Source organism: Streptomyces sp. NPDC006335, from assembly GCF_040612795.1.
Taxonomy (GTDB): Bacteria; Actinomycetota; Actinomycetes; order Streptomycetales; family Streptomycetaceae; genus Streptomyces.
Genome location: NZ_JBEXQX010000020.1, coordinates 112,120 through 166,034 on the forward strand (window position 1 = coordinate 112,120; position 53,915 = coordinate 166,034).

The 53,915-nt window shown below is 71.7% G+C and carries 41 protein-coding genes and 2 pseudogenes (1 of these 43 running past the window's edge); 18 read left to right on the forward strand and 25 right to left on the reverse strand.

Annotation, left to right across the window (positions count from 1 at the left end; genetic code table 11):
- The 3 genes from ABZ098_RS37745 to ABZ098_RS37755 all read right to left on the reverse strand — a co-directional run.
- On the reverse strand, nt 1-588 hold the 5' portion of the coding sequence (locus ABZ098_RS37745) for a hypothetical protein (protein WP_356598274.1). Its footprint begins 186 nt before the window's first position; the window shows 588 of its 774 coding nt (coding positions 1-588); it begins with the start codon at nt 586-588; its stop codon lies beyond the left edge, outside the window.
- Nucleotides 585-1,844 (reverse strand): glycosyltransferase family 4 protein, encoded by a 1,260-nt coding sequence (locus ABZ098_RS37750; protein WP_356598276.1) that lies wholly within the window; start codon nt 1,842-1,844, stop codon nt 585-587. Before ABZ098_RS37750 ends, ABZ098_RS37745 begins: the two co-directional genes overlap by 4 nt.
- A 74-nt stretch (nt 1,845-1,918) precedes the next feature.
- Nucleotides 1,919-2,992 carry an alkene reductase gene (locus tag ABZ098_RS37755; protein ID WP_356598278.1) on the reverse strand — a complete coding sequence of 358 codons (1,074 nt, stop codon included), beginning with the start codon at nt 2,990-2,992 and terminating at the stop codon, nt 1,919-1,921.
- A gap of 99 nt (nt 2,993-3,091) precedes the next feature.
- On the opposite strand from ABZ098_RS37755, the gene ABZ098_RS37760 reads away from it, so the two are divergent.
- From ABZ098_RS37760 to ABZ098_RS37770, 3 genes are all read left to right on the forward strand, one after another.
- Nucleotides 3,092-3,460, forward strand: a complete 369-nt coding sequence (locus ABZ098_RS37760) for a MerR family transcriptional regulator (protein WP_356598280.1) — start codon at nt 3,092-3,094, stop codon at nt 3,458-3,460.
- A 123-nt stretch (nt 3,461-3,583) separates the two neighbouring features.
- Nucleotides 3,584-4,780 (forward strand): cysteine desulfurase-like protein, encoded by a 1,197-nt coding sequence (locus ABZ098_RS37765; RefSeq protein ID WP_356598282.1) that lies wholly within the window; start codon nt 3,584-3,586, stop codon nt 4,778-4,780.
- A gap of 31 nt (nt 4,781-4,811) precedes the next feature.
- Nucleotides 4,812-5,600 (forward strand): DUF427 domain-containing protein, encoded by a 789-nt coding sequence (locus ABZ098_RS37770; protein ID WP_356598283.1) that lies wholly within the window; start codon nt 4,812-4,814, stop codon nt 5,598-5,600.
- Here ABZ098_RS37770 and ABZ098_RS37775 read toward each other — a convergent pair whose 3' ends face one another.
- Nucleotides 5,601-6,398 carry a DUF1684 domain-containing protein gene (locus ABZ098_RS37775; RefSeq protein ID WP_356598285.1) on the reverse strand — a complete coding sequence of 266 codons (798 nt, stop codon included), beginning with the start codon at nt 6,396-6,398 and terminating at the stop codon, nt 5,601-5,603.
- 160 nt (nt 6,399-6,558) lie between these two features.
- Between ABZ098_RS37775 and ABZ098_RS37780 the strand changes: the two genes are divergently transcribed.
- The 3 genes from ABZ098_RS37780 (at nt 6,559) to ABZ098_RS37790 (ending at nt 13,005) form a co-directional block, all read left to right on the forward strand.
- Nucleotides 6,559-9,933, forward strand: coding sequence for a pyruvate carboxylase (locus tag ABZ098_RS37780; protein ID WP_356598287.1), 3,375 nt, complete (start codon nt 6,559-6,561; stop codon nt 9,931-9,933).
- Between the two features lie 37 nt (nt 9,934-9,970).
- On the forward strand, nt 9,971-11,416 hold the full coding sequence (locus tag ABZ098_RS37785; protein WP_356598289.1) for an alpha-amylase: 1,446 nt from the start codon (nt 9,971-9,973) through the stop codon (nt 11,414-11,416).
- A 107-nt stretch (nt 11,417-11,523) separates the two neighbouring features.
- Complete coding sequence (locus ABZ098_RS37790) at nt 11,524-13,005, forward strand: MFS transporter (protein WP_356598359.1); 1,482 nt, start codon at nt 11,524-11,526, stop codon at nt 13,003-13,005.
- On the opposite strand, the gene ABZ098_RS37795 is transcribed toward ABZ098_RS37790, so the two are convergent.
- From ABZ098_RS37795 to ABZ098_RS37840, 10 genes are all read right to left on the reverse strand, one after another.
- Nucleotides 12,974-13,744, reverse strand: a complete 771-nt coding sequence (locus ABZ098_RS37795) for a LuxR C-terminal-related transcriptional regulator (protein ID WP_356598291.1) — start codon at nt 13,742-13,744, stop codon at nt 12,974-12,976. The genes ABZ098_RS37790 and ABZ098_RS37795 overlap by 32 nt on opposite strands.
- A 206-nt stretch (nt 13,745-13,950) precedes the next feature.
- Nucleotides 13,951-16,854 carry a glycosyl hydrolase 115 family protein gene (locus tag ABZ098_RS37800; RefSeq protein WP_356598361.1) on the reverse strand — a complete coding sequence of 968 codons (2,904 nt, stop codon included), beginning with the start codon at nt 16,852-16,854 and terminating at the stop codon, nt 13,951-13,953.
- Between the two features lie 207 nt (nt 16,855-17,061).
- Nucleotides 17,062-18,831 (reverse strand): NlpC/P60 family protein, encoded by a 1,770-nt coding sequence (locus tag ABZ098_RS37805; RefSeq protein ID WP_356598293.1) that lies wholly within the window; start codon nt 18,829-18,831, stop codon nt 17,062-17,064.
- 138 nt (nt 18,832-18,969) lie between these two features.
- Nucleotides 18,970-20,025: an NAD-dependent epimerase/dehydratase family protein gene (locus ABZ098_RS37810; protein ID WP_356598295.1), complete on the reverse strand. Its 1,056-nt coding sequence runs from the start codon at nt 20,023-20,025 to the stop codon at nt 18,970-18,972.
- 93 nt (nt 20,026-20,118) lie between these two features.
- Nucleotides 20,119-20,739: a hypothetical protein gene (locus ABZ098_RS37815; RefSeq protein WP_356598297.1), complete on the reverse strand. Its 621-nt coding sequence runs from the start codon at nt 20,737-20,739 to the stop codon at nt 20,119-20,121.
- Between the two features lie 94 nt (nt 20,740-20,833).
- Complete coding sequence (locus ABZ098_RS37820) at nt 20,834-22,087, reverse strand: glucarate dehydratase family protein (protein WP_356598299.1); 1,254 nt, start codon at nt 22,085-22,087, stop codon at nt 20,834-20,836.
- The gene (locus ABZ098_RS37825; protein ID WP_356598301.1) at nt 22,084-22,992 is read right to left on the reverse strand and encodes a 5-dehydro-4-deoxyglucarate dehydratase; all 909 of its coding nucleotides are present in this window, start codon (nt 22,990-22,992) and stop codon (nt 22,084-22,086) included. The genes ABZ098_RS37820 and ABZ098_RS37825 overlap by 4 nt, the downstream gene beginning before the upstream one ends.
- A 27-nt stretch (nt 22,993-23,019) precedes the next feature.
- The gene (locus tag ABZ098_RS37830; RefSeq protein WP_356598303.1) at nt 23,020-23,964 is read right to left on the reverse strand and encodes a carbohydrate ABC transporter permease; all 945 of its coding nucleotides are present in this window, start codon (nt 23,962-23,964) and stop codon (nt 23,020-23,022) included.
- Entirely contained in the window at nt 23,961-24,866 is a 906-nt protein-coding gene (locus ABZ098_RS37835; protein ID WP_356598305.1) for a sugar ABC transporter permease, read from the reverse strand. Before ABZ098_RS37835 ends, ABZ098_RS37830 begins: the two co-directional genes overlap by 4 nt.
- On the reverse strand, nt 24,863-26,197 hold the full coding sequence (locus tag ABZ098_RS37840) for a sugar ABC transporter substrate-binding protein (protein WP_356598307.1): 1,335 nt from the start codon (nt 26,195-26,197) through the stop codon (nt 24,863-24,865). Before ABZ098_RS37840 ends, ABZ098_RS37835 begins: the two co-directional genes overlap by 4 nt.
- Nucleotides 26,198-26,370: 173 nt before the next feature.
- Between ABZ098_RS37840 and ABZ098_RS37845 the strand changes: the two genes are divergently transcribed.
- On the forward strand, nt 26,371-27,237 hold the full coding sequence (locus tag ABZ098_RS37845) for a fructosamine kinase family protein (protein WP_356598309.1): 867 nt from the start codon (nt 26,371-26,373) through the stop codon (nt 27,235-27,237).
- 232 nt (nt 27,238-27,469) lie between these two features.
- Here ABZ098_RS37845 and ABZ098_RS37850 read toward each other — a convergent pair whose 3' ends face one another.
- Together ABZ098_RS37850 and ABZ098_RS37855 are read right to left on the reverse strand one after the other, a co-directional pair.
- Complete coding sequence (locus ABZ098_RS37850; protein WP_356598311.1) at nt 27,470-29,641, reverse strand: hypothetical protein; 2,172 nt, start codon at nt 29,639-29,641, stop codon at nt 27,470-27,472.
- A gap of 70 nt (nt 29,642-29,711) precedes the next feature.
- Nucleotides 29,712-30,095, reverse strand: coding sequence for a DUF5997 family protein (locus tag ABZ098_RS37855; RefSeq protein WP_356598313.1), 384 nt, complete (start codon nt 30,093-30,095; stop codon nt 29,712-29,714).
- A 58-nt stretch (nt 30,096-30,153) separates the two neighbouring features.
- Between ABZ098_RS37855 and ABZ098_RS37860 the strand changes: the two genes are divergently transcribed.
- Nucleotides 30,154-30,960: a LysR substrate-binding domain-containing protein gene (locus tag ABZ098_RS37860; protein ID WP_356598315.1), complete on the forward strand. Its 807-nt coding sequence runs from the start codon at nt 30,154-30,156 to the stop codon at nt 30,958-30,960.
- 390 nt (nt 30,961-31,350) lie between these two features.
- On the opposite strand, the gene ABZ098_RS37865 is transcribed toward ABZ098_RS37860, so the two are convergent.
- Nucleotides 31,351-32,520 (reverse strand): GDSL-type esterase/lipase family protein, encoded by a 1,170-nt coding sequence (locus tag ABZ098_RS37865; RefSeq protein WP_356598363.1) that lies wholly within the window; start codon nt 32,518-32,520, stop codon nt 31,351-31,353.
- 17 nt (nt 32,521-32,537) lie between these two features.
- Entirely contained in the window at nt 32,538-33,107 is a 570-nt protein-coding gene (locus ABZ098_RS37870) for a WHG domain-containing protein (protein WP_356598317.1), read from the reverse strand.
- A 70-nt stretch (nt 33,108-33,177) separates the two neighbouring features.
- Here ABZ098_RS37870 and ABZ098_RS37875 point away from each other — a divergent pair, with 70 nt between their 5' ends.
- Nucleotides 33,178-33,675 (forward strand): FBP domain-containing protein, encoded by a 498-nt coding sequence (locus ABZ098_RS37875; protein ID WP_356598319.1) that lies wholly within the window; start codon nt 33,178-33,180, stop codon nt 33,673-33,675.
- A 33-nt stretch (nt 33,676-33,708) separates the two neighbouring features.
- On the opposite strand, the pseudogene ABZ098_RS37880 reads toward ABZ098_RS37875, so the two are convergent.
- The 3 genes and pseudogenes from ABZ098_RS37880 to ABZ098_RS37890 all read right to left on the reverse strand — a co-directional run.
- A pseudogene (locus ABZ098_RS37880) lies at nt 33,709-34,374 on the reverse strand (beta-L-arabinofuranosidase domain-containing protein); the annotation flags it as partial.
- Nucleotides 34,375-34,390: 16 nt separating this feature from the next.
- Nucleotides 34,391-35,080, reverse strand: coding sequence for an HAD family phosphatase (locus ABZ098_RS37885; RefSeq protein ID WP_356598321.1), 690 nt, complete (start codon nt 35,078-35,080; stop codon nt 34,391-34,393).
- Nucleotides 35,081-35,100: 20 nt separating this feature from the next.
- Complete coding sequence (locus ABZ098_RS37890; RefSeq protein WP_356598323.1) at nt 35,101-35,577, reverse strand: Lrp/AsnC family transcriptional regulator; 477 nt, start codon at nt 35,575-35,577, stop codon at nt 35,101-35,103.
- Nucleotides 35,578-35,784: 207 nt separating this feature from the next.
- Here ABZ098_RS37890 and ABZ098_RS37895 point away from each other — a divergent pair, with 207 nt between their 5' ends.
- Nucleotides 35,785-37,272, forward strand: a complete 1,488-nt coding sequence (locus ABZ098_RS37895) for an FUSC family protein (RefSeq protein WP_356598325.1) — start codon at nt 35,785-35,787, stop codon at nt 37,270-37,272.
- 112 nt (nt 37,273-37,384) lie between these two features.
- Nucleotides 37,385-38,416 (forward strand): lactonase family protein, encoded by a 1,032-nt coding sequence (locus ABZ098_RS37900; protein ID WP_356598327.1) that lies wholly within the window; start codon nt 37,385-37,387, stop codon nt 38,414-38,416.
- Between the two features lie 73 nt (nt 38,417-38,489).
- On the opposite strand, the gene ABZ098_RS37905 is transcribed toward ABZ098_RS37900, so the two are convergent.
- Nucleotides 38,490-39,413, reverse strand: a complete 924-nt coding sequence (locus ABZ098_RS37905) for a hypothetical protein (protein ID WP_356598329.1) — start codon at nt 39,411-39,413, stop codon at nt 38,490-38,492.
- Between the two features lie 95 nt (nt 39,414-39,508).
- Nucleotides 39,509-40,498: a BadF/BadG/BcrA/BcrD ATPase family protein gene (locus ABZ098_RS37910; protein ID WP_356598331.1), complete on the reverse strand. Its 990-nt coding sequence runs from the start codon at nt 40,496-40,498 to the stop codon at nt 39,509-39,511.
- Nucleotides 40,499-40,629: 131 nt separating this feature from the next.
- Between ABZ098_RS37910 and ABZ098_RS37915 the strand changes: the two genes are divergently transcribed.
- Nucleotides 40,630-41,307, forward strand: coding sequence for a uracil-DNA glycosylase (locus tag ABZ098_RS37915; protein WP_356598333.1), 678 nt, complete (start codon nt 40,630-40,632; stop codon nt 41,305-41,307).
- 47 nt (nt 41,308-41,354) lie between these two features.
- On the opposite strand, the gene ABZ098_RS37920 is transcribed toward ABZ098_RS37915, so the two are convergent.
- Entirely contained in the window at nt 41,355-43,973 is a 2,619-nt protein-coding gene (locus ABZ098_RS37920; protein WP_356598335.1) for a LamG-like jellyroll fold domain-containing protein, read from the reverse strand.
- Nucleotides 43,974-44,182: 209 nt separating this feature from the next.
- Complete coding sequence (locus tag ABZ098_RS37925; protein ID WP_356598337.1) at nt 44,183-45,676, reverse strand: arabinofuranosidase catalytic domain-containing protein; 1,494 nt, start codon at nt 45,674-45,676, stop codon at nt 44,183-44,185.
- Nucleotides 45,677-46,273: 597 nt separating this feature from the next.
- On the opposite strand from ABZ098_RS37925, the gene ABZ098_RS37930 reads away from it, so the two are divergent.
- From ABZ098_RS37930 to ABZ098_RS37955, 6 genes and pseudogenes are all read left to right on the forward strand, one after another.
- Nucleotides 46,274-47,323: a substrate-binding domain-containing protein gene (locus tag ABZ098_RS37930; RefSeq protein WP_356598339.1), complete on the forward strand. Its 1,050-nt coding sequence runs from the start codon at nt 46,274-46,276 to the stop codon at nt 47,321-47,323.
- Between the two features lie 424 nt (nt 47,324-47,747).
- Complete coding sequence (locus ABZ098_RS37935) at nt 47,748-48,890, forward strand: substrate-binding domain-containing protein (protein ID WP_356598341.1); 1,143 nt, start codon at nt 47,748-47,750, stop codon at nt 48,888-48,890.
- Between the two features lie 2 nt (nt 48,891-48,892).
- Nucleotides 48,893-50,458, forward strand: coding sequence for a sugar ABC transporter ATP-binding protein (locus tag ABZ098_RS37940; RefSeq protein WP_356598343.1), 1,566 nt, complete (start codon nt 48,893-48,895; stop codon nt 50,456-50,458).
- The gene (locus ABZ098_RS37945) at nt 50,455-51,474 is read left to right on the forward strand and encodes an ABC transporter permease (RefSeq protein ID WP_356598345.1); all 1,020 of its coding nucleotides are present in this window, start codon (nt 50,455-50,457) and stop codon (nt 51,472-51,474) included. The genes ABZ098_RS37940 and ABZ098_RS37945 overlap by 4 nt, the downstream gene beginning before the upstream one ends.
- Nucleotides 51,475-51,558: 84 nt before the next feature.
- Nucleotides 51,559-53,241 (forward strand): ribulokinase, encoded by a 1,683-nt coding sequence (gene araB, locus ABZ098_RS37950; protein WP_356598347.1) that lies wholly within the window; start codon nt 51,559-51,561, stop codon nt 53,239-53,241.
- A 48-nt stretch (nt 53,242-53,289) separates the two neighbouring features.
- Nucleotides 53,290-53,915: pseudogene (locus tag ABZ098_RS37955) on the forward strand (L-arabinose isomerase); the annotation flags it as partial.

Here is a 53,915-nt window from a genome sequence, read left to right on the forward strand (position 1 = left end):
GCCGGTGTCCAGGGTCCCGTCGTCGACCGTGAACGAGAAGTTCCGGCCGTCCTCTCCGGGCAGCGGCTCCAGGGCGCGTACGACCCCTGGGTCCCGCCGCAGCCGCAGCAGCACCTCGGCGCCGTCCAGCAGCGAGGCGCCGTGCAGCAGGGCCTCGAACCGCAGCGCCGAGCCCGTGACGTCCACGCGGCCGACCTCCGCGTGCGCGGGCCGCAGCCAGGTGCGCAGCGCGAGGTAGCCGTCCTGGGTGACATAGGGGACCCGCACGGCCAGCGGCCCCCGCCGCTCACGCAGGTGCCCGTCGACCAGGGCCCGCAGGTCACGGGGGCCCGGCCGCACACGCGTGCGCTCGGACCCGTCCAGCAGGTACACGTCCCACCGCCCCTCCGCGAGCACGGGATCCGTGCCCAGTACGGCCCGGGCGCGGCCCTCGCCGACGGAGTCCAGGTCGAGGACGTGCAGGGTGTCCTCCGGCTCTCCCTTCTTCGGACGCAGCCGCAGCAGCAACCCGTGCCCGGGGCCTGTCGGCAGCTCGAAGGTGATCCGGCCCTCCGAGTCGATCGCGCATCCGGCGCGTGGCGTGGTCATGACCGTCCCTTCCGTACGAGGCGCAGTGCGCCGCTCGCCGCGATCAGCGCGGTGTCCCTGGCGGCGGAGCCCCGGGCGGTCAGTGTCCCGCCCTGCCGTTCCCGCACGACCGGCCGGCCCTCCCGCCGCGCCGAGACGGCCTCCGCGATGAGCCGCTCGGCCTGTTCGACGACGGGGCCGGGAGCGAACCGGCGCGCGTTCTCCAGGGCCGCCCGGCTCATACGGCGGCGCAGCTCGTCGTCCCGGACCAGCTCCAGCAGGGCCGCCGCCATCGCGTCCCGGTCCCCGACCGGCACCAGCCTGCCGTCGACCCGCTCCGCGATGATCTCGGCGGGCCCGTGCGGGCAGTCGGTGCTCACCACGGGCAGTCCGCAGCGCATCGCCTCGACGATGGTCATGCCGAAGGGTTCGAAGTCGGAGGCGGCGACCCCGATCGAGCCCTTGACCCACTCCGCCTCCATCGGGGCCGCGGCACCCATCAGGAAGACGTTGTTCCACAGGCCGAGGTCGGTGATGAGCCGCCGCAGCCGGTCGTGCTCCTCGCCCTTGCCGTAGATGCGCAGCTGCCAGTCCGGATGCTCGGCGGCGACCGCGGCGAAGGCCTCGACGAGAAGGTCGTACCGCTTCACCGGGACCAGCCGGCCGGCCGCGACGACCACCTTGGCGGAGGCGTCCGCGGCCGGCAGCACGGGATCCGGCACGCTGTTGGGCAGTGCTTCCACCCGTACGCCGGGCAGCCGCATCCGGCGCCGGTAGGTGGCCGCGTCGGCCTCGGTGACCGTGGTGAGCACGTCGAGGCCGCGGTAGGCCCGGCGCAGCGCGGTGCGCAGCCGGGGCGAGTGGTTGTCCAGCGTGAGGTGTTCCTGTCCGATCCGGGCGACATGGGGCGGCGCCTGGCCCGCCAGGTGCACGTTGAGCCCGGGCCGGGTGCCGATCACCGCGTCCGCGTCGATGGTGGCGAGGGCCTCGGCCACGCGCTGGTCGGTCAGCTCGCTGTACTGCCCGTACCGGTACTCGGAGCGCGGGAACACGCGCGCCGGTCTCAGGTGCAGGGGGTGTTCCTTCTCCTGCCTGAGATCGACCAGCGGCCGCAGCGAGACCCGGGGATCCAGCACGAAGTTGGGCAGCTCACGGTGCCGGAACACGGAGACGATCTCCACCTCGTGCCGTTCGGCCAGGGCCGTGGCCAGATTGAACGTGGTGGTGATGGTGCCTCCGATCCCGTAGGCGTTGTGGAGCAGGAAAGAGATCTTCATGTCGGGCTAGACCACCCGGCATTGCCTTCGGTTGACCTTCGTTACCCATTCGTGGTGTCCGCGCCGCCCGGACGTCACGCCGTGTACTGGTATGCGGGATAAGTGAGGTAGCCGCTGTCCCCGCCCTGGAAGTACGTGGCCTCGTCGGCGGGGGCGATCGGCAGTCCGGTGCGCAGCCGCTCGACCAGGTCCGGGTTGGCGATGAAGGCGCGGCCGAAGCTGATGAGTTCGGCGCCGAGACCGAGCCAGTGGTCGGCCTCGGCGCGGCCGGTCTGCTTCGCGCCCATCGGCAGCACCGGGTTCATGACCAGTGTGCCCGGCCAGACGCGGCGCAGGGCGACGAGGGTCTCCTCCGGGGCGGTGGCCTCCAGATGGACGTAGGCCAGTTCGAGCCGTGCCAGCTCGGTCAGGAGCGCGGTGTACAGCTCGGGGACGTCCGACTCCTCGACTCCCCAGAACGTGCCGCCCGGTGAGAGCCGGATCCCGGTCCGCTCCGCACCCACGGCGTCCACGGTCGCGGCGGCCGCCTCGACGGCGAACCGGATCCGGCCGGCCACCGAGCCGCCGTAACGGTCCGTGCGCAGGTTGGCGTTGGAGGAGAGGAACTGCGAGATCAAGTAGCCGTTGGCGCCGTGCAGTTCCACTCCGTCGAACCCGGCGTCGACGGCCCGGCGCGCGGCCTGGGCGTACGACTCGGCGTGCTCGGGGACCTCCGCCGTCTCCAGCGCCCGCGGAACCGGCGCGGGCTGCGGTCCCGTGGGCGTGAACACCCCGTCGGTGGCCGGGACTTCCGACGGGCCGACGGGCCGCAGTCCGGTGGTGTCGGGGTGCGAGACCCGGCCGCCGTGCATGATCTGCGCGAAGATCCGGCCGCCGTTGGTGTGCACGGCCTCGGTCACCGGGCGCCACGAGGCCACCTGCTCGTCCGTGTACAGCCCCGGCGTGCCCGGATTGGACTGTCCGATCAGACTCGGCTGCACCCCTTCGCTGACGATCAGGCCGGCCGTGGCCCGCTGGGCGTAGTAGCGCGCCATCGACGGCGTCGCCAGACCGCCCTCGGCGGCCCGCACCCGGCTCATCGGGGCCATGACCACCCGGTTGGGCAGCTGCATTCCGCCGAGCCGGAAACCGGTGAAAAGCGTCGTCACGTCATGTCTCCTCGGTGATTCGTCGTACCCGTGTCCCGGGCACACGGTTACGCTAAAACCTGACGTCGACGTGAGGGTCAAGCCCGCGAGGAGAAGCACGTGCGCATCGGGGAGTTGTCGGCACGGGCCGGGGTCAGCGTCCGGGCCCTGCGGTACTACGAGGAACAGGGCCTGCTCACCAGCACGCGCAGCGCGAGCGGGCAGCGGCACTACACCGAGTACGCGGTCGAGCGCGTGGTCTTCCTCCAGCGCATGTACGCGGCCGGACTGTCCAGCCGCACGATCGTCGAACTCCTGCCGTGCGTCGACTCGCCCAGCGAGGAGACGTCCGACGCCGCGCTGCGACGGATGGCCGAGGAACGCGACCGCCTCTCCGAGCACATCGCGGACCTGATCCGCACCCGGGACGCCCTCGACGGGCTGATGGCCACGAACCGCTCCCACCGCGAGGGCCTGCGTACGGCGTAGAACGCTGGGCCGGTCCGGGGAGCCCGTGCACATCCCCGACGTCTCGAACCGGTCCCACCGCGAGAGCCTGCGTACGGCGTGAAACGCTGGGATCACCGCATCCGGCCGGACCGAGGAGCTCACGTGCCGTACGACATCGCCGCCCTCCGCTCCCACTTCCCGGCTCTCGCCGCCGGCACCGCGCACTTCGACGGCCCCGGCGGCACCCAGACCCCCGAGCCGGTGATCCGGGCCATCGCCGACGCCCTGGCACAGCCCCTGTCGAACCGGGGGCGGATCACGCTGGGGGAGCGCAACGCCGAGCGGATCGTCACCGGGGCCCGCCGAGCCATGGCCGACCTGCTCGGGGCGGACCCGGCGGGCATCGTCTTCGGCCGCAGCGCCACCCAACTCACCTACGATTTCTCGCGCACCCTCGCCAGGACGTGGGCGCCCGGCGACGAGGTGGTCGTCACCCGTCTCGACCACGACGCCAACATCCGCCCCTGGATCCAGTCGGGCGCCACCGTGCGGTGGGCCGAATTCGACCCGGAGACGGGGGAGTTGACCGTCGACGCCATTCGGGCCGTGCTGTCCGAGCGCACCCGGCTCGTCGCCGTCACCGCCGCCTCCAACCTGATCGGCACCCGCCCCGACATCCCCGCGATCGCCGCGGCCGCCCACGAGGCCGGCGCCCTCGTGTACGTGGACGGCGTCCACCACACCGCCCACTCCCTCGTGGACCTGGAGCGGCTCGGCGCGGACTTCTTCGTCTGCTCCCCGTACAAGTTCCTCGGCCCGCACCACGGAGTCCTCGCCGCCCGCCCGGAGTTGCTGGAGACCCTGCGCCCGGACAAGCTGCTGCCCTCCAGCGACGCCGTCCCGGAGCGCTTCGAACTGGGCACGCTGCCCTACGAGTTCCTCGCCGGCACGACAGCGGCGGTCGACTTCCTGGCCGAGCGGCTCGACGCGGACGCCACCGGCACCCGAAGGCAGCGACTGGCCGCCGGGTACACCGCCCTCGAAGCCCACGAACACGTCCTGCGCACCCGGATCGACGAGGGCCTGGCCGCGCTCGACGGCGTCACCGTCCACTCCCGGGCCGCCGACCGCACCCCGACCGTCCTGCTCACCTTCGAGAACCGAAGCACGGCCGACGCGTACGGCTTCCTCGCCGAGCGCGGCGTCCAGGCCCCGGCCGGCTCCTTCTACGCCGTCGAGGCATCCCGCCGGCTCGGCCTCGGCGACACCGGCGGCCTGCGCGTCGGCCTCGCCCCCTACAACGACGTGCACGACGTCGACCGGCTCCTGACGGGACTGACAGACTTCCTGAAGAGGTGAACTTCCCGAAGAGGTGAAGGGAGAGCCGCCCATGATCACGTTCCCCACCGCACGAGACGTACGGACCACCCCGGAAGGGCTGCTGTGGGAGCCCAGCGAGCGCTGGGTGCGCGGCCGCAAGGGGGAGGTCACGGTCGTCGACAGCCGGCACCCCGTCCTCGTCTGGGAGCCCGACGTCCCCGTCCCGCTGTACGCCTTCCCGCGCGCCGACGTCCGCGAGGACCTGCTCCGCCCGGCGAAGAACCCCGCGACGGGGACCCACACCGGCTCCCAGGTCTTCTACGACCTCGACGTCGACGGCGAGCTCGTCGAGAACGCCGCCTGGACCTTCCCGGCCGCCGACCTCGCCGACCACATCGCCTTCGCGTGGTTCCGGCGCTGGGGGACCGGCCTCGACCACTGGTACGAGGAGGAGGAAGAGATCTTCATCCACCCCCGTGACCCGCACAAACGCGTCGACGCCATGCCCAGCAGCCGCCATGTCCAGGTCGAGATCGACGGAATGCTCGTCGCCGACACCCGCCGCCCCGTCCTGCTCTTCGAGACCGGCCTGCCCACGCGGTACTACATCCCGCGCGAGGACGTCCGCCTCGACCTCCTGGAAGCCACCGACCACCACACCGGCTGCCCCTACAAGGGCACCGCCGCGTACTGGTCGGTGGGCGGCCACGAGAACATCGTCTGGAGCTACCCCGACCCGCTCCCCGCCGTGGCTGCCGTCAAGGGACTTCTCGCGTTCTTCAACGAGGCCGTCGACATCACCGTGGACGGGGAGCGCCTGGAGCGGCCGGTGACCCCCTTCACCGGAACCGTGAAGTGATCAGGGCCGCCCGCCCCGCTCCAGAGGGATCCGCTCGCCCGCCTCGACCGCCACCGGCAGCCGGTTCTCGGTCGGCGGGAGCGGGCAGGTGGCCAGGTCGGTGTAGGCGCAGGGCAGGTTCGCCGCCCGGTTGAAGTCGATCGTGACCCTGCCGTCGGCGTCGGGCGGCGCGATCTGGAGGGAGCGGTTCGCCGCGTAGGTCGTCACGCCCGAGGTCTTGTCGGTGAACAGCACCATCAGGGCGCCGGGACCCCGCCCGTTGAACGCGGTCAGCCGGTGCCGTGCGCCCTCCAGCTCGAACTCGACCTGCCCCGGGGAGTCGTAGACGTGCTCCAGGCCCTCCACCGCGGCCCCCACGGTCACCGGGCGCGGCTCGTCGTACGGCAGGAAACGGCCCTCGACCACCCAGCGCGGGTCCGGCGCGAACGCGGGCGTGTACGTGAACGCCGTACGCAAGGCGCTGTCGGGGTGGCGGGGGCGCAGGACGTCGTTGCCGCCGCGCCGGGCGATCTCCAGGCGGGCCTCGCCCCAGTCGGCGTACACGCTGTCCCGCTCGGCGATCACTCCGAAGGAGTACCGGCCCCGCACGGTCTGCCCGTCCACGGTCAGCTCCTCGCCCTCGGCCAGCTCGACCACCACCCCGTCGGCGGTCGCCGACCAGGCGCCGGGGGCGTCCTCGAAGCGGCCGGGCTCCGGGCTCAGCCAGTGCAGGCCCGTGATCGCGAGGAATCCGTGCGGTCCGGAGAGCACCGCCTCCTTCTGCCGGTGCCACTCCTCCCACTCCTGAACGAAGCCCATGTCCACTCCCTGGTACGGCGGCGTGCTGTCCTGGGTGACAACCCCCGTACCTGCGCGAATCATCCCCAAACCGTCCGCGACACGTGACCTGACTCTCATGGCCACCGGCCGCCTTTGCCGAGACCATGGGGGCGTCACCGGCAGGCCGAAGGGAACGGGAATGCTCCGCAAGGTACTGGTCGCCAACCGTGGTGAGATCGCGATCCGGGCGTTTCGCGCGGGTTATGAGGTGGGCGCGAGGACGGTCGCCGTCTTCCCCCACGAGGACCGCAACTCACTGCACCGACTCAAAGCCGACGAGGCCTACGAGATCGGCGAACCGGGCCATCCCGTGCGGGCCTATCTCTCCGTCGACGAGATCATCCGCGCCGCCCGCCAGGCCGGCGCCGACGCCGTCTACCCAGGCTACGGCTTCCTCTCCGAGAACCCCGAGCTCGCCAGGGCCTGCGAGGAGGCGGGCATCACCTTCGTCGGCCCCAGCGCCGACATCCTCGAACTGACCGGCAACAAGGCCCGCGCGGTCGCCGCCGCCCGCGCCGCCGGAGTGCCGGTCCTGGGCTCCTCGGCGCCCTCGGACGACGTGGACGAGCTGGTCAGGGCCGCCGACGAGATCGGCTTCCCGGTGTTCGTGAAGGCCGTCGCCGGTGGCGGCGGGCGCGGTATGCGGCGGGTCGAGGACCCCGCCCAGCTCCGCGAGTCCATCGAGGCGGCCGCGCGCGAGGCCGCCTCCGCCTTCGGCGACTCGACCGTCTTCCTGGAGAAGGCCGTCGTCGAGCCCCGCCACATCGAGGTGCAGATCCTCGCCGACGGCCAGGGCAACGTCATCCACCTCTACGAGCGGGACTGCTCGGTGCAGCGCCGCCACCAGAAGGTGATCGAGCTCGCGCCCGCCCCCAACCTCGACCCGGACCTGCGGGACCGCATCTGCGCCGACGCCGTCCGCTTCGCCCGCGAGATCGGGTACCGCAACGCGGGCACCGTCGAGTTCCTCCTCGACCGCGAGGGCAACCACGTCTTCATCGAGATGAACCCGCGCATCCAGGTCGAGCACACGGTCACCGAGGAGGTCACCGACGTCGACCTCGTCCAGGCCCAGCTCAGGATCGCCGCCGGCGCCACCCTCGCCGACCTCGGTCTCTCCCAGGAGGCGATCCGGCTCCACGGCGCCGCCCTCCAGTGCCGTATCACCACCGAGGACCCCGCCAACGGCTTCCGCCCGGACACCGGCCGCATCAGCGCCTACCGCTCGCCCGGCGGCTCCGGCATCCGGCTCGACGGCGGCACCACCCACGCCGGTACGGAGATCAGCGCCCACTTCGACTCGATGCTGGTCAAACTCTCCTGTCGGGGCCGGGACTTCACCACCGCGGTCAACCGGGCCCGGCGCGCCGTGGCCGAGTTCCGCATCCGCGGGGTGGCCACCAACATCCCGTTCCTCCAGGCCGTCCTCGACGACCCGGACTTCCAGGCGGGCAACGTCACCACGTCGTTCATCGAGCAGCGCCCGCACCTGCTGACGGCTCGTCAGTCCGCCGACCGGGGCACGAAGTTGCTGACCTACCTGGCCGACGTGACGGTCAACAAGCCGCACGGTGAGCGGCCCGAGTTGATCGACCCGGTCTCCAAGCTGCCCAGGACCCCGGACATCGAGCCGCCCGCGGGCTCCAAGCAGAAGCTCACCGAGCTGGGCCCCGAAGGCTTCGCGCGGTGGCTGCGCGAGTCGCCGACCATCGGCGTCACCGACACCACGTTCCGCGACGCCCACCAGTCGCTGCTCGCCACGCGCGTGCGCACCAAGGACATGCTCGCCGTCGCCCCGGCGGTCGCCCGCACCCTGCCCGAACTGCTCTCCCTGGAGTGCTGGGGCGGCGCCACCTACGACGTGGCCCTGCGCTTCCTCGCCGAGGACCCCTGGGAGCGCCTCGCCGCCCTGCGCGAGGCCGTCCCCAACATCTGCCTCCAGATGCTGCTGCGCGGCCGCAACACCGTCGGCTACACCCCGTACCCGACCGAGGTGACCGACGCCTTCGTGCAGGAGGCCGCCGAGACCGGCATCGACATCTTCCGCATCTTCGACGCCCTCAACGACGTCAGCCAGATGCGCCCCGCGATCGAGGCGGTACGCGCCACCGGCACCTCGATCGCCGAGGTCGCCCTCTGCTACACCTCGGACCTGTCCGACCCGAACGAACGCCTCTACACCCTCGACTACTACCTGCGCCTCGCCGAGCAGATCGTCGACGCGGGCGCGCACGTCCTGGCCGTCAAGGACATGGCGGGCCTGCTGCGCGCCCCCGCCGCGGCCAAGCTGGTCTCGGCACTGCGCCGGGAGTTCGACCTCCCGGTCCACATCCACACCCACGACACCGCGGGCGGCCAGCTCGCCACCTACCTGGCCGCGATCCAGGCGGGCGCCGACGCGGTCGACGGTGCCGTGGCCTCCATGGCCGGCACCACCTCGCAGCCCTCCCTCTCGGCGATCGTCGCCGCGACCGACCACTCCGACCGGCCGACCGGCCTGGATCTGCGCGCGGTCGGCGACCTGGAGCCGTACTGGGAGAGCGTCCGCCGCGTGTACGCCCCCTTCGAGGCCGGCCTCGCCTCCCCGACCGGGCGCGTCTACGACCACGAGATCCCCGGCGGCCAGCTCTCCAACCTGCGCACCCAGGCCGTCGCCCTCGGCCTCGGCGACCGCTTCGAGGACATCGAGGCGATGTACGCGGCGGCGGACCGGCTCCTCGGGCATCTGGTGAAGGTCACCCCGTCCTCCAAGGTGGTCGGTGACCTCGCCCTGCACCTGGTCGGCGCCGGTGTCGACCCCAAGGAGTTCGAGGAGACCCCGGACCGCTTCGACATCCCCGACTCGGTGATCGGCTTCCTGCGCGGGGAGCTCGGCACCCCGCCCGGCGGCTGGCCCGAGCCCTTCCGCAGCAAGGCGTTGCAGGGCCGCGCCGACGCCAAGCCCGTCCAGGAACTGAACGCCGAGGACCGCGCCGGCCTGGAGAAGGACCGCCGCTCGACCCTGAACCGGCTCCTGTTCCCCGCCCCGACCCGCGAGTTCGAGACCCACCGCCAGTCCTACGGTGACACCAGCCTCCTGGACAGCAAGGACTTCTTCTACGGTCTTCGGCCGGGCAAGGAGTACGCCGTCGACCTGGAGCCCGGTGTGCGGCTCCTCATCGCGCTGGAGGCGATCGGCGAGGCCGACGAGCGGGGCATGCGCACGGTGATGTCCACGCTCAACGGCCAGTTGCGGCCAATCCAGATCCGTGATGCCGCCGTCTCCTCGGACATCCCGGCCACGGAGAAGGCCGACCGTTCCAACTCCGGCCATGTCGCCGCCCCGTTCGCCGGAGTGGTCACGCTCGCGGTCTCCGAGGGCGACGAGGTGGCGGCCGGGGCCACCGTGGCCACCATCGAGGCCATGAAGATGGAGGCCTCGATCACCGCCGCGAAGGCCGGCCGGGTCTCCCGCCTCGCCATCAACAAGATCCAGCAGGTGGAGGGCGGTGACCTGCTCGTCGAGATCGCCTGAGCCGTCGACCTGGCGGTGGCGGGGAGGAGCCCTTGTCATGACAGTGATCCACGAGATCAACACCATTGTCTGGCTGGGCGAGTTGAGCCACCGCTACGACCGTCCCGTCACCCTGGGTGACGTGCCCGGCGAGGTCTGGGACCGCGTCGCACCGCGCGGTGTCGACACCGTGTGGCTGATGGGCGTGTGGGAACGCAGCCAGGCCGGACGGGAGATCGCCCTGCGCGACCAAGGGCTCATGGCCTCCTTCCGCGAGGCCCTGCCCGACGTCACCGAGGCGGACATCGCCGGATCGCCGTACTGCGTACGGAACTACGTCGTGGACTCCTCCCTCGGCGGCCCGGCGGGACTGGCCGCCGCCCGCACCCAACTGGCCGCGCGGGGAGTGCGGTTGATCCTCGACCACGTCCCCAACCACGTGGCCCCCGACCACCCCTGGCTCACCTCGGCCCCCGACCGCCTCGTCCGGGGCACCGCCGACGACCTGGCCCGCGCCCCGGCGGACTTCGTCGAGACCGGGGGAGGGATCCACGCCCGCGGCCGCGACCCCTACTTCCCGCCCTGGCCGGACGTCGTCCAGCTGAACGCCTTCAGCGACGCCCTGCGGGAGGCGACCGTCGCGACCCTCGTGTCCATCGGAGACCAGGCCGACGGCGTGCGCTGCGACATGGCCATGCTGATGATGAACGACATCTTCGGGACGACCTGGGGAGACCGGGCGGGCACGGCCCCCGCCGAGGACTTCTGGTCGTACGTCATCCCGCGCGTGCGGGCCCGCCACCCCCGCCTCCTCTTCGTCGCCGAGGCCTACTGGGACCGCGAACACGCCCTCCAGCAGCAGGGCTTCGACCACTGCTACGACAAGCGCCTGTACGACCGCCTCCTGCACGAGGACGCCGGCTCCGTCCGCGCCCACCTCGCCGCCGACCCCGCCCACCAGCGCGGGCTCGTCCGCTTCCTGGAGAACCACGACGAACCGCGGGCCGCCGCCACCCTGCCAGGCGACCGGGGACGCGCGGCGGCCGTGGTCGTGGCGACCCTGCCAGGCGCCACGCTCTGGCACGAGGGCCAGTTCGACGGCCGCCGGGTGCGAACGCCCGTGTTCCTGAGGCGCAGGCCGCAGGAGCCCGTCGACGAGCCCCTGCGCGACTTCCACGCCCGGCTGCTGCCCGCCGCTGCCGCCGTGCGCCGGGGGGACTGGCGGCCGCTGACCCCGGAGGGCGGGCCGGGCAACGACACCCACCAGCACCTGCTCGCCTGGACCTGGACGCACGCCGACGCCCGCCACCTGGTCGTCGTCAACGACTCCGACCGTCCGGCCCGGGCGCGGCTGCCCCTGCCCTGGCACGACCTGCGGGGCCGTTCCTGCCGGGCGACCGACCTGCTCAGCGGGGCGGTCCTAGACCGTGACGGGGACGAACTGACCGACTCCGGTCTGTTCGTGTCCCTGGCCGCCTGGGGGTACCACGTCCTCGAGTGGTGACGGCCGCGACAGGGGCGTACGGTCGAACGGAGATTATGAGCACCGACCCGCAGGCGAGTTCTGCACCGAGGACCACCCCACCGGACTCCGGCGGGGGCGGTAACGCCATGGCGTTGCTGGTCATCGCGTCCTGCCAGCTCATGGTCGTGCTCGACATCACCATCGTGAACATCGCGCTCCCGGACATCCAGCGCTCCCTGGACTTCTCCACCACCAGCCTGGCCTGGGTGGTCAACGCGTACACCCTCACCTTCGGCGGGTTGCTGCTGCTCGGCGGCAGGACCGGAGACATCCTCGGCCGACGTCGCATGTTCGTCTGCGGAGTGCTGCTGTTCGTGCTCGCCTCGCTGCTCGGCGGCCTCGCCCAGAACGAGGCCCAACTCCTCGCGGCCCGCGCCCTCCAGGGCGTAGGCGGCGCCATCGCCTCCCCGACCGCCCTCTCCCTGGTCAGTACGACCTTCCGCGAAGGCCCCGAGCGCAACCGGGCGTTCGGCGTCTTCGCCGCGGTCTCGGCGGGCGGCGGCGCGATCGGGCTGCTGGCCGGCGGAGTCCTCGTCGAGTGGCTGAACTGGCGGTGGGTGCTGTTCGTCAACGTGCCCATCGGAGTGCTCATCGCGCTCGCCACGCCCCGTTGGATCCGCGAGTCCGAGCGCCATCCCGGCAACTTCGACATCACCGGGGCGCTGACCGCCACCGCGGGCATGGTACTGCTGGTGTACGGCTTCATCCGGGCCGCCCAGGAAGGCTGGCGGGACGCCCTCACCCTGGGCTCCTTCGCCGCGGCGGTCGTCCTCCTCGCGGTGTTCGTGCTGGTCGAGAAGCGTTCCCGGCAGCCGATCACCCCGCTGCACATGTTCGCCGACCGCAACCGCGCGGGCACCTACGGCATCATGCTGTGCCTGGCCGCGGCCATCTTCGGCATGTTCTTCTTCCTGACGCTCTTCGTGCAGAACGTCCTGGACTTCAGCCCCCTGGCGACCGGGTTCGCGTTCCTGCCGGTCAGCGCGGTCATCGCGATCGGTGCCGGTCTCGCCTCGCGGTTCCTGCCCGTCTACGGGCCCAAGCCCTTCATGGTGGGCGGCGCGATCCTCGCCGCGGCGGGGCTGGCCTGGCTGACCCTGACCGACGTCCACTCCACCTACGCGGGCAGCGTCCTCGGGCCGATGCTGGTCTTCAGCCTCGGCATGGGCATGGAGTTCGTGTCGCTGACCTTGATGGCGCTCTCCAACGTGCCCACCCAGGAGACCGGCGCGGCCTCCGGGCTCCTCAACGCCACCCAGCAGGTGGGCGGTTCGCTCGGGCTGTCCATCCTGGTCACCATGTTCGGCACGGCCAGCACCAACGAGGCGGAGAAGCAGGTCCCGCGCTTCCTCGCCCAGGCCACCCCGGCCGAGCGGCGGCTCTTCGCCCGCACCGGCGAACTCCCGGGCTCCTGGGGCGACGAGGTGCTGACCGCCGGTGTCTCGGCCGCCTTCGTGGTGGCCGCGATCTTCACGGTGCTCGCCGCCCTCATCGCCGTCGTGGTCATCCAGGTCCGCCCCTCCGACCTGGAACGCCTCAAGGGCGGCCCGCCGCTGCCGCAGGGATGAGACCGAGGCGCTGGGCGTGCAGCACCGTGCTGACGCGGTCGTGCGTGCCGAGCTTGCGGTAGATGTTGGCGATGTGCTTGTGGACCGTACGCTCGGATATCCCGAGCCTGCGGCCTATCGACACGGCGGTCAGGGCGTCGCCGAGCAGGAGCAGCACCGTGGTCTCCCGGGGCGTGAGCGCCACGTCGGCCGCCTCCTCGGAAGGGAGGTTGAGCCTTCGCAGGAGTTGCCGCTGCTGTTCGACGGCGGCCAGCAGGGGCTGCAACTGCTCGGCCAGACGCAGTTCGTCGTCGGTGAAGTCCCGCCCGGAGCGGTACACCAGGCAGCCGGTGACCGGCGTCGTCGACTGCGGCAGTGGGATCCCCAGCACGTGATCGACGTCCAGGAGGTCGTCGAGCAGCCGCGCGGTCGGGCTCCCGGACCAGGAGCGGCCGGCCACCCGTCGCGCGGTGACCGGCGTACGGTCCGCTCGGCCCGCGTAGTGCCCGGCCAACGGGTAGCTCGCGCGCAGCAGTCCCGTCTCCTCGTCGCCGAGCGCGGTGAACTCCGCGTCGACACCGGGGGACAGCCCCAGCGTGCCCTCGCTCTCGTTCCAGTCGTCCAGCTTGTAGATCAGGGCGTCACCGCCGCACAGGACCGGCAGCTCGCCCGCCAGCAGGGGCCACAGTCGCTCAGGGTCGCGTTCGTGGAGCGCGGCCACGGCGACCGACAGCACCCGCTCATACGCAGTTGTACCCATACCGGCCCAGTACCTCGCTGACCCACACTTCATCCGAGCAACATCGACGTTCTCGCATGTACTCCAGCACATTGAAGCTCCGGCGGGCCGCAGTGGGGGGAGGGCGGCCCGTCGGATACGCCTGTCCCCCCGCGGGGACGGCAACGCCGGCCGCGACTCGTGCGGGCCGCCGGCACGGGGGACCGGCGGCCCGCACGGGCCTGTCCCTACTGGTCCGGCGCCTCCAGGGTGGGGCCCGGCGCCGGCTCCGGGTTGAACACCGGGTGGTAGCTCTCCGGTGGCGCGAGATAGGTGGCGGGCAGGCCGCCGGTGTCGATCACGATCTGATCCACCGCGATCGCCGGATCGACCATGAAGATCCTCAGCACATGCTCCCCGGCCTCAGCGACCGTCACGGTGGCGGTCAGCCGCTCGACACCGTCCTCCACCTGGCGGGCCCAGGCGTCCCCCCGGTTGCCGGTCGCGACGGCCTGCCCCGACAGGACGGTCACCGGCTGGTCGTCGAGTCCGACGGCCACCCGCCGCTGCCCGCGCTCGTCCAGCGAGGGCAGCCGGAAGACGGTGACACGGAAGGTGCCGGTACTGGCGAACCGCACCCGGTACCTCAACTCCGGTGCCCGGGAGGCGACGTCACCGGTGATCGGGGCCGCCGTCGACGGAACGGCCTCCACGGCTCCCGTACGACGCCCGAGTCCGCGCACGGTCCGCCAGCGGCAGCCGCCCCGCGCCACCCTCCGGTCGGCGTGCGCCGCGTCGATCGACACGTGACCGTGGGCCTCCACGAAGCCACGCGCTCGTCTGCGGGCGTTGACCACCCGCAGCGGCACGTCATGGCGCTGCCCGGCGCCCGTGAAGGTGACCGTGGCCTCCTGCGCCCCCTCGGGCGCGCGCTCCCAGTCGATCTCCACCCACACCCGCCGCTGCTCGGTCAGCGAGCCTCCGGAGGTACTGAGCACCACCCAGGGGTGACTGGCCTCGGCCGTCCAGTCCAGGGGCAGGAAACCGGTGTTGAAGACATCGACGAAGCGTCGGTCGCGGGTGTACGAGGAGAACGACAGCGGCCGGGCCGCCCCGGTCTCGTTCCCCTCGGCAGCCACCCCGAGCCCCGAGGTCTCCTGCCGGGGCACCCTGGTGACGGCCGGGCGCCCCGGCGCCTTCGGGATCTGGGACGGATACGGGTTGACGATCCCGTCCCATTTCCCGCCCGCCACCTGGGTGTTGTAGCGGCTGGTGAGCGCGGCCTCCGCCGAGTGCGCGGCCAGCGCGAGGTCCGCGAAGCGGTTGGTCCCGGCCCCGCGGCCCTGCCGGACTGCGAGCGCGTTGCGGTCCGCCCAGTAGTACTTCAGGTTCATCAAGTAGGCGCCGTGCACCGGGTACTCGACCAGCTCGTAGAAGGCGTCCCGGTACGCCTCGGGGAGCTCGCCCCCCACCGCCCGTACCCGCGCGAGGAGCCGTTCGTACGCCGCCATCCGGCGCCCCGCCTCGTCGCCGTGGTGGACGACGGAGACGAGGCCCGCCGCGATGAACTCCGGCCGCAGTTCACCGGCGAGCCGGTAGTACTCCGTGCGGATCGCGGCGATCTCACGGGCGTGGCGCCGCCCGAACTGCCGGCCGGCCCATTCGGCGAGGAAGCCCTCGACGTCGTCGGCCTCCCAGCGGTCCACGTCCCAGGCCATGTCCATCGCGAAGGACAGGCCGGTCTCGATCGACTTGAGGTCACCGACGTTGAAGATCCACATGCGGTCGGTGCCGTGCTCGTACACCCTCCGCAACTCCTGCCACACCTTGGCCACTTGGGTGGTGTCCAGCCACAGATAGCTCTTCGGGCGGCCCCAGTAGGAGAGGTGGTAGTAGATCCCGTTGCCGCCCGGCCGCGCCCGCTCCGACTCGTTCGGCAACTGGCGCATGTTGCCGTGGTTGTCGTCCGGCCAGATCAGCGTGACGTCGTCCGGGACCTGGACGCCCGCGTTGTACAGGTCCAGGACCTCCTTGTACGGGATGAAGATCTGAGGTTCGGCCGCGGAGCCGACCTCTTCGGCGAGGATCCTGCGCTGGTCGGCGATGATGTCGTTCATCACCACGACCTTCTCCGGGATCGTGGTGGCGTACTTCGTCTCCAGCGCGCTGTCGTGCAGCCCGCGCATGCCGAGCGTCCAACTGCTCTCGTAGGCGGCGTTCTGCCTCGCCCGGGCCCTCCAGTAGTCGGAGATGACGGCGGGGTTGACCGTGTAGTCGTAGACCGGCGCGCTGCCGTCGGGGTTCGGGTGCTCCGCGATCCACGGCTCCCACTCGTGGACCCCGTTGCGCAGCAGGGCCTCGGGGTGACTGGAGCCGACGACGATGCCGTAGCGGTCGGCGAGTTCGGGGTTCTCCCGGTACTTGTTGAAGAAGTCGGAGTACGGATGCATCGCCGGCCAGAGGTAGTTGGCCTTCAGACGCAGCAGCAGCTCGAAGACGCGCCGGTACGTCTCCGGGCCGATGTTCTTGTCGGTCTCCTGGGTGCGGTGGGACCAGGTGGTCAGGTTCTGCTCGTCGTTGATGAAGACGCCGCGGTAGCGGACCGAGGGTTCGTGACGGGTGAACGGGCCCGCGGGGACGGTCACCGTGTCCCGGCGCTCGACGGGGACGTCGGCCCACCAGTACCAGGGGGAGACGCCGATGCGCTCCGAGGTGTCGTAGACGCCGTATACGGTCCCGCGCCGGTCGCTCCCGGCGATCACCAGGGCGCGGTCGACGCCGGGCAGCGGACGCTCGACCACCTGGGTCACGGACGCCTCCCAACGGCCCTTCACCCGGGAGACGTCCAGGCGGCCCCGAGCGGCGAGGCGGTCGATGGCGGGGCTCGCTCCGAGGGTGCCCACCAGGACGAGGAGGGGGGCGTTGCGGGGCAGGGCGCGCAGGAGGTCGGGTCTCGTCCCGGAGACCCGTTCGATGTCCGCCTGGAGGTCTCCGGCGGCGCGGACGACGGCGGGGTCGTCCGCCGCGTCCACGAAGATGCCGACGGCCTTGCCTGCCGCCGCCAGCGGGAAGTCGGGGCGGCCCGACGAGGCCGCGTGGGCGCTCGCCGGGATCACACCGGGGAGGAAGGGGACCGCGCCGACGGCGGCCATTCCCCGGAGGAAGGACTTGCGGGTCCATTGCTGGTGCGGCACGAGACGCTCCCCCAGATTGGCATGGTCAGGCCAGAAAGCGCTTTCTCCGGAACCCTAGGCGAGGCGCACGGGGGCGTCCAGAGGTCTGCGTGAAGGGAGTTGCGTACGTGTCGCGTTCTCGCGGGGTGGGTCGGGCGGGGCCGTACCCGCTTCTCGCGGTGTGGGTCAGGCGGGCCGTACCGCGCCGCGGATGATCGACTCACCGGTCGGGTAGATCGACTCCTCGCGGATGGACGACCCGGGGCCCGGCGCGTGGATCATCATGCCGTTGCCGGTGCACAGGCCCACGTGGCTGAAGTCGTCGTGGAAGAAGACGAGGTCGCCGGGTTGCATCGCGTACAGCGGTACCGCCGTGCCCGAGCTCGCCTGACCGAGGGAGGTGCGGGGGAGGGAGACGCCCGCGACCTTCCAGGCGGCCTGGGTGAGCCCCGAGTTGTCGTACGACCCCGGACCCGCAGCGCCCCAGAGGCAGGGCTTGCCGATCTGGGAGCGGGCGAAGGCGAGCACCTGGATGACCTTCGAGTCGTAACCGGGGTCGGGGGCGGGGAGGTCGGCGTCGGTGGTGGGGAGGCCGGGGGTCGGCGTCGGCGCCGGGGCCGAGGTCAAGGGGGTGGCGGCGGGGACCGGGGTCGGCCGGGGTGCCTGCCAGGACGGTTCGGGGGTGCGGGGGGAGGGGATGAGCGGGGTGCTCTGCGTGGTGTCGACCGGCGGGGGTGCGAGCGGGGCGGTGAGGGCGGAGTACTCGGGGTGTCCCGTGGTGGCTTGCGCGGGGAACTCGGAGAGGCCCGCGGTGGTCGGGGCGGGGTAGTCGGAGAACCCTGCGGTGGGGGTGGACTGGGTGGAGTACTCGGGGTACCCCAAGGTGGTCTGCGTGGAGTACTCGGGGAAGCCCGTGGTGGTCTGCGCGGGGTACTCGGGGAAGCCCGTGGTGGTCTGCGCGGGGTACTCGGGGAAGCCGGTGGCCGCTGGTGTCGCGTACTCCGGCAGGCCGGTGCCGAGTTGACCGCTGTAGTCCGTGAAGCCGGTGGTGGTCGGCGCGGTGTACTCGGGCAGGGCGGTGCCCGGTTGGCCGGTGAGGTCGGGGTATCCGGTGCCGATCCGCGGGCTGTACTGGGGGAAGCCCGTGGCGGTCGACGCGGCGGTGTACTCCGGGAAGCCGGTGTCGGTCTGCGCGGTGTACGTCGGAGGCGCGGTGACGGGCTGCGGGCTGTACTCGGGAACACCGGTGACGAGTTGTGGTCCGTACTCGGCGGTGCCGGTGACGGGCTGCGGTGTGTACTCCGGAACCCCGGTGACGAGGGGTGAGGCACCCAGGGCGGGGATCTCCCCGGTGCCGGTGAGGTCCTGTGGGGCCGGTTCCGGAGCCCATGTGGGCGACTGGGCCGGGGCGGCGGCGAGCGCGGCCGGTGCGGGCTGCGGTGCGGTGGGCAGGGCGGGCACGGGTGTGGCGGTGAGTTCCGGCACGGACCGTTCGGCCGGCTTCCGGTCGCGTGCCGCCGGGGGGCCGCTTGCCGGGCGACGGCTGCCCGTCTCGGCACGGCGGTTGGCGACGCGGTCGGACGGCAGGGTCGCCTCGACCATGGGCCCCGTCTTCGCGCGGGCCATGCCGTACCACTGCTTGGCGATGTCGTCGAGGGCGGGATCACTGCCCGCCCTCCTGCCGCCTCCGGTGGTCGACGAACCGGTGCGGTCACGGGTACTCGACGCCGTTCGGGCCGCGCGCGTGGCGTTGTAGGTGCCGGAGTCGTTCTCGGCCCGGTCGTAGAGGTTGGTGACCCGTCGGCTCACCTCGTCACGGCTCGGGCCTTCGTCCGCCGCGGCGTTCGCGGTCTGCGAGAGGAGGGCCGCGGAGGCCATGGCGGCCGTCGCGAGGGCGGAGTTGCGCTTGGCGGGGAGGCTGAACCCTCCATTGCGCGAAGTTCGATCCGGCGCCATGAAAGATGTGCCCCTTCCGTCGTGCTGCTCGCCCGTCAACTTAGCCAACTTGTGAGGCTCGCGTGAAGATTGAAGTGTGAAAAGCGTGAGATGTAACTGTGACCTTCGTCGCGTACGGGCCGCTGCTCCCGCTGACGGTCAGTTCCGGCCGCGCTGTTCGCGCCACGCCTCGTAGTGGTCGAGGACCGTCTCCTCGACCGGCCGGTAGGCGAGGCCGAGTTCGCGCACACTGCGGCCGTTGTCCACGCGGAAGCGGATGCCGAGGTGCTTGCGGATGTAGTCCTGGGTGAGGCCGAAGGCGGGGCCCAGCACGCGCACGGGCCAGTGGGGGAGCGCGGTGCGCGGGATGCGCGGGTCGCGGGGGTGGCGGGTGCGGATGATGCGGGCCATCTCGTGGAACGACGTCATCCTCTCCGCGGCCACGATGTAACGGCCCTTCGCGTCGGGGTTCTCGGCCGCCGCGATGTGAGCTTCGGCCACGTCCCGGACGTCGACCGTGGTGAAGCTGAAGTCGGGGGCGCCGTAGAAGAAGTAGCCCTTGAAGAGCTCCTCCAGGAGGAAGAGGCTGCCGGACTCGGAGGCCGGCGTGAGCGAAGGGCCGAGGATCAGGCCGGGGTTGAGGCAGACCATGCTCCAGCGGTCCTGCGCGGCCTCCGCGTCCCAGGCGGCACGCTCGGCGACCGTCTTGGCGTAGTGGTACGGGTTGTTCTCCACGGTGCTACTGGTGTTGAAGTACTTCTCCGACAGGACCTGCCCGTCCATGTTCCGTACGTCGGAGTAGTCGCCGAAGATCGCACCGACCGTGGAGGTGAGGACGAGCCGCTCCACGGACGGCGTCCGCTCGATGCCGGCCAGGACGTTGCGGGTGCCGATCAGAGCCGGGTCGACCATGTCCTTCTGGCCGTCCTTGATCTTCTCCGGCATGAAGAACGGCGAGGCCACGTGGAAGACCACGCGGCAGCCGGCCATGGCCTCGTCGAAGGAGCGCTCCTTGAGGAGATCCGCCTCGAACAGCGTGAGCCTGCCGGGGAACTCGGCCTGCATGTCCCGCAGCGGGCGCACCTTCGCCGAGTTGGCGAGACCGCGCACGGTGGCGTGCACCTCGTAACCGCGCTCCAGCAGCCGCCGTACCAGATGGCTGCCGACGAAACCGCTGCCACCGGTCACCAGGACCCCGCCCGACTCCGCACCCATGCCGTCGCCCCTCCGTCCAGAGGGTGACATTGAAGCACCGGCGGATCTTCGGCGGGAGGTGGTCGGGCTCTGCCACAGCGCCTCTCGGGCCGGTCAGGGCTCTTCTCGCAAGCGCGACCAGGTTTGGGTGTCGAGACCGTCGTGGGGGCCGATGCGGGACAGTTCGGTGCCGTCGTGTGCCAGCGCCACGACGACGGGACGTGGTCCGCGGCCGACATGGCTGGACGACGTCCAGACGGCGATGAGCTTGCGGTGCTCGGGAACTCCGACACGGCGGGCACCGACGAGCACGTGACCCACGTCCCGCCCGAGTCGCACCTTGACGCAGCCGATCCACAGGGCCGTGGCGAGGGAGTGCGGGAAGTCGCGGCCGCGGGCGAGGCCGAGGGTGCCCGCGCCGTCGCGTACGTCGAGCACACCGACATCGACGGGGTCGTCTCCGGATCCGCTGCCGCCCCCGACGCAGCGCCACCGCTCGCCGTGCCGCTCCAGGAGCGCGAGGTGCTCCCGCGTCCTCGGTGACGCCGGACGCCACACGGCCCAGACCGCTCCGACCCCGGCAGCGACGTCGACATCGACCGACACCACGGTCAGCACGCGCCGGGGCAACCACCACGGCTGCGACTCGCCTCCCGCGAGCACCCGCTCCACCACGCCCCGCAGAAAGGTCTCCCACCGGGGCCCCGCCCGCAGGGCCTCTTCTCGCGTGCGCATGAGGCTGCCCTACCCGGCATGGCCGAGCGTCAGCCCGCCTGCCGCGCGTCATCCCGTTCGGGGCGGTCCCGTCAGCGGGGGAGTGGCGGCCCCGTCACCAACGCGGCAACCGGAGTTCGTAGTCGGGCTGGAAGCGCCGCATGTACCCGGTGTCGTCGCGGCTGCGTACCCCGGAGTCGACGTACAGGCGGTGCAGCCGCTCCAGGGCGTCGTGGTCGAGCTCGACGCCTAGGCCCGGGCCCGTCGGGACCTTTACCTCGCCGTCGCGGAACTCCAGGACGCCGGGGAGGACGACGTCGTCGGCCGAGTTCCACGGGTAGTGCGTGTCGCAGGAGTGGTCGAGGTTCGGGATCGCCGCGGCCACATGGGTCATGGCGGCCAGGCTGATGCCCAGGTGCGAGTTGGAGTGCATGGAGAGGGCCAGCCCGAACGCCTCGCAGACCGCGGCTAGTTCACGGGTGCGGCGCAGGCCGCCCCAGTAGTGGTGGTCGGTGAGGAGCACCTGGATCGCGTTCTGCTCGATCGCGGGCCTGAGATGCTCCCAGGCGATCACGCACATGTTGGTGCCCAGCGGCATCGGCGCGTCCTTCGCCACCGCCGCCATGCCCTCGATGCCCTTGGTCGGGTCCTCCAAGTACTCCAGCACGCCGTCGAGTTCACGGGCGACGTACTTCGACGTCTCCACCGTCCACGCCACGTTGGGGTCCAGGCGCAGCGGCTGCCCCGGGAACGCCTCCGCGAGCGCCCTGATCGCGGCGATCTCCTCGTCGGGCGGGAAGACGCCGCCCTTGAGCTTGAACGACCTGAACCCGTACCGCTGTTGCATCAGCCGGGCCTGTTCCACGATGCCGGCCGGGTCCAGGGCCGCGCCCCAGTCGTCGCCGACCGGGGCTCGGCCGTCGAGGGCCGGGTGCTCGGCCCACTTGTAGAAGAGGTACGCGGCGAACGGCACCGAGTCCCGGACCGTCCCGCCGAGCAGGTCGCTGACCGGGCGGTCGAGCAGCTTGCCCTGCGCGTCGAGGCAGGCCACCTCCACGGCGGAGGTCGTCCAGCCGCGTTCGTGCGAGGAGGGGACCGTGGGCAGCAGGGCGGCGTCGATCGCGGCGGCGACGGCCGTGGTGTCGAAGACGTCCATGCCCACGACGACCTTGGCGGCTGCCTCAAGTCGCTCCAGGCGGGCCACTCCACCGGGGGACTCGCCGAGTCCCACCGTGCCGTCCTCCAGGACGAGTTGGAGGATGATCCGCAGGGCGAGGGGCTCGTGCACGCCGTTGGAGTTGAGCAGCGGCGGGTCGCGGAAGGCGATCGGGGTGACGATCAGCTCCTTGATCCGGGTCGGGTCGCTCATGCGCCGACCACCTCCAGGCCGTGGTCGATGAGCTTGGACAGCCGTGCGACGTGCTCCGGGGTCGGGTCGACCAGGGGCGCCCGTACGCCACCCACGTCCAGGCCCCGCAGGGCCACTCCTGACTTGACCAACGCCACGGCGTACCCCGGTACCTCGTCGCGGAGTCGGACGAGGGGGCCGTAGAACTCGTCGAGGAGTGTGTCGAGAAGCGGTCGGTCGCCCGCGGCGAGGGCCCGGTGGAAGGCGAGGGCGATCTCGGGCGCGAAGGCGAACACGGCGGAGGAGTACAGGGAGACGCCGATGCCCTGGTAGGCGGGTGCGGTCATCTCCGCCGTGGGGAGGCCGTTGAAGAACTGGAAGTCCTCCGTGCCGGGTACGGCCCGTACCGCGCGGACGATGCGGTGCATCCGCTCGATGTCACCGAGGCCGTCCTTGAGGCCGACGACCTTGGGGAGCGCGGCGATCTCGGCCGCCGTCCCCTCGGTGAGGCGGGCGGTGCCGCGCTGGTAGAAGATCACCGGCAGGTCGCTCGCGGCGGTGACCTCCTCGACGTAGCGCACCAGGCCCTGCTGCGGGGCCGTCACCAGGTACGGCGGGAGCAGCAGGATGCCGTCGGCGCCCGCGCGGGCGACGCGGGCCGCGTGGTCGCGGGCGACCGGGGTGGGGCCGCCCGCGGCGGCGAGGACCGGCACCCGGCCCGCGGTCGTCTCGACCGCGACCCGGGTGGCCCGCTCCAGCTCGTCGGGCGTCAGCGCGTGGAACTCACCGGTGCCGCAGGCGACGAACACGCCTCCGGCGCCGGCCGCGACACCGTTCTCGATGTGCTGGGCGAGCCGTTCCTCGTCCAGCGAGCCGTCCGCGGTGAACGGTGTCACCGGGAAGAACAGCACTCCTTGGAACTTCATGTCTCCCTCAAACGTGGGGGGTCGGGGTCAGCCCTTCGTGGCGCCGGCGGCGATGCCGGTGACCAGGGAGCGCTGGAGGAGCAGATAGACGATCAGACTGGGGATCAGGGCGATGACCGCGCCGGCCAGGACCACACCGGAGCCGACCACGGGGTCGGTGCGCAAGGTGGCCAGGGCGACGGTGACCGTGTAGTCGGTGGGGTCCTTGGCCGCGATCAGGGGGAGCAGGTACTGGTCCCAGATCATGATGAAGCCGAGGACGCCGGCCACGCCGAGCGCGGGCTTGCACAACGGCAGGATGATCTGCCACAGCATCCGCAGCTCGCCGACCCCGTCGAGACGGGCGGCCTCCTCGATCTCGTCCGGGATGTCCCGCATGAACTCGGTCAGCATCATCACCGAGAAACCCCAGGCGCCCAGCGGCAGGATGACGCCCCAGACCGTGCCCTTCAGGTCCACGTGGACCACCGGCACATCACCGAGGACCAGGGACAGCGGGATCGCGATGACCTCCTCGGGCAGCATCAGCGTCATCATGAACAGCATCATGATCAGCGCCTGCCCGCGGAACCGGTGGCGCGCCAGCGCGTAGGCCGCGAGGGTGCACACCGCGAGTTGGAGGAGCAGTCCGCCGCCCGCGATGACCAGCGAGTTGCCGAGGTAGTCCCACATGCCCTGCGCGCCGGCCACCTTGAAGTTCGACAGGGTGGTGTCGTGCGGCAGGAACGACAGCGAGGAGCCGCTGGGGTGGGTGGTGAAGGCGCCCGAGAAGATGGTGAGGAACGGTGCCGCGAAGATCGCGAGCGCGATCACGCAGAGCAGGATCCTCAGCCCCCAGGCGAGGCCGGGCCTGTCGTTCCAGCCGAGGGCGGTGTCGAAGCGGGCCGGGGTGGTCCGCTGCTCCTTGGTGGTCCGCCCGGCCGGGGTGTCAGGGGCCGCCGGCCGGGCGGAGTCGATGGTGGGGGCGCTCATCGCGCTTCTCCCCTCTTGCGGAAGTGGTTGACCGTGACGGTGAGCAGCAGCGTCACGCAGAGCAGGACGACCGAGGCCGCCGAGGCGCCGCCGATGTCGTTGCGGGTGAAGCCCAGGGTGTAGGCGCGGGTCATCCAGACGTCGGTCGACCCGGCGGGGCCGCCGCCGGTGAGGACGTAGACCTCGGTGAACACGCGCAGTCCGCGGATGGTGGCGAGGGTGAGCACGATCATGAGCGCCGGACGGATCGCGGGCAGCGTGACGTGGCGCAGCCGCTGCCACAGCGAGACGCCGTCCATCGCGGCGGCCTCGTACAGCGAGCGGTCCACGCCCGCCAGACCGGCGAGGAAGATCACCATGTTGTACGGGGCCCAGATCCAGATGCCCATCACCATCGTCGAGTAGAGCGCGATGTTCGGGTTGTCGAGGAACTGGACGGTCCCGAGCCCGAAGAAGTGCAGGCCGCTGTTGATCAGGCCGTCGGAGGTCGGGTAGTACATCAGCCGCCACAGCTCGCCGACGACCGCGGTGGCGGTGACGGCGGGCAGGAAGACCGCGGTACGCAGGAACTTCAGCGAGCGGGCCTGGCCCTCCAGGAGCAGTGCGAGGGCGAACCCGAGCAGGATCGCGCCGACCGCCTGGCCGAGGCCGAGGATCAGCGTGTGACCGATCGCGTCCTGGAAGCGGTGGTCGGTCAGGACCCTCGTGTAGTTGTCCAGGCCGATCCACTGGTCGCCGAGGAAGGGCCGCACGTCGAAGAAGCTGAGCCAGATGCCCTTGGCCATCGGCCAGAACTTGAAGACCAGGGCGAGCACCAGCCCCGGGGCCAGGAAGAGCCAGGGGACGACGGCCCTCTTGTTGACGGCTCTGCGAGCCGCGGGGGCGGGGACGGTAGCGGTCATTTCAGCAGCCCCTGGTCCTTGAGGTCACCGGCGAGCGTGTCGTTGAGCTCCTTGAGCTGGGAGCGGACGTCACCGCCGCAGTACGTGAAGATCGAGTTCAGCGCGTCGGCGGTGTCCTGCTTGATCGGCGCGAAGTCCGGCGCGTTCGGGAACTGCTGGGAGGCGTCCTCGTAGGCCTTCTGTACGACGCTCCAGCGGGCGTCGTTCCTGACCTTCGCCGCGTCCAGCGTGGAGTTGACGGGGATGCGGACGACGGGCTGGTGGCCGTCGACGCTGGTCATGGCGATCCTCTGGCCCTCGGGCGACACCAGGAAGGAGGCCAGTGCGAGCTCCTGCCTGTCCTTGCCGGTCCTGGCACCGAGGTAGACGTTCTCGCCGTCGGCCAGCACATCACCGCCGGCCGGGCCCGCTGGGGCCGGGACGACCTCGTACGTGTTCTTGCCGGGCGTGGCGTCGAAGGTGGTGATGTTGTACGGGCCGGTCATGTACATCCCGGCGTTGCCGTCCTGGAAGTTGGTGGCCGTGCCCGTGACGGCGGTGATCGCGCCGGGCTGGACGACACCCTTGCTGCCGCAGAAGAGGTTCTTCTTCATCCAGGTCACGGCGTCGACCGCGGCCGCCGAGTCCATGGCCGGGATGTACTTGCCCTGCCCGTCCGCCTTGATGATCTGCGCGCCGCCCTGCCACAGGAAGCTCGCGCCCCACCAGGCCGCGTAGCCGTTCTGGGCGCTGGCCGGAGCGACGATGCCGTAGGTGTCGGCCTTGCCGTCGCCGTCCGGGTCCTCGGTGGCGAAGGCCTTGGCGACGGCGAGCATCTGCTGCCAGGTCGTCGGCGCCTTCAGTCCGAGCTTTTTCAGCCAGTCCTTGCGGATCATCAGGGTCTGGGCCTGACGGGAGTACGGGATGCCGTAGTGCTTCCCGTCGATGCCCACGGTGGAGGACCAGGACTTGGCGGTGATCTGGTCGCCGCCCGCGACCGACGCGGGGTCGATGGGCTTGAGCAGGCCCTGGCTCTGGTAACTGCCCATCAGCGCCGTGTCGTTGATCATGACGTCCGGCAGGTCCTTGGTGGACGCCCGGCTCTGGAGCTGCTGGTCGAAGTTGATGACCGGCTGGTAGTCGATCTTTATGCCGGTCTTCCTGGTGAAGGCGGCGAAGACCCGGTCGTAGGTGGCGGCCGAGTCCGGATTGCTCCGGGTCCAGACCTCCAGCGTGTTCGGATCGCTGCTGCCCGCGCTGCCGGAGCCGGAGCCACAGGCGGCCGTTCCGAACATCAGTCCCACGACGGTTGCCGCCGCGGCCAGGCGGCGACGTCGTCGGCGATCGCCCATGGACACTCTCCGTTCATATCCGTGAACCCGCTTCACGAATCTAAATGATCGGCCAAGCTACGGATTGTTTCTTCCATATGTCAAGACATGGCTGAGAGTCTTCACAGAGGCTGTGCATCAGCCCATCGGGGAACACTGCTGAGGCGGTGGTGCGAGTGATCAGGGAGGCACGGGTGTACGACCGGGACGAAAGCCCAGGTGCGGCGGCGGAGCGGCTCACCGGCCGAACGGTGACAGATGAGCGCCCGCTGTCCGGCGCGCTGGCCGAGGTGACCCTGGACGACGGCCGGGCGGTGATGGTGAAGCGCGCCGGCAGTCTCGAGGAGGCCCGGGCGGAGGCGGCGGGGCTGCGCTGGCTGGCCGAGGCCGACGCCGTGCGGGTGCCGACCGCGCACGGGCAGGACGGCCGCCTGCTGGTGACCGACCTGGTCGCGCGGGGGCGGCCGAGCCGGGAGGCGGCGCTCGAACTGGGCCGGGCGCTGGCCGGGCTGCACCTCGCGGGGGCGCCCGCCTTCGGCTCGGCGCCGCCCGGCGGACCCCGGGAGGCGTACATCGGGCGCGCGCCGATGCGGAACGTCGAAGGCGCCGAGTGGCCGACGTGGTACGCCGAGCACCGGGTCCTGCCGTATCTGCGGCGCGCGGTGGACGACGGCACCATCACGCCCCCGGAGGCCGAGGTGATCGAAGAGCTCTGCGAGCGGCTGCCGGTGCTCGCGGGCCCCGCGGAGCCGCCCGCCAGACTGCACGGCGACCTCTGGAACGGCAATGTCCTGTGGGGCGCCGACGGCCACGCCTGGCTGATCGACCCGGCCGCGCACGGTGGCCACCGCGAGACCGACCTCGCGATGCTCCACCTCTTCGGCTGTCCGCACCTGGACGAGGTGCTGCGCGGCTACGAGAGCACGGAGCCGCTCGCCGACGGCTGGGCCGACCGGATCGGCCTGCACCAGATGTTCCCGCTGCTGGTGCACGCCGTGCTCTTCGGGCGGGGCTACGCCGAGCAGGCGCTCAGCACGGCGAAGGCGGCCCTGGAGCGGTGAGAACCGGTCCGGGGCCGCCTGTCCGCGTGCCGCAGAGGACGAGGAGAGCGAAGGGACTGGGCTCTAAGGAAGCCGGTTTGAAAACCGGATAGAAGGAAGCCCCCTCATGGCCTCGTCGCACGTGCCACGTCGATGGCGAGGAAAGCGGAAGGGCTGAAATCCAAGCCCCATGGGGGCTCATCGCGTTGAGGAGGAAGCCCTTCCATGGCCTCGCCACGCGTCACGCTAGCAGTCACTCGGGGATCAAGTCGCGCAGATTTTCCGGGGTGATGACCACCGAGTCCGGGTGCAGCCCCTCGGGGCGCTCCAGGCCGATGTACGTCACGGGCCCGTCCGGCACCGACTCGGCGTCCCAAGCCGCCACCTCCGTACCGCCGTTCGCCATCAGTGCGGTCAGATACCCGACCGTGAGCTGCTCGCGCTCGACGACGGCCCGCAGCAGCGCCGCCACCGACACCCGGTTGCCCTCGACGCGGTTGTACTCCGGGTGCCCCTTCAGGTACAGATGCAGCCACTTCGCGTGCCAACTCCCGTCCCGCGCACGCCGGAACGCCAGCGGCAGCGCCACCCGACCAGGACCGCGCAGCTCCGACTTCATCCGCACGGTACGCGCCTCGAAGGGCCGCCCCTGCTGCTCGCCCTCGCGCAGCATGAACCCGAAGAACGACTCCTCGGCCTCCTCGAACTTCTCCCCGGAGTAGATGTTGACCTGCGGCACGATGTACGTGCCCCGCACCGCCCCGAGCCGCAGATTGATGAACTCCGAGGCACCGTCGGGGGCGTTGGTGATGTCACCCGAGTGCTCGCCCTCCACCTCACGGAGATTGGTGTAGGACAGCCACGACACCGTCTCGTAGTCCGCGTCCAGCAGCAGCGCCGACAGGTCGTAGTCGGTGACCCGACTCGCCTGCTTCCAGTACACGAAGAACCGCAGCAGCTCCCCGTCGACCGGCGAGAGGGAACCGCGGGGCAGCACACCGAGCCCGCCCGAGGTCGCCCGCCCGCTGAGCGGAAGCGCCACGTCGAGGACGTCGGGGCCGACCAACAGCCGCTCCGGGGACGGGAGTCGACGAGCCATCTCCGCGTCCAGCACGGTGATCAGACGTTCGCGTTCCGCCTCCGGTACGGCCGCTCGCGTGTCGTCGGCGACGTGCGCGCGGCCGAGACGGTTGACGAACACCCGCTTGCGGCCCGACTCCGCGGCCCGGTTGTGCAGGTACTCACGCACCGACAGCACGACCCGCCCGGAGACCTCGGGAGCGACCTCCTCGACGGCGGCCACCACGGCGTCCCGCTGCTCCTGCGTGCGCGCGGTGCGCAGCAGCCGGTCCAGCGCACGGAACAGCCTGCCGGGCGCGGACCTGAGCAGCGCCACCGCCCCGGTGACGTCGTCCGCGCCGAGCAGCGCCTCCACACGGGCGTCGAAGGTGTACGCCTTCTTCTCACCCCGGGCGACCGCGAACACCTCGGCGGCACGCGGCCACTGCGGGTACTCGTGCGGATGCAGCCGTTCGCCGAGCCGCTTGAAGGGCTCACGGTGCGTGAGGACGTCGGCGATCTTGGCCGGGGCCGCCGCCACGACAGAGTCGAGTCCCGCCAGCAGCGTCCGGCGGACCGGCCGCGACAGCGCCCGGAACCGGGTCGGCTCCTGGAGGGACACGTCGCCGCCCGACAACGCGCAGGCCAGGCGCAGCACATCGGTCACGGTGTCCAGGAGTAGGCTCGAACCCGCCTTCAGCCGGGCCTCGTTGACGACGGCACGGTTCTCCCGCACCGGGATCGTCTCCGGCTGGGGGCCGTCCGCGCAGTGCCCGGCGAGCACCTTGAGATCGGCCAGGTGCTCGTCCCCGAGCGGCGTGGTGCTGCCGGCCAGCGCCAGGTACAGGGCGGTGACCTCGTCCTCCAGGGGGCCGCCCAGGTGCAGGACGGTCAGCCGGTCGCCGAGCGCGGCCGTCAGCTCGTCGTGCGCGGCCAGCATCTCGTCGTACGTGTGCTGGTACGTGCCGTACGACGGCAGCGTCAGCAGGTTGAGCACGCCGTTGCGGAGCTGGGCGATGACGCCGGAGCGGGCCTTGCCGTCCTCCAGGGCCTCGCGCACGCAGCGCGTCCAGAACTCGAAGGTGTCCGGGACGTTCGCGGGGAAGTCCTTGAAGTAGACGTTGTGCCGCACATGGTCGCCGGCCATCTCACGGACGGTGGCGAGCGTGGGCACCGCGGTGTCGACGACCGTGCTCTCGGACAGGCCCGACAACGTCCTCAGGGCATCGGCCGACAGCTTGAAGCCGACGGACATCAGCACGGCGTCGAACTGCCGCGCCGCTACGTCGCCCGCACCGGCGGGGCCGACGGGAGCGGGCAGCCGGAGGGCATGCCGAACGACCAGGGATTCGAGACGGTGGACCATGCCGGAATGGTCGCAGAGGTGTTCGACCCGGCGCATCGGAGTTTCCGGGGGCTTGTGCCGCCCCCCTGAGTCAGGACTCCTGGCCCTGCTTCTTCTCCTTGATGCGCGCCGTCTCCTTGCGGACCTCCGCCTGCGTGGCGCGCTCCTTCTCCAGCCACTCGGGCTTCTCGTCCCGCAGCGCCTCGATCTGCTCGGTGGTGAGCGGCTCGGTGACCCCGCCGCGGGCGAGACCGGCGATGGAGACACCGAGGCGCGCGGCGACGACCGGGCGGGGGTGCGGACCGTTGCGTCGCAGGTCCTGAAGCCACTGGGGCGGGTTCGCCTGGAGTTCGTTGAACTCGGCGCGCGAGACGACACCCTCCTGGAACTCGGCGGGGGTGGCGGGGAGGTACACACCCAGCTTCTTCGCCGCGGTGGCGGGCTTCATCGTCTGGGTGCTCTGGTGCGACGTCATGGAGTCCAGACTATCGGCCGCGCACCAGACCTCCGACCACAGTGGGTAACCTTGCCGCGTGACAGACTCGCCAGCTTCCCCCTCCTTCCGGCTCGCGTACGTCCCCGGGGTGACGCCCGCCAAGTGGGTGCGGATCTGGAACGAGCGCCTGCCGGACATCCCCCTGGAGCTCCTCCAGGTGACCGCCGCCGAGGCATCCGACGTGTTGCGCGACGGGACCGCGGACGCGGGGTTCGTGCGTCTCCCGGTCGACCGTACGGTGTTCAGCGCGATCCCCCTCTACACCGAGACCACCGTGGTCGTGGTCCCCAAGGACCACGTGGTGACCGCGGCCGAGGAGGTCACCCTGGAGGACCTCGCCGACGAGGTCGTCCTCCACCCCCTCGACGACGTCATCGGCTGGGAGCGGCCGCCCGGTGAACCGGCCTTCGAACGCCCGGCCACCACGGCGGACGCCATCGAGCTCGTGGCGGCGAACATCGGCGTCCTCGTCGTCCCCCAGTCCCTGGCCCGCCTCCACCACCGCCGCGACCTCACCTACCGGCCGCTCACCGACGCCCCGCAGTCCGAGATCGCCCTGTCCTGGCGGGAGGACGCGACGACGGACATGGTCGAGGACTTCATCGGCATCGTCCGGGGACGCACGGTCAACAGCTCACGGGGCCGCACCCAGCCCGAGCCGGAACGCGGACAACGGCCCGAGAAGGGCGGCGGCCGCAAGCCGGCGAGCGCGGGGAAGGGCACGGCGCGGGGGGCTTCCGGCGCGGCCAAGGGGGGCCGGGGCGGGTCCGGCCGGTCCGGCGGCTCCTCCGGCGGCGCCAAGGCCGGGGGCGCCCGACGGGGCAAGCCCAAGCGCAGGGGTTAGCTTTCCCGGTGCCCGGTGCCCGGTGCCCGGTGCCCGGTGCCCGGTGCCCGGTGCCCGGTGCCCGGTGCCCGGTGCCCGGAAGTCTGGGAGCGGGAGAACGCGGTCCGCACCCCGGGGAGCCCGAACCCGCCCGCCCGCACCCGGGCCCGGGATCCGCAGCCCGAGGTCGCAGCCAGGAGCCGGGAATTCGCGGTCAGGGCGGTCGGGAACCGGGAGTCGGGCCGGTCGGAAGTTCCCAGGGTGCAGCCCGAATCCAAGGGCCCGATACTCCCGGATACGCGGCCGTGGTCCGGACCCGGCCCGTGGTACCGGTGGTAGTGGTTCCTGGCCGCGCCATCCAGGGCGCCCCGGCGAGACGTCCGCCCCAACGCCTGCCGCCGGCCCACCGCCTCAGTCGCTGCCGAACACCCCGTCGGCCCCGAAAGCCACCGCCGCGAACCGTTCCCCCATCAGTCGGTGCGTCGCCGCGTCCGGGTGCAGGTCGTCCGGGAGCGGCAGCTCCGCCGAGTCGTTCTCGCCGTACAGCTCGCGCCCGTCGAGGTAGTGCAGGTGCGGATCGTCGGCGGCCCGCTGCTTCACGATCCGGGCCAGTTCCTCGCGGATCACCTGGAGGGTCAGCTTCCCGCTCGCGCGTTCCGCGGGGTCGCCCAGTGTCCTGAACCGCAGCCGGCCCTCGCCCAGTTCGCTGACGTCCGGGAAGCAGGGACCCGGTGTGTCCTCGTGGATCGGGCACAGGATGGGCGAGACGACCAGCAGGGGAGTGTCCGGGTGCCCCTCGCGGATGGTGTCGAGGAAGCCGTGCACCGCGGGACCGAAGGCGCGCAGCCGCATCAGGTCGTGATTGACGAGGTTGATGCCGATCTTGACGCTGATGAGGTCGGCGGGGGTGTCGCGCAGTGCCCGCGCGGTGAACGGGTCGAGGAGCGCGCTCCCCGCCAGGCCCAGGTTGATCAGCTCCACGTCGCCCAGCCTCGCGGCGACCACGGGCCAGATGCCCGTGGCGCTGGCCGCGTCGGAGCCGTGGCTGATGGAGCTGCCGTGGTGCAGCCACACCCGGCGGTCACCGCGCGGGGCGGGCTCGCCGGGCGCGTCGGTGCGCAGGGCGATCAGCTCGGTGGTCTCGTTGTGCGGCAGCCAGATCTCCACGTCCTTGAGGTCGCCGGACAGGCCGTCGAAACGGACGGTGCCGGGCTCCCCGGGCCGGACCTCGGACGTGCCCTCGGCCATGTCGATGGTGATGACATGGCCGGCGAGCACACTGCCCCGACCGGCCGGCCGGCCGTCGACGACCAGGTCGTACACCCCGTCGGGGCGGGGCGGGGCACCGACGTAGGCGCGCTTGGTCGGCAAGGTGTCCAGCTCCAGCGCGGTGGCCCGGGTGCGGAGGGCCAGCCGTACGCCGGAGGGCTGGGACTCCGCCATGGCGAGCTGGTCGTCGGTGTTCTGGGCGCGCGCCCGGGCGGGCAGCCGGTGCGGCAGGACCCCGTGCTCGGTGCGCTCCACGTCGAGGGCGCCGCGCAGCAGCTCGGCGGTGACGGGGGTGGTGATCCAGTCGGGCATGTTCCTCAGCCTGTCGGTCAGCGGGTGGGCCAGTTGCGCAACAGCGTGTCGAGGGCGTCCAGGATGCGTTCCCACGACTCCTCGGAGTCGGGGGAGCTGTGGCTGAACCCGCCTGCCCCCTCCAGGCTCGCGTAGCCGTGCAGCGTGCTGCCCAGCAGTCGTACGGCGTGGGTCTGGTCGGGCTCGGGCAGGTCGTAGCCGCGCAGGATGGCCCGCATCATCTGCGCCTGTCGTACGCCCGCGCTGGCGGCCGCCGTCTCGGGGTCGAGCCGGAGCCGGGCGGCCGTGGCGCGGCCCGGGTGGGCGTGGGCGTAGTCGCGGTAGACGTTCGCGAAGGCGGTCAGCGCGTCCTTGCCGGCCCGTCCGGCCACCGCGTCGGCGGAGAGGTCGGCGAGCTCCTCCAGGGCGAACAGGGCGATCCGGGTCTTGAGGTCCTGGGAGTTCTTCACGTGCGAGTACAGGCTCGCGACCTTGACGTCGAACCGGCGGGCGAGCTCCGAGACGGTCACCTGCTCGAAGCCCACCTCGTCGGCCAGCTCCGCGCCCGCCCGGACCAGCCGGTCCGTGGTCAGCCCTACCCGTGCCATAGCAGTCCTCTCGTTCGCCAGAGTCGATTATGCGTTTGCCTAAAGCATTTAGGCAAACTAGCGTGGAGTTATGGAACCGTTGACCGAGCAAGAGATCCGTGCCGCCTTCGTGAACTGCACCAAGGGCGAGGCGAAGCGGCTGTCCGTGCCGCGTGACCTGGCCGACCGGCCGTGGGAGGACCTGGACTACCTCGGCTGGCGCGATCCGCAGGCTCCCGATCGGGCCTACCTGGTGACCGTGCAGGACGGCCGCCCGACGGCGCTCGCGCTGCGCGGCTCGGCCGCCGGCTCCTGGCAGACGCGGCGCAGCATGTGCTCGATGTGTCTGACCACCCACACCGGCGGCGTCTCCCTGATGGTCGCCCCGAGGGCGGGCAAGGCGGGGCAGCAGGGCAACTCGGTGGGCGCGTACATATGCGACGACCTGGCCTGTTCGCTGTATGTGCGCGGGAAGAAGGACGTGGGCGCCGGAGCGCGGTTGCACGAGACGCTCACCGTGGAGGAGAAGATCCGGCGCACGGTGACGAACCTCGCCGCCTTCGTCGCCAAGGTGACGGGCGCCGTGTGAGGCACCCGCGTCCTGGGGGAGCAGGGTCAGGACGTACGTCGCCTGCTGGGCCGTGTCCACGACCGTCCGGCCGTTCGCCCGGGTGAGCGGTCCGGCCGCCCCCCGGCGCTCACCGTCGACTGCACCCGGGCAATGAGCGCGTTCTCGGTGGCGAAGGGTGCCCCCGCCCAGATCTCGTCGAGCAGTGAAGTCCCGTCGGATCGCACGGGGTTGGCCACACCGGAGTCGACCCCGCCGAAGACGACCCTGGGCTCCGAGCGCGGGAAGCAGGCGTGGGTCGGGTCCTCGGTCCCTTTTTGTGGAAGGGGGGCGAACTCGATGCCGTCGAGCGCGTGATGGAGGGGCTCGCCGCTCACCGGGGTCAGCGTCGGCAGCAGATCGCCGGACAGGGCCGCGTCGGCGTAGAGCCCGAACCGCAGACGGCTGGTGGACGAGTCGCGGGGGACCAGGGCTGAGCTTCAGCATGTTGTACGCGCAGCACGTCTCCGTCGTCGTGTCGCCGATCGTGCCCGCGATCGCCCCGGAGGCCTTCCAGAGCTCCCCGGTGCTGGTGCCGCCGATGCCGTACGTCCGGGCCGGGACGACCGTGTCCCAGAAGTTCCTCGCCCCGCTGAGGTAGCGCTGCTCGCCGGTCGCGTCGTGCAGCCGCAGCAGGCCAGTGAAGACGGGGATGTGCTGGTTGGCGTGCAGTCCGTTCAGGGTGCGTGCCACCCCGTCAACTCGAGATCCGCACAAGCCAGTCCATGGCCGCCCGGGCCGTGAACTCCTCCTGGCCGCCGGGAAAGAGCAGGTCGGCACCGGTGAACTCGGGGGCGTCGGCCTGAGCCGCCACGTACGGGACCGCGACGCAGCGCATCCCGGCCGCGTGTGCGGCGGCGGCGCCGGGGGCCGCGTCCTCCAGGACCACGCAGTCGGCCGGTTCGGCGCCGAGTCGGCGGGCCGCCTCCAGGAAGACGTCCGGCGCGGGCTTGCCGTGGGCGACCTCGTCCGCCGAGACGGTCGTCCGGAGATACACGTCCAGGCCCGTCCCGGCCAGGATCGCGTCGATGGCCTCCGGTGAGGACCCGGAGGCCACGGCCATCGGCACGCCCTCACCGGCGAGCAGCTCCACGAACTTCCGCATCTCCGGGTACGCGCGCGTGGCGGTGCGGGCCAGCTCCAGATAGCGCCGGTTCTTGTCCGCGAGGAGCTCCGGCACGGACGCCCGCAGCCCGTACAGCGACTTCCACCGCGTGACCGTCTCCCGGGTGCTGATCCCGACGTACCGCTCGTGCTCGGTCCAGGTGAAGCCCGGGACGCCGTGCTCGGCGAGGGTCCGCCGACCCGCTTCGTAGTAGTTCGGCTCGCTGTCCACGAGCGTTCCGTCGAGATCGAAGATGACCGCTGTGCCGCTGAACCTGCTCATGGCTTCCAGGATGTCAAAGGTCAACTCCGGGCAGCGCGCCCGACCGACTCCACCAGGGGCAGCAACCGGTGTGCGACCCGCTCCCGCAGCGCCACCTCGGTGCGCGTACGCACCACTCCCGGCAGGCTGATCACCGTCTGGATCACGTCCTCCAGATGCGCGTTGTCCCGCGCCACGACCCGTGTCAGCAGATCCCCGCCACCCGCGATCGAGAAGGCCTCGACGATCTCCGGCACGGCCGCCAGCGCGTCCCCCACGTCGTCGAGCCGCCCCTGGGTCACCTCGATGTGCACGAACGCCAGCACCGGATGGCCGAGCGCGGCGGGCGACAGCGAGGGCCCCGTACCGGTGATCACCCCGTCCCGCTCCAGGCGGTCCAGCCGTGCCTGCAAGGTGCCACGCGCGACCCCGAGGATCCGCGCGTACTCCCGCACGCTGGTGCGCGGCTGCTCCAGCAGCAGTCGCAGGATGCGGGTGTCGAGTTCGTCCACGGCCATGGCGTACGCCCTCCTCGTGCATGGTCCTTTGGCACGCCGATGGACGCTCCAGAACCGCCTTCGCTGTACCAATGGCCCAGCCTATCGGGGCTCGCTTGAGCCGACAGCGGCGAGGATGCTGCAATGAGCCCGTCGATGGCGCTGCGGACCCCGCGGCGCCTTTTCCATGCCGGTGCACCCGGCCACGAGGGATGCAGGGGGCGGTACGTGTTGAAGAGGGTGTTCATGGCGCCGGACCCTGGCCGGGTCCGGCTGCGCTTCGCCGCGCGGGCGGTGCTCGGGATCGGCCTCGCCGTCGTGGTGTGCGGCCTCGCGGGCCACTCGCTCGCCGGTGCCGTCACCGGCGGCCTCGCCGCGCTGCTCGCCCTGTTCACCGTCACCGACGCCACCGTCCGGGCGCAGGCGCTCACCACCGCCCTGCTGCCGGCCGTCGGCCTCCCCGTCCTCACCGCCGCGGCCGCACTGCACGACCACCCCGTCGCCCGCGACCTCACCTTCCTCGCCGTGGTCGGCGCAGGCGTGTACGCCCGGCGTTGGGGCCCGCGCGGACACAGCCTCGGCGTCTTCGCGTTCATGACCTTCTTCGTGGCGCAGTTCCTGCACGCCACCACCGAGCGGCTGCCCGAGCTCCACGCCGCCGTCCTGCTGTCCGTCGCCACCGCCGCCGCTGTCCGCTTCGGCCTGTGGTGCTACGAGCGCACGCTGCCCCCGCCCCCTGTGCCCGCCCCGCCGACCGGCACCGGCCTCGCCCGTGCGACCACCCGTCAGGCGGTCCAGGCCATGACCGGGGCGGGCTTCGCCCTCGTCGCAGGCCAGCTGCTCTCCGGACAGCGCTGGTACTGGGCCGTCGGCGCCACCTGGTGGATCTTCGTGAACACCGCCTCGCGCGGCGAGACCCTGGTGCGCGGCTTCCGCCGCGTCCTCGGCACGGTGATCGGCATCGGCCTCGGCCTGCTCGTCGCCGTACCGCTGCACGGCGCACCGGCGCCCACGGCCGCCCTCGTCGCGGTCTGCGTCTTCGGCATCTTCTACACGGCCGCCGTGTCGTACACGTGGATGATGCTCTGGGTCACCCTGCTCGCCGGGCTCCTCTACGGCCTCCTCGGCGTCCTGGACCCCGGCCTGCTGGCACTGCGGCTCGCGGAGACCGGCGTGGGCGCGGTCGGGGCCGTCCTGGCGGTGCTGTTCGTGCTGCCGATCACCACCCACAGCGTCACCGACGCCTGGATCCAGCGCGCCCTGCGCTGCGTCCACGCCTGCACCGCCGAGGCCGCGGCCCGTCTCGCGGGCGTGCCGGGCGCCGACCCGGCCGGCCGCGTGTCGGAACTGGAGCAACTGCTCGGCCGGGTCCGCCTCTCGGTGGCCCCGCTGGTCCACCCCCTCACCCCCGTGCGGGCCCGCAAGCGGCGCGCCCGCCGTGTCCTCGCCCTCCTCGACGACTGTGCCCGGGAGGTCCGGGGCCTGGTCGCCGTCGCCGCCGACCCCGAGGCCTCGCACGACAGCCGCCTGACCATCGCGTGCCGGCGCGTGGAGGCCGCTGTGGAGGCGCTCACGGAGGGCAGGGACTTCCCGGCGGCGGACCGTCCCCTCGCCGAGGAGCCGGCACTGGCCCATCTGCACGGACTGGAACGCGCGCTCGCGGAGCTGGCGGCGCCCCTGCGGACACCGACCGGCTCGCCGCTGGTGGGAGCCTGAACCGCGCCGCCCTGTCCGTGGCGGCCTCGTGAATTTCCCCAAGCTGGTCTAGACCGGTGGTGATCGACTGCTACCGTCGCCCCGAAACGGCACAGACCGAGAGGGGACGACTGTGGCAGACGGCGGCGGGCGGCGACGGGCCTACATCGGGTCGTTCACGGCGGCGGGAGGCCCCGGCATCGTGACGGCGGCGGTGGCCCCGGACACGGGCGCGCTGAAGGTGCTGAGCGGCCTGAACGGCGTACCCGATCCGTCGTATCTGGCCCTGTCGGCCGGCGGGGACGTGCTGTACGCGGTCAGTGAGACGGCCGAGGGCGCGGTGGCCGCGTACCGGGTGACCGGCGACCGGCCCGCGGCGGCCGGTCCACCGGTGGCGGTGGACGGGAGCGGGCCCACGCACCTCGCCGTGCACGCCGGACACGTCCTGACCGCCAACTACGGCTCCGGCAGCGTCACCACCCTGCCGCTGCGAGCCGACGGCTCCCTCGCGGGCGCCCCCTCCGCCGTGCTCCGGCACACCGGCTCGGGCCCGCACCCGTCCCGCCAGCAGGGCCCGCACGCCCACCAGGTGCAGCCCGACCCGAGCGGGCGGTGGATCGTCAGCGTCGACCTGGGCACGGACTCCGTGCGGGTGTGCACCCTGACGGACGGGGCGCTCGACGTGCACCGCGAGATCGCCCTGCGCCCCGGCTCCGGCCCGCGCCACCTGGCCTTCCACCCCGACGGCACCCGCGCCTACGTCCTCAACGAGCTCACCCCGACCCTCACCGTGTGCCGCTGGGACGCCGAGGAGGGCTCCCTGAAGCCCCTGAGCGAGGTCCAGGTGCTCGCGGGCGGACCAGCGGGCGACGCGTACCCGTCAGGCGTCGTCACGTCCCCCGACGGCCGCTTCGTGTGGACCGCCACCCGGGGCGAGGACGTCCTGTCCACCTTCGCCGTCGAGGGCGACGGCCTGCGCCTGGTGGGCACGGTCATCTGCGGCGGCCGCTGGCCCCGCGCCCTCGCCGAGTACGGCGGACACCTGTACGTGGCGAACGAGCGCTCCGGCGAGGTGACCTGGTTCGTCGTGGACCCGGCGACCGGCCTGCCCAGGTACGAGGGCTCGATCGGCGTACCGGCCGCCTCCTGCGTGATCTTCGGCTGAGCCCGGGACTCCACGGCGAAGGGCCCGCTCCCAGGGATGGAGCGGGCCCTTTCGGTGTGCGCGGTACGCGTGCTCAGCGCACCGGGGCGCCCTGCGCCTGCTGCGGGGCGATGCCCAGCGCGGTCGTGTACTTGGCGAGGACGAGCTTGCCGATCGCCGGGTAGGGGCCGAGCGCGTCGGCGGCGGAACAACCGGCCTCCCTGGCGGCCTCCTCGATGACGGCGGGGTCGATCTCAGGCCCTATCAGGTACGGCGCGAGCGCGAGCTGCTGCGAACCGGAGGACCGCAGCTGATCGGCGATGGACGCGATCGAGCCGTCCTGGTCGAGCGCCGCCGCCATCACCGGCACCGCCAGCCGCGCGGCGAGCAGCATGCCGGTGATCCCGGCCGCCTGCACCGCCTCCTCGCCGCCCACCGCGCCGAGGATGATGCCGTCCGCGGCCGTCGTCACGGCGAACAGACGAGCGCGGTCGGCGCGGGCCAGCCCGGCCTCCGACAGCCGCACGTGCAGCGCCTCGGCGAGCAGCGGGTGCGGGCCCAGCACATCGGTGAGGTCGGCCGCGATCCGGCTGTCCATCACGGCCTGGCGGATCCGGCGCAGCAGCGAGCTGTCCGGCCCGGCGAGCAGCGGCACCACGACGGCGACGGGGCCCTCCGGCTCCTTGACGTCCATCCCGGCGGCCTTGGCCTGCTCGTAGCGCGCGGTGCGCTCGCCGGCGGTGTGGGCCAGGACGGCCTGCAGCGCGGGGAACTCCGAGTCGTCCCCGTCCAGGTACCCGATGCGCGCGTCCAGGCCGGGCAGCTCGGAGCGGGCGATGCTCACGACCTCCTCGGCGAGGCCGCGGGTGGCGGCGCCGGGCGTGCCGGGCACCGCGAGGACGAGCGCGGGCGCGCCCTCGGGAGCCGCCAGCGGCTCGGGTCGGCGGTGCCGCCCGGGCTGGCGAGGTCGCGGCATTCGTACTGGCAGGCCGGACGCGGGCCCAGTGGGGGAGCTCATGGCGACGCATGTTACTGGCTTCCTGGGCTTCCCTGTTCGGGGAGGGTGCAGGTGAGCGGTATCCGTCCGGTTTTGTCTGATGAGTTACGTCCGCTTCAGCCCCTCTTTGGGCTCACCACGTACAACATCGCCTCATCGGCCGGCAGGGAGAGCGAACTCCGCGCCAGTTCTGTGGCGATCTGTACGGATCCCTCCAACGGTCCGCCCGCCGCCGGGACCAGCCGCGCGTGCGGCAGCCGCCGCTCCAACTCCTGCTCCAGGGGTACGACGAGGGCGGCACCCATCCTGAACAGGCCACCGGTGAGACTGACATGAGCCTCGCCCCGCGCCGGACAGACCGCGGCCGCGGAGTCGGCCATGTGCCGGGCCGCCTCCCGCAGGATTCCCCCGGCGACCGGGTCGCTCTCGGCGCAGGCCGCGACCTGGGGCGCGAACGAGGCGAGGACGGCGGGCCGGTCCGGCCGCGGATAGAGCCGGCCGGGCAGCTCCCGGACCGGTCCGAACGACTCCTCGGCCCGGGCCAACAGCGCCGCCGAACCCCCGGACCGCCCGTCGTGGGCCCGCAGGGCGGCCTCCAGCCCGGCCCGCCCGATCCACGCGCCGCCCCCGCAGTCGCCCAGCAGATGACCCCAGCCGTCCGCCCGGCGCCAGGACCCGAGGTCGGTGCCGATCGCGACGAGCCCGGTACCGGCGGCGACGACCGCACCCGGGCGCGGTCCGAGAGCGCCGGTGTACGCGGTCACGGCGTCCGCGACGAGCGCGACGTTCCGCACCCCGAACTCCCGCTCCAGGGCGCCGGGAAGCTCCGCCCGCAGGGCGTCGCCCAGGCTCGCGAGACCGGCCGCCCCCACCACGGCGGTGTCGAGCCCGTTCACCCCGGCGCCGGGCAGCGACGCCCGCACCAGGGGGACCAGTTGCTCCATCAGATGCCCCGGATCGATGCCACGCGGCCCCGTCCGCACCGGCACTCGCGACTCCCGCGGGGCCGTGACGCGCCCGTCGGGGGCCCCGACGACGACCCGCAGCCCGGAGCCGCCGGAGTCGACGGCGAGGAACCCGTCCCCGCAACCGCGGTCGGCCGCCATGTGGGGGGCGCCCCTTTCCTTGCCGTCGAAGAGCTCGATGCGGAGGAAGGGTAGCGCCTGCGGGAGGGACGGGGTGTGGAGACTTGCCTGGGTATGCGGGGTGTCGGTGGGGGCCAGTAGAGTGACGCGCCGTGGCACCACGACCCTTGTACGAACTTGTCGAAGCAGGCTGGGCGAAGGCTCTCGAACCTGTGGCCGAACGCATCGCGCACATGGGGGACTTCCTCCGGGCGGAGATAGCGGCGGGCCGGACCTATCTGCCGGCCGGGGCGAACGTCCTGCGGGCCTTCCAGCAGCCCTTCGACGACGTCCGCGTCCTGATAGTCGGTCAGGACCCCTATCCCACGCCGGGAATGGCGATCGGGTTGAGCTTCGCGGTGGCGCCCGAGGTGCGTTCCCTGCCGGGGAGCCTGGAGAACATCTTCCGGGAGATGCACTCCGACCTCGGACTGCCCAGACCCTCGAACGGCGATCTGACGCCGTGGACCGAGCAGGGCGTGCTCCTGCTCAACAGGGCGCTGACGACCGCCCCGCGCAAGCCCGGCGCGCACCGCGGGCAGGGCTGGGAGGAGGTCACCGAGCAGGCCATCCGGGCGCTGGCGGCGCGCGGCAAGCCGCTCGTGTCGATCCTGTGGGGGCGTGACGCCCGCAACCTCCGCCCCCTGCTCGGCGACCTCCCGGCGATCGAGTCGGCCCATCCCTCGCCGATGTCGGCGGACCGCGGCTTCTTCGGCTCGCGCCCGTTCAGCCGGGCCAACGACTTGCTGGTCGCCCAGGGGGCACAGCCGGTGAACTGGCAACTGCCGTAGCCCGCCGCCCGCGCCCCCTGCGTCCTGACGTGGCCCCGCTCCACGGGTCAGGTCAGGACGAGTTCCAGGACGGTGACGGACAGCGGCGGCAGGGTGCTGGTGAACGCGGCCGCGACCCCGGTGACGGTGCTCGTCCTGGGCACCAGCGCGGCGGGGTCGGTCAGCGTGTTCGTCGCGGTGCGCGAGGGGCCGGTCAGGACGGTGGCGGTGGCGTTCCTCCTGACTCCCTTGGCCAGGCCCCTCAGTTCGACCGGCACGTCCACCTCCTCCGTCCCGCAGTTGACGACCGCGACGTAGAGGCGGTTCCCGGCACGGGTGGCCACCGTGGCGAGCCCGGGCAGCGCGCGTGCGGTGGCCGGCAGCACCGTGTCGCCCAGCCTGCTCGTCAGCATCTGCTGCGCCCAGTAGCTGGGTGACACATAGCTGGTCAGGTTGTCGTAGGCGATCAGGTTGGTCGCCCAGACGTTGTTCTTGACGTGGGAGAACAGCGGTGCGTAACACTCCATGAGGACCTGGTCCGAGTTGCGGATCAGTCCGGCCAGCCAGGCCGCGTCGCCCAGTGCGGCGTTGAGGTCGGGGGTGGGGCGGCCCTCCTGCGCGGCCCACTCACCGACGAAGACCTTCGTCGAGTCGCGGTCCCTGTTGTCGTACTTGTGGGTGGCGGCCTGGGCGGCGGACGGGGCCAGGTAGTAGTGCTCGTCGATCAGGTCCGGGGTGCGGCTGGTGACGGTGGTCGTGGCGATCAGCTTCAGGTGCGGGTACTTCGCCTTGATCGCGTCGTGGAACGCGGTGAACCGTTCGTCGTAGGACCCGGAGGAGTCGAACCAGTCCTCGTTGCCGATCTCCACGAACTCCAGCGGGAACGGACTCGGGTGGCCGTCGGCCGCGCGCCGGGCGCCCCACGTGCTGGTGACCGGGCCCGTGACGTACTCGATCTCGTCGAGGGCGTCCTGGATGTACGGCTCGAGCGCGTCGCCGGTGACGTGTTCGCCCTTCAGCGTGTAACCGGCGAAGACGGCGAGGACCGGCTGGGCGCGCAGGTCCTCGACCCACTCCAGGTATTCGAGGAGCCCGAGGCCGTCCGTGGACCAGTAGCCCCACGCGTCGTCCATGTGGCCGGGGCGTTCCCAGACCGGGCCGATGGTGTTCTTCCAGTCGAAGCGGGTCGCGATGGTGTTGCCCTCCAGGAAGTTTCCACCGGGGAAGCGCAGGAACTTCGGCTTCAGTGCGACCAGTTTCTCCATCAGGTCGACGCGCAGGCCGTTGGGCCGGTCGTTGTAGGTCGGCGGGAAGAGGGACACGTGCTGGAGCCACAGGGTCCCGCCCGCGGCGGCCGGGTCGGCGGTGGTGACGGTCAGTCTCGCGTCGCCGGTGACGGGGGTGCCCGAACCGGTGCGCAGGGTCAGTTCGAAGGGGCGGTCGGGGAAGGCCGTACCGATGTGCGGGATGCGCGCGGAGGCGTACACCGTCGCGCCGTCCGCCGACTCGATGGCCACCGTGAGCGGGCCCGTGCGGTGCGATGCCTTGGCGAACAGGCGCGCGGTGTAGGTGGTGCGCGGACGCACGGGTATGCCCCAGAAGCCGTCGTTGGCCACCCCGGCCCGGTTCCCCGCACCGGTACCGCTCGGCAGCACGACCTTGAGGGAGCGCTTGAGGACGTCGTTGAGGGGGGTGGCGGTGTCGAGGGCGAGGGTCGTCCCGCCGACGGCGGACCAGTGCACGGGTGCGGTGTCGTCGGCCATCATCGAGCGGTTCTGCACCAGCTCGGCGTAGATGCCGCCCTCGCCGGAGTGGTTGATGTCCTCGAACATCAGGCCGGGAAGGATGGGGGAGACGGCGTGCGCCGGGTGGGCGACGTCCACGCTCAGCAGCGGTGTCGTGGTCTCCACCGGCACTCCGGCGAGGGTCGCGACCTGGTCGGAGGTGAGGGCCGTCGGGAACAGGTGGACGTCGTCGATCAGGCCGTGCCACTGGTCGACGTGCCCGCCGCCGTAGAGTGCCCGGCCGACGGCGGTGTCGCCGGTGCCGGCCCAGCCCGCGGTGTAGGCGGTCTCCCCTTCGAGCACGCCGTTGACGTAGAGGCGGGTGACACCGGCCGAGGGGTCGCTGACGCCGACCAGGTGGGTCCAGGTGCCGGTGGTGGGGGCCGAGGCGGCGGCCGCCACAGCCGCGTTCTGGGTGGCGTCCGAGTCCAGCCGGGCGAAGGCGAAGGTGCCGGTGTCGTCGCGCAGCCCCAGGTAGAAGGCGCTGACGACCTTGCCGTCGATGCTCACGGCGGTCTGGTAGCCGCCCAACTGGGCGAGGTTGACCCAGGCGGCCACCGAGAACGCCTTGGAGGTGTCGACGACGGGCCCGGACGCGGTGGCGTCGCCGCCGGCCGTGAGGTTCAGGCTGTGGGCGCCGACCTTGCCGGTGTCCCAGCCGGCCGCCCCTTGGAGCGTGGCGGTGTGCGCGTTGCCGGACGCGTCGGCGGCTGAGGTGCCGGAGCCCTCGTCGAAGGTCCAGTGCGCGGCCGCGGCGGGGAGGTCCACGGCGGTCGCGGCTGCGGTCGTGCTGGAGCGGTCGGCGGCCGAGGCCGGGGTGGAGGCGGCGAAGGTCCCGGCCAGGGAAGCGGCACCGAGGGCTGTCAGGACGGTCCTGCGGGACGGTCCGGGTTGTGAGGGCATGCGGAAGTTCCTTTGTCCGTCGGTGAATCGGCGAAAGGCGAAAGGCGAAAGGCGAAAGCGAAAAGCGAGACGCCGCTCGGGGAATCGGCGGGCCGGCCGGGAGCGACCGGGAGGGTGTCCTCGCGGAGCGGTGAGGCCGCCCGCGGTGTGGAGCGAGGGGGGCCCGCCGGTGGGAGGCCGACGGGCCCGCGGTGGAGGCGTCCGTCGGGTCAGGGGGCGATGGTCCAGCGCTGGCAGGTGTTGTCGAGCTGCTGCCACTGGCGGACCGCGGTGCCGTTGGCCGTCCCGCAGTTCGCCACGTCCAGCGTCATGCCGGTGTTGACGTTGGTCAGGGTGTACTGGCTGCCGACCGCGGTGACGTCCCACTGCTGGCAGGTGTTGCCCAGCGAGGCCCACAACTGGACGGCCGTGCCGTTGCTCTGCCCGCAGTTCCTGTCGTCGAGGACCGTGCCGCTGTTGACGTTGGTGATGGTGTAGTGGCCGTTGCCCGCACTGGTGAACTTCCACTGCTGGCAGGAGTTGCCGAGCGAGGCCCAGATGTCGATCGAAGTCCCGTTGGAGGTACCGCAGTTCACCGCGTCCAGGACCTTGCCGGAGTTGGGGTTGGTCAGGCGGTAGGCGGTGCCGGCGACGGGGAAGTTCGCGGTCGGGGTGGTGTAGCCGACGGAGGTGATGTCGGCCTGTACGGCGTTGTCGGCTGCGTCGGTCGGGTAGCCGGAGGTCATGACGCCCTCGAAGAAGGAGCCGTCGGACCCGTTGCTGTCGTCACCGCCGGTGCCGAGGACGATGGCGCCCTCCATGTGCATCGGGGTGTATCCGCCGAGGTTGGGAAGGGCCCCGTTGTACCAGGTCGTCAACGAGCCCGACTGCGCGTTGCCGCCCTTGATCGCGTAGGTCGTCGTGCCGTTGTTCTTCTCCATGGCGGTGACGTACTCGCTGGAGTTGCCCTTGTTGTTGGTGTTCGAGCCGTTGCCGCCGGCGAACAGGCCGTTCTCCAGGTCGGCCTGGACCCACGGCCCCGAACCCGAGCAGGGGGAGAACCAGCACTCCGTACCGAAGTTGATCGCGTCCATGTGACCGTTGCCGGTGTCGTTGGAGGAGGTCTCGGCGTTGCCGTAGTCGAAGCAGCAGCGGTTGTTCACGTGGTGGCCGCTGGTCACCATGTACGCGCCCTCGGGGGAACTGCCGGTGGCGATGCCGGTGGTGCTGTTGTCGCGGTAGCCGACACCGGCGGACACGAAGACGCCGTACGCCGCGTGGCCGCCGACCGTGACCGGCAGGGCGTTGGCGATCGCGCCGACGTCCTGTCCGCCGTTGCCGCCCGGCCCCTCGACGGTCAGGTCGTTGTGGTTGGGGCTCTGGTCGTAGATCTTGGTGATGACGCAGGTCGTGCCCGAGCAGAAGGAGTCCTGTGCCGCGGCGTTGGCGTAGCCGCCGGGGCTGAGCACGCCGATGTCGGTGGTCGCGCCGTCCGAAGCGCGCTTGACCTGGTAGAGAGCGCCACCGTAGGAGGCGTAGAGCGCCCGCGTGGTGCTGTGTGCCGCGGCACACGGGGTCCCCGCGGAGGCGTAGATGTCGCAGGGCAGGGACGAAGCGGCCTGCGCCGTGCCCGCGATGCCGACGATCCCGGCGAGGATCCCCCCGACGAGGGTGAGGACCGCCCCCACCGTCAGCAGGAGCCCTCTCAGGCGTCGGCCTGTCACTCGACCTTTCACTGTGAACCTCTTCCGTCGTTCGTTGTTCTCTCGTCCGGCGCCGCAGGCTCCGGGAGATCTCGATGTGGGCGCTAACAATGAGAGCCCGCGGGCGTCGTCACTTGGTCGAGCTGCGCGGGAAGGGCGATGGGGGAGAGGGCCGGACTGCGGGCCACGCCGGCCGTTCGGTGTAGCTGGAGAGCATCACGGCAGGTCAGAGCAGTGGGGACGGGAGACGAGCCGAGGACCTGTGCGGATGCCGTTCTCGCAAGGTCGGAAATTGAACGGCCGGTTCCGCGCCCCGCCTTTTTACGGCCGGATGAATAGGGGGTCAACAGTGTCGGACAGTCAAGAGTGCGGAAACAAAACCTGTGCAGTCTGTTTACCCGGGTCTGCGGCCGGACCGGAAGGGATCTTGTGCGGATCGATAACAGCAGGTCAGAGAGGTTGCGAGGGAAGGCATAGGGGACGCAAAAACGCGCAGGGGAGGGGTCCGGGCGACCTTGACCCCCGTGGAATGTGTGCGCTAACAATTCGTCACGGCCCGCTCCTCCACCGGAGAAGTGTCCGACCGGAAAAACGTGACGGCGCGTGAGGAGGCGGAGCATGGACGGGGATCGCGCACCGGTCATGGCGGATGTCGCACGGATCGCGGGTGTCTCGCACCAGACCGTCTCCCGGGTCCTCCACGACCACCCGAACGTACGGGCCACCACCCGGGAACGGGTGCTCGCCGCCGTCCGTGCCCTCGGCTACCGGCCCAACGCCGCCGCCCGCACCCTGGCGACGCGCCGCACCCGCACCCTGGGCGTCATCAGCTTCAACACCACGCTGTACGGCCCCGCTTGCATGCTCTACGGCATCGAGCAGGCGGCCAGACAGCACGAGTACTTCGTCACCGTGGCCGCCGTCGGCACACTCGACCGACGTTCGGTCCTGGACGCCGTCGACCGGCTGCGCGACCAGGGCGTGGCGGGCATCATCGTCATCGCGCCGCAGACCGCCGCGGTGGGCGCACTGGCGAACGTGCCACCGGACGTGCCCCTGGTCGCGGTGGGCTGCGGCACCCACACCGCGCTGGCCTCGGTCGCCTTGGACAACGAGGCGGGAGCCGAACTCGCCACCTCCTATCTGCTCGACCTCGGCCATCGCACGGTGCACCACCTGGTCGGGCCGCGTTCCTGGCTCGACGCGCAGGAGCGCGAGGCAGGCTGGCGCGGCACCCTGGAGAAGCGCGGGGCCCCCGTGCCCCGGGCGCTGTCCGGCGCCGACTGGACGGCCCGCACCGGTTACGAGCACGGCCGGCGGATCGCCGACGACCCCGAGGTCACCGCGGTGTTCTGCGCCAACGACCACATGGCCCTCGGCCTGCTGCGGGCCCTGCAACAGGCCGGGCGCCGGGTGCCCGAGGACATCAGCGTCGTCGGTTTCGACGACATGCCGGAGACCGAGTACTTCGGCCCGTCGCTGACCACCGTCCGCCAGGACTTCGACGAACTCGGCCGGCGTGCCCTGCGCGCGCTGATCGAGATCGTCGGTGATCCGGACGCCGGCATCCCGGCATCCGGCGACACAGCCCACATCGTCATCCCGCCCAGCCTCGTGGTGCGGACCTCGGCGACCCGCCCGCGCCCCCGAACGGAAAGCCCGACATGACAGCCCCCCGCTAGCACCTGACCACCAACTCGCCTGCCAGCACAGCCCGTTGTGAGCCGCGTGCCGTACGGAGCAGCGCTGCGCCGTCCGTGAGGACCGGCCGTGTCCTCCGCGAGTACGACAGCTCCACCCGGGCCCACCGCCCCCGAGCGGCCGGCCCCCGCAGACCTGACTCCATGTCAGGCACCTCTGCGCCCTCGCCGCGCTCACTCCGATGAGTGAGCCCCCGCCCGGCGACCACAGCGCCCTCCGCCCCCACCGCCTCCCAGCGGCCCCTCACACCTGCCCGCCCGCCCCCTGGCACCGGTACGCCCGTGGACAGGTGTGCGCTCCCAGTGCTCCAGCGCTCCCCCTCGCCCCGAGACACCCCTCCCAGGACACCCCAGGACACCCCCAGACACGCCCAGAAAGGCGCCGATCACCCATGATCCGCAGCAGAAGGTCCCGCACCCTGGTCGCCGCGACCGCCGTGCTCATCTCGCTCGCCGCCGCCGGCTGCTCCAAGAGCGCGGGCGGCTCCGACGCCTCCGGCTCGACCGGTACCAAGGCCGCCGCCCCGGTCACGCTGGCCGGTTCGGTCACCTTCAACCAGGCGAACCTCGCCAAGCTCGACGCCTCCCTGAAGTCCGCGCTGGCCGGCAAGGACCTCTCCAAGGTCGACATCGCGATGGTCGTGAACGTGGCCGCCGACTACTGGAAGGCCGGCCAGGTCGGCTTCCTCAAGGGCTGCTCCGACCTCGGCATCGCCAAGAGCAAGTGCACCTACTTCGCCCCGCCCAACGGCAAGTTGACGGAGCAGAACTCCGAGCTGGAGACCCTGCGTTCGCAGGGCGTCACCGGTTACTCCATCTCCGCGATCGACCCCACCTCGGCCGCCGGGACCATCCACACCGACGTCCAGAAGGGCATCGGCGTCCTGGCGATCGACTCACCGCTGCCGGGCACCGACGCGGCCTCGCTCTACCTGGGCACCCCGAACTACACCGCCGGCTTCCAGGCGGGCACCGCGATGAAGCAGGTCCTCGGCGGCAAGGGGAAGGTGGCGATCCTGGTCGGCTCACTCACCGCGTCCAACGCCACCCAGCGGATCGCCGGCTTCGAGGCCGCGCTCAAGGGCACGAAGATCACGGTCGCCCAGAAGGTCAACGACAACCTCCAGGCAAGCACGGCCACTTCGGACGCCGAGACCATCCTCGCCAACAACCCGGACGTCAACGGCCTGTACGGCGTCTACTCCTACGACGGTCCCGCGCTCGCCCAGGCCGTCACCTCGGCCGGCAAGACGGCCTCCGTGCACATCGTCTCCGACGACTCCGACGCCCAGACGCTGAAGTTCATCAAGTCGGGCGTGATCTCCGGGACCGTCGTGCAGATGCCGTACCAGCAGGGCTACACCGGCGCGTACATCCTGGCCGCGGAGAAGGTGCTGGGCAAGGACAGGACGATGGCTCTCGTCAAGCCCTACCTGGAGAAGGACGGTTCGACTCTGAGCTCCGGCGTCGGCCTGGTCACCAAGTCCGACCTGGGCGACTACCAGGCCCTCGAGACCAAGCTCGGGATCGGCTGAGCATGACGGCCACGAAGAACGCCCCCGGCCGCGCGGTCACCGCACGGCTGCGGGGGGTGCACAAGTCCTACGGCCCGGTGCGCGTCCTCGACCTGCCCGAACTCGACCTGTACGCGGGCCAGGTGGTCGGCGTGGTCGGCGAGAACGGTGCCGGAAAGTCCACACTGATGGGCACCCTCGCCGGATCGGTGCACCGGGACGGCGGCGAGATCCTCATCGACGGCGAGGCTCTTGTCGCGGGGTCGACCGAGGCGGCGGGTCAGCTCGGGGTCGCCATGGTCTCCCAGGAGTTCCCGCTGGTCGGACAGCTCTCGGTCGCCGAGAACCTGCTGCTGGGCCGCCGCCCGCGCGAGTCGAAGCGCCGGTTCCTGGTGGACCGTGCGGCCCAGCGGGACGAGGCGAAGGCCATGCTGGCGGAGATCGGCCTGTCCGCCGCGACCGTCCCGGTGGGCCGGGAGGTGCGCACCCTTCCGGTGCCGACCCGCCAGATGATCGAGATCGCCAAGGCCTGGGGGCGCGAGCCCAAGCTGCTGATCCTGGACGAGCCGACCTCCTCCCTGGGCCCCGTCGAGGCCGAGATGGTGCTGGGCCTGGCCCGGCAACTGGCCGAGCGCGGCGGCACGGTGCTGTTCATCGGGCACCGCCTCGACGAGGTGCGGGACATCAGCGACCGGGTCCTGGTGCTGCGCAACGGCAGGCTGGTCGCCGACCTCGAACCGGCCGAGGCCACCGAGGAGCGGCTGATCCGGGAGATGGTCGGCGGCGAGGTGGCCCAGGGCGAACCGAAGGCACCGCCGGCGACGAGCCCGGTCCTGCTGCGGGTCGAGGGCCTGACAGCGGACGGCCTGGGACCGGTCGACCTGGAGGTCCGCGAGGGCGAGATCCTCGGCGTGGCCGGGCTGATGGGCTCGGGCCGCAGCCGTCTGGTCCACACGATCGCCGGCGCACAGCCCTCCACGGGCGGCCGGATGCACCTGGGCGGCGTGCCCTACCGGCCCCGGGGCGCGGGGGACGGCGTGGCGGCCGGGATCGCGCTGATCCCCGAGGACCGCAAGGAACAGTCACTGGTGCTGTTCGCCTCGATCCGGGCGAACGTCGTCGTCTCGGTGCTCAAGCGGATCAGCACCCGCGGCCTGCTCGGCCCGGGCCGGGAACGTGCCGAGGCACGGAAGATCACCGAGAACGTCAACGTGCGGATGCAGTCGGTGGAGCAGCCGATCGGCTCGCTGTCCGGCGGCAACCAGCAACGCGCCATCTTCGGCCGGGCGTTCGCCGCCGAACCACGCCTGCTGCTGCTCGACGAGCCGACCCGCGGTGTGGACGTCGGTGCGAAGGCCGAGATCTACAAGCTGATCGACCGGGCGGCCGAGCAGGGCATGGCGCTGGTGGTCGCCTCCTCCGAACTGGAGGAACTGCTGTGGATCTGTCACCGCGTCGCGGTGATGAACCACGGGCGGGTGGTCGCGGTCATCGACCGGGCCGACGCCACCAAGGAGCGGATCATGACGGCCGCGGCCGGTACCGCGCCTCTTGAGGAACACCGAGTGACGAACGGAGCCACAGCATGAGCGCGCAGACCACGCTCGCCCCGAACGAGGTCGCGTCGCCGTCCCGTTCGGCCGTGAAGACCCTCGCCCGCAGACTCGCCGCCTCCCCGGAGGCCGGCGTGATCATCGCCTGCGTGGTGGTGTTCGTGGCGATCGCCGCCAACGCGGAGACGTACACGGCGGTGGGCAACCTCCAGGTGATGGGCCGCGACCTGTCGCAGGTCGGCATCCTCGCGATCGGTGAATCCCTGGTCATCCTGACCGGCGGCATCGACCTGTCGGTGGGCGCGCTCGCCGGACTGGCGGGCATCCTGGCCGGCTGGCTGAACGTCGACGAGGGCCTGCCCGCGCCCGTCGCGATCCTGCTCACGCTGGTGATCACCGCCTGCGTCGGCCTGTGGCACGGGGTCATGGTCACCCGCCTCAACGTGCCGCCCTTCGTGATCACCCTGGTCACCTACACCGTCGCGCAGGGCACCGCCCTCGCGATCACCAGCGGCTCGCCCATCAACAACCTGGACCCGATGTTCAGCAGCCTGAGCCAGTACTACGTCGGCCGGGTCCCGGTCCCCGCGCTGTTCTTCGTGGGCGCGGCCGCCGTCGCCTGGTTCGTGCTGGAGCGCACCTACGTGGGCCGGCAGATCTACGCGGTCGGCGGCAACAAGGAAGCGGCCCGGCTCGCCGGCATCCCGACGGCCCGCCGGATCACCTCCACCTACGTCGCCAGCGCCGCCCTCGCCGGTGTGGTCGGCATCCTGGTGATCGGCCGTATGAACGTGGCCGATCCCTCGGTCGGCGCGGGCTGGGAGCTGACCGCGATCGCCGCCGCGGTGGTCGGCGGGATGTCGCTCTCCGGCGGCGAGGGCCGTATCGCCGGCATCGCGGCCGGCGCGATCCTGCTGGAGTTCATCACCAACGGCCTGCTCGCCCTCAAGGTCAGCCCCTACGACCAGCAGGTCGTCCAGGGAGCGGTCCTGGGCGTCGCCATCCTGCTCGACCGGGCACGGGCCCGCTACTTCGGCAGAAGCCGGAGTTAGGACAACGGGCGGCGACCTGGCCGACCCGGCGCCGGCATTTTCTCGAACTTCGATCGACATGGCGAACAACTGTGGAGGAGGCTGATGGTGAACACCGGAGACGACCCGGCCGGAAACCCGGAACCGTGCGTCGTGGGCGTGGACTTCGGAACGCTGTCCGGACGGGCCGTGGTGGTCCGGGTGCGTGACGGCGAGGAGCTCGCGTCGGCGGAGCACGTCTACCCGCACGCGGTCCTGGACCGCGAACTGCCGGACGGCACCCGGCTCCCCCCGGACTGGGCCCTCCAGGTGCCCTCCGACTACATCGACGTCCTGCGCACCGCCGTACCCGAGGCCCTCGCCCGCGCCGGGGTGGCGCCCGAGCAGGTCATCGGCATCGGCACCGACTTCACCGCCTGCACGATGGTGCCGACGCTGGCCGACGGCACGCCCCTGTGCGAGCTGCCCGCTCTGGCCGGTCGCCCGCACGCCTACGTCAAGCTGTGGCGCCACCACGCCGCCCAGGCGCAGGCCGACCGCATCACCACGCTGGCCGCCGACCGCAAGGAGCCGTGGCTGCCGCGCTACGGCGGGAAGATCTCCTCGGAGTGGGAGTTCGCCAAGGCCCTCCAGGTCCTGGAGGAGGACCCGGAGATCTACCGCCGCATGGAACGGTGGGTGGAGGCGGCCGACTGGATCGTGTGGCGGCTGTGCGGGACGTACGTCCGCAACGCCTGCACCGCCGGCTACAAGGGCCAGTACCAGGACGGCGCCTACCCGTCCCGGGCCTACCTGGACGCGCTCGCCCCCGGTTTCGCCGACTTTGTGACGGAGAAACTGGAGCACCCGATCGGTGCGTTGGGCGCGAAGGCCGGGCACCTGACGGCCGAGGCCGCCGCCTGGACGGGCCTGCCCGAGGGCATCACGGTCTGCGTCGGCAACGTCGACGCCCATGTCACCGCCCCCGCGGCGGCGGCCGTGGAGCCCGGTCAGATGGTCGCCATCATGGGCACCTCGACCTGCCATGTGACGAGCTCCGACCGGCTCGGCACCGTGCCCGGCATGTGCGGGGTCGTCGACGGCGGCATCCTGCCGGGCCTGTGGGGTTACGAGGCCGGACAGAGCGGGGTCGGCGACATCTTCGGCTGGTTCGTACGGACCGGGATGCCCGCCGAGTACGCCGAGAAGGCCGCGGCGGCCGGGCAGACCGCGCACGAGTACCTGACCGAACTGGCCGCCCGGCAGAAGGTCGGCGAGCACGGACTGGTGGCCCTGGACTGGCACAGCGGCAACCGCTCGGTACTGGTCGACCACGAGCTGAGCGGTGTGGTCGTGGGCCTGACCCTTTCGACCAGGCCGGAGGACGTGTACCGCGCCCTCCTGGAGGCCACCGCCTTCGGCACCCGGACCATCATCGACGCCTTCGAGGCGTCCGGGGTACCGGTCGGCGAACTGATCATCGCGGGCGGTCTGATGAAGAACGCCCTGCTCATGCAGATCTACGCCGACGTCACCCGCCGCCCGCTGGGCGTCATCGCCTCCGCCCAGGGGCCGGCTCTCGGCGCGGCCATGCACGCGGCGGTGGCGGCCGGGGCGTACCCCGACATCCAGTCCTGCGCACGGGCCATGGGCAAGGCCGACCGGGGCGTGTACCGGCCGGATCCCGAACGAGCCGCGGCCTACGACCGCCTGTACGCGGAGTACCGGGTGCTGCACGACTACTTCGGCCGCGGCACCAACGACGTCATGCATCGTCTGCGCGGTATCCGCGCCGAGGCGTCCGCCTGAGCGGTCCAGCCCCGCACCGCAAGCAGCTCCACTCGAAAGGAACCCGTCATGACCGCACCCGAAGGGCCCTCGACCGGCCAGGAGATCTGGTTCCTCACCGGCAGCCAGGGCCTGTACGGCGAGGACACGCTCCGTCAGGTCGCCCACCAGTCACGGCAGATCGCCGAACGGCTCGGCGCCGCACCCCGGATGCCGCTGCGGATCGTGTGGAAGCCGGTCCTCACCGACGCCGAGTCGATCCGGCGCCTGTGCCTGGAGGCCGGCGCCTCCGACACGTGTGTCGGTGTGATCGTGTGGATGCACACCTTCTCCCCGGCCAAGATGTGGATCGCCGGACTCAACGTCCTGGACCGGCCCGTGCTGCATCTGCACACCCAGTACAACCTGTCGCTGCCCTGGTCGAGCATCGACATGGACTTCATGAACCTCAACCAGGCCGCGCACGGCGACCGCGAGTTCGCCCACATCGAGTCCCGGGTCGGCGTCAACCGCAAGATCGTCGCCGGGCACAGCACGGACCAGCGGGTAGTGAGGCGGGTGGCCGCCTGGGCCAGGGCCGCCGCCGGGCGCCATGCGGCACGCACGCTGCGGCTGGCCCGCTTCGGCGACAACATGCGCGACGTCGCCGTCACCGAGGGCGACAAGGTCGAGGCGCAGTTGCGGTTCGGGTTCTC

Excerpts from the sequence above, each read along its gene's own strand:
- ABZ098_RS37830 (WP_356598303.1), bottom strand. The coding sequence starts at position 23,964 with ATGAGCGCCCCCACCATCGACTCCGCCCGGCCGGCGGCCCCTGACACC.
- ABZ098_RS37905 (WP_356598329.1), bottom strand. The coding sequence starts at position 39,413 with ATGAGCTCCCCCACTGGGCCCGCGTCCGGCCTGCCAGTACGAATGCCG.
- ABZ098_RS37920 (WP_356598335.1), bottom strand. The coding sequence starts at position 43,973 with ATGCCCTCACAACCCGGACCGTCCCGCAGGACCGTCCTGACAGCCCTC.
- ABZ098_RS37750 (WP_356598276.1), bottom strand. The coding sequence starts at position 1,844 with ATGAAGATCTCTTTCCTGCTCCACAACGCCTACGGGATCGGAGGCACC.
- ABZ098_RS37885 (WP_356598321.1), bottom strand. The coding sequence starts at position 35,080 with ATGAGCAGGTTCAGCGGCACAGCGGTCATCTTCGATCTCGACGGAACG.
- ABZ098_RS37850 (WP_356598311.1), bottom strand. The coding sequence starts at position 29,641 with ATGGTCCACCGTCTCGAATCCCTGGTCGTTCGGCATGCCCTCCGGCTG.
- ABZ098_RS37910 (WP_356598331.1), bottom strand. The coding sequence starts at position 40,498 with ATGGCGGCCGACCGCGGTTGCGGGGACGGGTTCCTCGCCGTCGACTCC.
- ABZ098_RS37815 (WP_356598297.1), bottom strand. The coding sequence starts at position 20,739 with ATGCGCACGCGAGAAGAGGCCCTGCGGGCGGGGCCCCGGTGGGAGACC.
- ABZ098_RS37780 (WP_356598287.1), top strand. The coding sequence starts at position 6,559 with ATGCTCCGCAAGGTACTGGTCGCCAACCGTGGTGAGATCGCGATCCGG.
- ABZ098_RS37935 (WP_356598341.1), top strand. The coding sequence starts at position 47,748 with ATGATCCGCAGCAGAAGGTCCCGCACCCTGGTCGCCGCGACCGCCGTG.
- ABZ098_RS37875 (WP_356598319.1), top strand. The coding sequence starts at position 33,178 with ATGGAACCGTTGACCGAGCAAGAGATCCGTGCCGCCTTCGTGAACTGC.
- ABZ098_RS37840 (WP_356598307.1), bottom strand. The coding sequence starts at position 26,197 with ATGGGCGATCGCCGACGACGTCGCCGCCTGGCCGCGGCGGCAACCGTC.
- ABZ098_RS37825 (WP_356598301.1), bottom strand. The coding sequence starts at position 22,992 with ATGAAGTTCCAAGGAGTGCTGTTCTTCCCGGTGACACCGTTCACCGCG.
- ABZ098_RS37790 (WP_356598359.1), top strand. The coding sequence starts at position 11,524 with ATGGCGTTGCTGGTCATCGCGTCCTGCCAGCTCATGGTCGTGCTCGAC.
- ABZ098_RS37855 (WP_356598313.1), bottom strand. The coding sequence starts at position 30,095 with ATGACGTCGCACCAGAGCACCCAGACGATGAAGCCCGCCACCGCGGCG.
- ABZ098_RS37835 (WP_356598305.1), bottom strand. The coding sequence starts at position 24,866 with ATGACCGCTACCGTCCCCGCCCCCGCGGCTCGCAGAGCCGTCAACAAG.
- ABZ098_RS37795 (WP_356598291.1), bottom strand. The coding sequence starts at position 13,744 with ATGGGTACAACTGCGTATGAGCGGGTGCTGTCGGTCGCCGTGGCCGCG.
- ABZ098_RS37785 (WP_356598289.1), top strand. The coding sequence starts at position 9,971 with ATGACAGTGATCCACGAGATCAACACCATTGTCTGGCTGGGCGAGTTG.
- ABZ098_RS37770 (WP_356598283.1), top strand. The coding sequence starts at position 4,812 with ATGATCACGTTCCCCACCGCACGAGACGTACGGACCACCCCGGAAGGG.
- araB (WP_356598347.1), top strand. The coding sequence starts at position 51,559 with ATGGTGAACACCGGAGACGACCCGGCCGGAAACCCGGAACCGTGCGTC.
- ABZ098_RS37870 (WP_356598317.1), bottom strand. The coding sequence starts at position 33,107 with ATGGCACGGGTAGGGCTGACCACGGACCGGCTGGTCCGGGCGGGCGCG.
- ABZ098_RS37775 (WP_356598285.1), bottom strand. The coding sequence starts at position 6,398 with ATGGGCTTCGTTCAGGAGTGGGAGGAGTGGCACCGGCAGAAGGAGGCG.
- ABZ098_RS37940 (WP_356598343.1), top strand. The coding sequence starts at position 48,893 with ATGACGGCCACGAAGAACGCCCCCGGCCGCGCGGTCACCGCACGGCTG.
- ABZ098_RS37890 (WP_356598323.1), bottom strand. The coding sequence starts at position 35,577 with ATGGCCGTGGACGAACTCGACACCCGCATCCTGCGACTGCTGCTGGAG.
- ABZ098_RS37800 (WP_356598361.1), bottom strand. The coding sequence starts at position 16,854 with ATGGCCGCCGTCGGCGCGGTCCCCTTCCTCCCCGGTGTGATCCCGGCG.
- ABZ098_RS37945 (WP_356598345.1), top strand. The coding sequence starts at position 50,455 with ATGAGCGCGCAGACCACGCTCGCCCCGAACGAGGTCGCGTCGCCGTCC.
- ABZ098_RS37930 (WP_356598339.1), top strand. The coding sequence starts at position 46,274 with ATGGACGGGGATCGCGCACCGGTCATGGCGGATGTCGCACGGATCGCG.
- ABZ098_RS37810 (WP_356598295.1), bottom strand. The coding sequence starts at position 20,025 with ATGGGTGCGGAGTCGGGCGGGGTCCTGGTGACCGGTGGCAGCGGTTTC.
- ABZ098_RS37805 (WP_356598293.1), bottom strand. The coding sequence starts at position 18,831 with ATGGCGCCGGATCGAACTTCGCGCAATGGAGGGTTCAGCCTCCCCGCC.
- ABZ098_RS37820 (WP_356598299.1), bottom strand. The coding sequence starts at position 22,087 with ATGAGCGACCCGACCCGGATCAAGGAGCTGATCGTCACCCCGATCGCC.
- ABZ098_RS37865 (WP_356598363.1), bottom strand. The coding sequence starts at position 32,520 with ATGCCCGACTGGATCACCACCCCCGTCACCGCCGAGCTGCTGCGCGGC.